The sequence below is a fragment of the Rhodoferax sp. GW821-FHT07F03 genome (assembly GCF_059418745.1).
In genome coordinates this window covers 113,345-169,711 of record NZ_JBWKQM010000012.1, presented here as the reverse complement: position 1 = coordinate 169,711, position 56,367 = coordinate 113,345, and the positions used below count along the sequence as shown (strand labels likewise).

Below are 56,367 nucleotides of genomic sequence, written 5' to 3'. Positions count from 1 at the left end.
GGCGTTCAGCTGCGGCAATGTCCGGCCGGCGCTCCAGCAACTTGGATGGCAGCAGCGTGGGCACGGCCGGGGTCTGCGGCAGGGTGGCGGTGCGCGCCAGCTGGAAGTAGGCGGGCGCCTGGCCCAGCGCCACCGCCAGCGCGTGCTCCAGCTGGGAGCGGTTACTGTCGGACTCCACCAGCTGGGCGGCCGTGGTCTTGAGCTGGTTTTCGGCCTGCGCCACATCGGATGCCGCAGCAACGCCGCTGCGGTAGCGGTTGCGCGTCAGGTCCAGTGAGCGCTGGTAGGCCTGCAGCGTGCTACCCAGCAAGGCCGATTGGGTTTCCGCTGCTCGCAGCGAAAAGTAGGTTTGGGTTACGGTGGCGTGCAGTGACAGGCGTGCCGCCGCGAGGTCGTCCTGGCTGGCCTGCAGCCGGGCCTGGTCGGCGCTGACCGCACCCGACAGGCGCCCCCACAGATCCAGCTCCCAGCTGGCGCTGCCTGACAAGGTGATGCTGTTGTTCGCGGATGTACCCGGACTGGCGCTGCGGCTGGCCGTCAGACCGGCGCCCAGCGTGGGACTTAGCGCCGCGCGGCTGCTGCCCACGGCGGCCAAGGCCACCCGCACCTGGGCGGCGCTGGCCAGAATGTTCTGGTTGGCTTCCACCCGGGTTTGCAGATCGTTGAGTACGGGGTCGTTGTACAGCTGCCACCAGGCGTCGGGCACCGCTGCCGCCTGCGGGTTGGCACTTTGCCAGTTGCCGTTTTCCTTGAATGCCGCGGGTACGGCGGTGGCAGGGGCCTGGTAGGGCGGTGTGCTGCTGCAGGCGGCCAGCAGGGCTACGGCCAGGGTCGTCAGCGGGTAAAAAACTCTAGGCAGCATCGCTGGCACTCCGAACAGAAACAAAAGAGGGCTTGCGCCGGCCTTGGAAGCGGGTACGCAGCCGGTCTATGGCCACGTACACCACGGGCGTGGTGTACAGCGTCAGCAGCTGGCTCAGTATCAGCCCGCCCACCACGGCAATGCCCAGGGGCTGGCGCAGCTCAGCACCGTCGCCCCGGCCCAGCGCCAGCGGTACGGCGCCCAGCAGGGCGGCGGCGCTGGTCATCAGGATGGGGCGCAGACGCAGCTGGGCCGCCTGGTAGATGGCCTGGGCGGCGCTGATGTTGGAGCGGCGCTGTGCTGCAATCGCAAAGTCGATCATCATGATGGCGTTCTTCTTGACGATGCCGATCAGCAGGATGACGCCGATCATGGCGATCAGCGAGAACTCGGTGTTGAACAGCTGCAGCGCGATCAGCGCGCCCACACCGGCCGAGGGCAGGGTGGACAGGATGGTGATGGGATGCACCAGGCTCTCGTACAGAATGCCCAGCACCAGGTAGATGGTGACCAGGGCCGCCAGTATCAGCATGGGCTGGGTACTCAGCCCGTCCTTGAAGCTCTTGGCCGTGCCCTCGAAAGAGCCGCGTATGGACACCGGCACGCCCAGCTCGGCAATCGCATTGGTGATGGCGTCCGTGGCGCTGGACAGGCTGCCGCCTAGCGGCAGGTCAAAGCTTATGGTGGTGGCCGGGGTGCCGCTCTGGTGGTTGATGGACAGCGGAGCCAAGCCTAGCTGGGTGCGCGACACGCTGGGCAGCGGCACCGCCTGGCCGGTGGCGGAGATCAGATTCACATTGGCCAGCGACTCGGGCCCTTGCAGGTATTTGTCCTGCAGCTCCATCACCACCCGGTACTGGTTCAGGGGGTTGTAGATCACGCCCACCTGGCGCTGGCCAAAGGCATCGTTCAGCGTGGTGTCGATGCCGCGCACGGTCAGGCCCAGGCGGGCGATGGCGTCGCGGTCATAGACCACCGAGGTTTGTATGCCGCTGTCCTGCTGGTCGGAGTTCACGTCCTCCAGCTCGGGCAGGCGCGTCAGGGCACCGCGTATGCGTGGCTCCCAGGCGCGCAGGTCTTCCAGGTCGTCGGACTGCAGGGTGTACTGGTAGCTGGAGTTGGACTGGCGTCCGCCCACGCGGATGTCCTGCTGCTGCGACATGAACAGGCGCGCGCCGGGCTCCTTGGCCAGCTTGTTGCGCAGCCGGTCAATCACCTCGTCGGCAGACTCCTTGCGCTCGGAGCGTGGCTTCAGCGCCATGAACATCTGCGCCGTATTGCGCTGGCTGCCGCCGGTGAAGCCGGTCACGTTCTGTACCGCCGGGTCGGCCTGCACGATGGCCAGAAAGCGCTCCAGCCGCTGGCGCATGGCCTGGAACGAGGTGGACTGGTCGGCGCGGATGAAGCCGTTCACACGGCCCGTGTCCTGGGTGGGGAAGAAGCCTTTTTCAATGCTGCCGTACAGGTGCACATTCAGTGCCACCACCGCTACCAGGGCCAGCTGGGTCAGCGGCTGGTGGCGCAGCGCCCAGGCCAGAGAGTGGCGGTAGCCGCGCAGCAAGCGAGCCTGGGCCGCGCCCAGCCAACGCGTGAGGCGGGACGGGTTGGCATTCTTCACCTGCGGCCGTAGCAGCGCCGCGCACATCATGGGCGTGGTGGTCAGCGACACCACCATGGACACGAGGATGGACGCCGACAAGACCACGGCAAATTCGCGGAATAGCCGCCCCACCACACCGCCCATCAGCAAGATGGGGATGAACACCGCAATCAGCGACAGGCTGATGGACACCACGGTAAAGCCGATCTCGCGAGCACCCTCCAGCGCCGCCTGGCGCGGCGACTTGCCGTGCTCCATGTGGCGGGTGATGTTCTCCAGCACCACGATGGCGTCGTCCACCACAAAGCCGGTGGCCACGGTCAGCGCCATCAGCGACAGGTTGTCCAGCGTGTAGCCGCACAAGTACATCACCGCGAACGTACCTGCCAGGGACACCGGCACCGCCACGCTGGGCACCAGGGCCGCACGCGCGTTGCGCAGGAACAAAAACACCACCATTACCACCAGCGCCACAGAGATCACCAGCGCGTGCTCCACCTCGCGCAGGGATGCGCGGATGGTGGGCGTGCGGTCAGACACCACGTCCAGGTCGATGGCGGCGGGGATGGTGCTTTGCAGATGCGGCAGCAGGGCGCGCACCTTGTCCACCGCGTCGATGATGTTGGCGCCGGGCTGCTTGTACAGCAGCAGCAGGATGGCGGGCTTGCCGTTGGCCACGCCGTAGTTGCGCACGTCTTGCACTGAATCTGTCACCTCCGCCACATCCGACAAGTGCACGGCGCTACCGTTTTTGTAGCTGACGATGAGTGGCGCGTAGTCTGCAGCGGTGCGCGCCTGGTCGTTGGCGGTGATCTGCCAGCTGCGCTGGCCATCGTCCAGCAGGCCCTTGGGGCGGTTGGCGTTGGTGGCGGTCACGGCCACGCGGATGTCGTCCAGCGCAATGCCATTGGCCGACAGGCGGTTCGGGTCCAGCCGGATGCGCACGGCCGGCAGGGCGCCGCCGCCCACGTCCACCTGGCCTATGCCCTCCACCTGGGCCAGGCGCTGGGCCAGCACGGTGGAGGCCGCGTCAAACATCTGGCCGCGCGTCAGCGTGGCCGAGGTCAGCGACAGAATCATCACCGGCGCATCCGCCGGGTTCACCTTGCGGTAGGACGGGTTGCTGGGCATGCCCGTGGGCAGCAGGCTGCGGGATGCATTGATGCCCGCCTGCACATCGCGCGCCGCGCCGTTGATGTCGCGGTCCAGGTCAAACTGCAAGGTGACGCGGGTGCTGCCCAGGGACGAGCTGGAGGTGATTTCCGTCACCCCGGCAATCGCCCCCAGCGCCCGTTCCAGCGGCGTGGCCACGGTGGCGGCCATAGTCTCCGGGCTGGCGCCGGGCAGGGAGGCCGATACCGAAATGGTCGGAAAGTCCACCTGCGGCAGTGGTGCCACCGGCAGTAGAAAGAAGCTGAGGATGCCGGCGATGGCGATGCCCAACGTCAGCAAAATGGTGGCGATGGGGCGCTGGATGAAGGGGGCGGAGAAGTTCATGCCTGCTCCCCCTGCGATTTATAAGAAATAGGCCTCTGGCGCGAGTAGTACCTGCGCAGGCAGCTATTTATTCCATAGCAAGTGGGTGCGTGTGGCATGGCCTGCATCACGCCACCCCGGTGCCTCGCCAGGCGCGCCAGCGCTGCGCCAGGCCGGTAAAGCCTAGGTAGATCACCGGCGTGGTGAACAGCGTCAGCAGCTGGCTGACGATCAAGCCGCCCACCATAGTCACGCCCAGCGGGTGGCGCAGCTCGCTGCCCACGCCGGTGCCCAGCATCAGCGGCAGTGCGCCCAGCAGGGCCGCCAGCGTGGTCATCAGAATCGGGCGGAAGCGCAGCAGGCAGGCCTGGTGGATGGCGGCGCGTGGGCTCAGGCCCTGTTCGCGCTCGGCGTCCAGCGCGAAGTCGATCATCATGATGGCGTTCTTCTTCACGATGCCGATCAGCAGCACGATGCCGATGATGGCGATGATGTCCAGGTCCAACCCAAACAGCAGCAGCGCCAGCAGCGCGCCCAGCGCGGCCGAGGGCAGGGTGGACAGAATCGTCACCGGGTGGATGAAGCTCTCATACAGCACACCCAGCACGATGTACATTGTGACGATGGCCGCCAGTATCAGCAGCAGCGTGTTGTTTAGCGAGGCCTGGAAGGCCAGCGCCGCACCCTGGAAGCTGGTTTCTATGCTGGCCGGCAGTTGCAGCGTGGCCAGCTCGGACTGGATGGCGCTGACCGCCTCACCCAGCGAATGGCCCGGCGCGGCATTGAAGGACAGCGTGGCCGAAGGGAACTGGCTGGCATGGTTCACCGCCAGCGCAGCCGGCCTTTCAATCACCCGCGCCACGGCAGACAAGGGTACCTGCACGCCGGCGGTTGCGCCCGGCACATACAGGCCGGCCAGGGCCTGCGGCCCCAGCTTGTCGTGCGGCGGCACCTCCAGCACCACGCGGTACTGGTTGGACTGGGTGTAGATGGTGGACACCAGGCGCTGGCCAAAGGCGTTGTACAGGGCCGTGTCGATGGTGGCCACGCTTACACCCAGTTGGCTGGCGGCGGCGCGGTCTATTTCCACATAGGCCTGCAGGCCCTGGTCCTGCACGTCGCTGCCCACATCGGCCAGCTGCGGCAGGCCGCGCAGGCGGCGCAGCAGCTCGGCGGCGTTGCTGTTGAGTTCGTCAAAGTTGGGGCCGGACATCAGGAACTGGTACTGCGTCTTGGCGATGCGGTCCTCGATGGTGAGGTCCTGCACCGGCTGCAGATACAACTCGATGCCGGCCACCTTGCGGCTGGCTTGCGACAGGCGCTGCAGCACTGCCGCCGCCGACTCGCCGCGCCGCGCCTTGGGCAGCAGATTGATCAGCATGCGGCCCTGGTTCAGCGTGGTGTTGGCACCGTCCACACCGATGAAGGAGGACACGCTTTGCACAGCATGGTCTTTCAATATTTCCTCCGCCAGCGCCTGCTGCCGATCCGCCATGCCAGCGAAGGAGGTGCTTTGCGCCGTCTCTGTCATGGCCTGGATCACGCCCGTGTCCTGCAGGGGGAAGAAGCCCTTGGGCACCACGAAGTAGAGCAGGCCGGTCAAGGCGGCCGTCAGCACAAACACTATCAGCGTCGCGGCCTGGCGTGCCAGCACCCAGTCCAGAGCGCGACCGTAGCCGTGGATCAGCCGGTCAAAAAAGCGGCCCGTGGCCTGGTAGATGCGGCCATGGCTTTCCTCGGGCGTATGCTTGAGCAGGCGTGCGCACAGCATGGGCGTGAAGCTCAGCGACACCACGGCCGAGATCAGGATGGACACGGCCAGGGTGATGGCGAATTCATGGAACAAACGCCCCACCACATCGCCCATGAACAGCAGCGGTATCAGCACGGCAATCAGCGAAATCGTCAGCGAGATGATGGTGAAGCCGATCTGCTTGGCGCCCTTGAGCGCGGCGGCCATGGGCTTTTCGCCTTGCTCCACATAGCGGGCGATGTTCTCGATCATCACGATGGCGTCGTCCACCACGAAGCCGGTAGAGATAGTCAGCGCCATCAGCGTCAGGTTGTTGATGGAAAACCCGGCCAGGTGCATTACGCCAAAGGTGCCTACCAGCGACAGCGGCACGGCCAGGCTGGGGATCAACGTGGCCGAGCCGCTGCGCAGGAATACAAAGATCACCGCCACCACCAGCGCAATCGCCAGCAGCAGCTCGACCTGCGTGTCTTCCACCGATGCGCGTATGGTCACCGTGCGGTCGGTCAGTATCTGCACATCCAACGAGGCGGGCAGGGTGGTTTGCAGCTGGGGCAGCAGGGCCTTGATGCGGTTGGCCGTGTCGATCACATTGGCGCCGGGCTGGCGCTGGATGTTCAGGATGATGCCGGGCAGGGATTGGCGCTGCGAGGCCTCGCAGCGGCCCGCGGCGGTGGCCGGGCAGACGCCGGCCCAGGCGGCCAGGCGGTTGTTCTCGGCGCCGTCCACCACGTTGGCGATGTCGCGCAGGCGGATCGGCGAGCCGTTCTTGTAGGCCAGTATCAGGTCCTGGTATTCGGCGGCGGAGCGCAGCTGGTCGTTGGCATCGATGGTGGACGCGCGCTGCGGGCCGTCAAAGCTGCCCTTGGCCTGGTTGTTGTTGGCATTGGTGATGGCGGTACGCACATCGTCCAGCGCCAGGCCGGCGGCGGCCAGCGCGCCCGGGTTGGCCTGGATGCGCACGGCGGGGCGGCCGCCACCGGCCAGCGCCACCAGGCCCACGCCGGGCACCTGCGACAGCTTGGGTGCCAGCCGGTTTTCCACCAGGTCGTGGACCCGCGTGATGGGCAGCGAGGGCGAGGTGATGGCCAGCGTCAGGATGGGCGCGTCCGCCGGGTTCACCTTGCTGTAGGTGGGCGGCATGGGCAGGTCGCTGGGCAGCAGATTGCTGCCGGCATTGATGGCGGCCTGTACCTGCTGCTCGCCTACGTCCAGCGACACATCCAGCGAAAACCGCAGCGTGATGACCGAGGCCCCCCCCGAGCTGGCCGAGGACATCTGCGCCAGCCCCGGCATCTGGCCAAACTGGCGCTCCAGCGGCGCGGTGACGGAGGATGTCATCACGTCCGGGCTGGCACCGGGGTAGAGCGTGGTGACCTGGATGGTGGGGTAGTCCACTTCGGGCAGGGCCGATACCGGTAGTAGGCGGTAAGACAGCAGACCGGCGATCAAGATCGCCACCATCAAGAGCGATGTAGCGACCGGACGCAGGATAAATATGCGGGACAGGTTCATGGTGCCCCGGCTTTATCCGCCGCTGGATTCGCGCTGGCGACGGCGTTCGCGGGCTTTGTCGATGAAATCCTTGCGTTCCTCGGGCGTCATTTTTAGGAACTTTTCCTGCTCCTCGGGCGGCAGCCGGTCCAGCCAGCGTGGGCGCTCGGCACTGCTGGCGGCGCCGGAAGCGGCACTGGCGGATGCTTCTGTTTTTGTAGCTGCCTGCGCAGAGTTTACCTGCGCTGGAGGCGCATTTTGTATAGAGGATGATGTAGCATCCGCAGGGGCTGACGCGTTCTTGCGGCGCGGCCTGCCGGTGTCGTTATTGGCGTTGGCGGAAGGTGCGGCAATCACCTCCACCTTGGCGCCGTCACGCAGGCGGTCGGCGCCGTCGACGATGACCTTGTCGCCCACCGACACGTCACCCTGCACGCTGACCACATCGCCGTCGGTGGTGCCCATGCGCACCTTGCGCACGTTGACCGTGCCGTCGTCCTTTACGGCGTAGACAAACGTGCCCTGGGCACCGCGCTGGATGGCGCTGCTGGGCACCACCATGGCGCCGCTCAGCACGTCCAGCTGCAGGCGCACATTGACGAACTGGTTGGGGAACAGCTTGCCGTCGGCATTCGCAAACGCGGCCTTGAGCTTGATGGTGCCGGTGGTGGTGTCGATGGCGTTGTCGGTGCTGGTGACCTGGCCCTGGCCGAGCAGGTTTTTCTGCTCGCGGTCCCAGGCCTCGACCTGCAGCGGCGTCTGGGTTTTCAGGCGGCGGTTGATGACGGGAAGATGGGTTTCGGGCACCGCAAACACCACGTTCAACGGCTGCGTCTGGGTGATGCTGACCAGGCCGTTGGTATCGCTGGTCTGCACCATATTGCCCACGTCCACCTGGCGGAAGCCCAGCCGCCCGCTGATCGGCGCGGTGACCTGGGTGTAGGAGAGCTGCAGCTTGGCGTTGTCCACCTGGGCCTGGTCGGTCTGCACCGTGCCCTGCAGCTGGCGCACCAGTGCGTCCTGCGTGTCCACCTGCTGCTTGGCAATGGAGTCCTTGGCCAGCAGGTCTTTGTAGCGCTCCATGTCGAGCTGGGCGTTGCGCAGCTGGGCCTGGTCGCGCACCAGCTGGCCTTGCATCTGCGCCAGCTGGATCTGGTAGCTGCGCGGGTCGATCTGCGCCAGCACCTGGCCGGCCTTGACCATCTGGCCTTCCTGGAAGCGCACCGACTGCAGCACGCCCGACACCTGTACCCGCACGACGGCCGTATTCAGCGCGCTGATACTGCCAATGGCCGGCACCAGTACCCGCACGTCCTGGGCTCGCACCGTGGCTACCGACACCGGCTGTACCCGGTTGTTGCCCGTGAAGCGCCGGGCGCCGCTGGCAGCACCTGCGGGCGCGCTGGCGGCACTGGCCGGCCCGGCGGCGTTGCTAAGCGCCGGGTTGCTGCGCTGCCCCCACCACCAGCCCCCACCCGCCGCGGCGGCCACCAGTACCAACACACCCGCAAAGCGGATGCTGGAGCGCCCCTGTTGCTGTGTTGCGCCGTTGTCAGTCAAGAGGGAGTGGGTCATGGGGCAGTGTGCAGAAGAAGAGGGTCAAACCGCAGAATGTGCGCATACTACGATGTAGAAGTATCGCCGCATGTGAAGCCCATATGAAGTCGCCAGCTTTTACGCCCGGTTTACCTTGGCAGCGCCGGCAAAGTTCTGAGCGCTATGTAATAGATAGCTGCTGGCACAGGTGTTATCTGCGCTGAAAGCCTTTTTAATTCAAACCAGTGAGAGGGAGCCCATGGCAGAAGTGGTAGGCATAGACCATATCTATATCAGTGTGTCGGACATACAGTGCTCCGAGCCGTTTTACGACCAGGTGCTGGTGCAGGCCCTGGGATTTCGCAAGAGCAGCTTCACACTGGCGGGCGACCCGCACATCCAGTATTTCAACCGCCACTTCGGCTTTGTGCTGCGTCCGGCACGCAGCCAAAGTCTGCACGATGCCTATGCCCCGGGCTTGCACCATTTTTGCCTGCGGGTGGACAGCATTGCCGAGGTGCACGCCGTGGCCGACCAGCTGCGCAGCGCCGGCATAGACGCCAGCGAGGCCAAGTTGTACCCCGAATACGCGCCCGACTACACGGCCACGTTTTTCAGCGACCCCGACGGTGTGCGCCTAGAGGTGACCAACTACCGTCAGGAGCGCCGTGATCGCTTCGCGCACTGGGATGCGTTGGAATAGAGGGGAATGTGCGGGGCAGCATGCAGATGCTGCCGCAAAAAAGAAGGTTGACGAGCCTTGACCCCGGCACTGGCTCCACAGTTAGAGCTGCTTGGTTCCCCACCTGACTCGGTTGGCCGCTTTACCATGCGGGAAGGCCCGTCAAGGCATATTGTAAGCCAAGGGCATGGCCTTTCTGGTTCGAGGTGTATGAAAAGCTGAGCCGCCTGTGGCGAGCGCTGCGGCTGAAAAACGGGGTGACGCTGCCCCTTAGAATCCAGCCATGTCTTATCTCGTGCTTGCCCGCAAATACCGTCCGCGCAGTTTCACTGAAATGGTGGGGCAGGAGCACGTGGTGCAGGCTCTCAGCAACGCGCTGACCACCCAGCGGCTGCACCATGCCTACCTGTTCACCGGCACCCGCGGTGTGGGCAAGACCACGGTCTCGCGCATCCTGGCCAAGTCGCTGAACTGCCAGGGCCCGGATGGTACCGGCGGTATCACGGCCAGCCCCTGCGGCGTGTGCCAAGCCTGCCGAGATATCGATGCTGGCCGGTTTGTAGATTACACCGAGCTGGATGCGGCATCGAACCGAGGCGTGGACGAGGTGCAGGCCCTGCTGGAGCAGGCCGTGTACAAGCCTGTGCAGGGCCGCTTCAAGGTCTTCATGATCGACGAAGTGCACATGCTGACCAACACCGCGTTCAACGCGATGCTGAAGACGCTGGAAGAGCCGCCCGAATACCTGAAGTTCGTGCTGGCGACCACCGACCCGCAAAAAGTACCCGTTACCGTGTTGTCGCGCTGTCTGCAGTTCAATTTGCGTCCGATGGCGCCCGAAACCGTGCTGTCGCACCTGACCCAGGTGCTGCAGTCTGAAGGCGTGCAGGCCGAAACTAGTGCTTTGCGCCTGTTGTCGCGCGCCGCGCGCGGCTCCATGCGCGATGCCTTGTCGCTGACCGACCAGGCGATTGCCTTTGGCAGTGGCCAGCTGGAAGAGGCCACGGTGCGCCAGATGCTGGGCAGCGTGGACCGCAGCTATGTGTTCCGACTGATCGAAGCGCTGGCACTGGCCGATGGCAAGACGGTGGTGGAAACGACCGAAGCTCTGCGCCTGAATGGCCTGAGCGCGGCATCCACGCTGGAGGAAATGACCAACGTGCTGCAACGCATGGCTGTGATCCAGGCCGTGCCTGAAAAAGCCCAGATCGCAGACGACACCGACCCCGAAGCCGCCGATACCGCCCGCCTGGCCGCAGCCATGCCGGCCGACGAAACCCAGCTGCTCTACAGCATGTGTCTGCATGGCCGCGCCGAGCTGGGCCTGGCTCCGGACGAATACGCCGCACTGACCATGGTGCTGCTGCGCCTGCTGGCCTTCAAACCTGGCCAGTCCAAAGCCGCAGCGGAAAAAAAAACTCTGATTGAAGCTGCGCCGCGTGTTGCGCAGGCAGCACCGACACCAGTAGCCGCAGCGCCTGCTGCTGTACCTGTGCCTGTGGCACCTGCTGCACCCGAGCCGTTGCCGCAAGCTGTGGCAGCCCCCGTGGTGCCTGCTCCGCCGCCTGTGTCGGTTGCCCCAGTCATCCAGATGGCGCCCGTACCTGCGCCTATTGCCGTTCCTGAAGCATCGCCCAAGCTATCCGTTCCTGTCACAGCCGTGGAGCCACCGCAGCAAGCTACGTCGGCAGGCCCGGCCCGGGCCACCACTGCCCATGTGCATACGGAGGAGGGTGACTTTTGGCACAGCACGGTGCAACAACTGGTGGCGACCGATGCTGTCACGGGCTTGGCGCGTGAGCTGGCCCTGCAGTCGCAACTGGTATCCCATGTGGACAGCCGTTGGGTCATACGCATAGAGCGTGAGTCGCTTAACCAGCCCATGAGCCGCGAACGTCTGCGCGTTGCTCTTGACGCCGTTGACCCCGGAGCCAGCCTGGACGTGGAGGTCGGCCAGGTGGTGGACAGCCCTGGCCGGCGCAACGCGGCGGCGACCGCAGAAAAGCAACGCATCGCGGAAGAGATCATCCTGGGTGATCCGCTGGTGCAATCCCTGATGCGAGACTACGGCGCGAAAATCGTGCCGGGTACGCTCAAACCTCTGTGATGGCTCACCCCCAGGCTACAGTGCTGCGCATCTTTCGCCAACCCCCTTGCAGGGGGCAACACCTGCAGCCTGGCAAAGCCAGTTCTGCGGTGTTACTGGAAGGTGTATGTTGCGTCTTTAGCGATGGTGATCTATGAAAAACTCTTTTCACCTCAACTTACTAAACTAGGAAAAAATATGTTCAACAAAGGACAACTCGCCGGCCTGATGAAGCAAGCCCAGGCCATGCAGGACAACATGAAAAAGGCCCAGGACGAGCTGGCTTTCATCGAAGTCACGGGTGAATCCGGTGCCGGCCTGGTTAAGGTGCTGATGACCTGCAAGCACGATGTCAAACGCATCACCATCGATCCTAGTCTGCTGGCCGATGACAAGGACATGCTGGAAGACCTGGTGGCTGCCGCCTTCAACGCGGCGGTGCGCAAGGCCGAAGAAACCACCCAGGAAAAAATGGGCAAGCTGACCGCTGGCATGCCTGGCCTGCCCGGCGGCATGAAGTTCCCGTTCTGATCGGGTTTATGCTTTTCAGGCCGCTGGCGCATATGAAATCTGCGTGGGCAGCTACTGAAAATGTAGCGTCCCGCGTGAAGGGCATGCATGTCTGACACCAGTGCGTTGACTGCCTTGATACAAGGCCTGCGCCGCTTACCCGGTGTCGGAGTGAAGTCGGCGTCGCGCATGGCGTTTCATTTGCTGCAGCATGACCGAGAGGGCGCGCAAATGTTGTCGCAGGCCTTGGCCCAGGCTGTGGGCAATGTGCGGCACTGTGAGTTGTGCCACACCTTTACCGAAAACGCTATCTGCGATACCTGCCAGGATGAGGCGCGCGATGCGTCCAAGCTGTGCGTGGTCGAGAACCCCGCTGACCAGTCTGCGGTGGAGCGTACGGCCGCGTACAAGGGCCTGTACTTTGTGTTGATGGGCAAGATCAGCCCTCTGGATGGCGTGGGGCCCAAAGACATTGGTCTGCAGAAGCTGCTGGACCGCGCCAGCAATGGCATCGTGCAAGAGGTGATTCTGGCCACCAACTTCACCGCCGAGGGCGAGGCTACCGCCCATGTGATCAGCGTGGCGCTGAAGGCTCGTGGCTTGCAGGTCACGCGCCTGGCCCGCGGTGTGCCGGTGGGCAGCGAGTTGGAGTATGTGGACCTGGGCACGATTGCCCACGCCTTTGTGGATAGACGTTAACCCTAGGAACGTGTTCACGGTCTCTTTGGGGTTGCGCAGGTGCCTTGTCGGGATGCACTGCTAGGCGCAAAACCCAAGGCAAGGCTGGTGCCTTGCCTGGTTTTGTAACGACGCAGAGCGCCCGACAAGGTGCCTGCCCTTCGGGTTGGGGTGAAATCGGGCGATTTGTCCGCCATAGCCCTTGCATGGGCAGAGAGCCCATGCTGCGGTCTACGACGACCAACTCATCCCGATTGCACCCCAACGCGACCCCAAAGAGACCGTGAACACGTTCCTAACTCGAAGCGTTACGGGCAAACCCGCACGGGGATGGCCCCAATAGGAAACGGGCTGGCGGTCTTTAAGCTGGGTGCATACCATCATGCACCTTACATCCATTCGCCGCCGCACTTTCACCGCTTCCATGGCTGCTTTCGCTACGAGCATGGCAGTTCCGGTGCTGCGCGCCCAGGGTCGTCTGGAGCGCAGCAAAGTTTCCTTGGTGGTGGACGGCGAGGCCGCGCTCTACCATCTGCCGCTGACCATTGCCGACCAGTTGGGCTACTTCAAGAGCGAGGGGCTGGACCTGGATATCAGCGATGTAGTGGGCGGCGCGCGCTCGCCACAGGCAGTGTCTGGCGGCCCGGTGGATGTGTATGCTGGCGCGTTCGAGCAGACCCTGACTTTGCAGGCGCGCAACCAGTATTTCCAGGCATTCGTGCTGCAATGCCGGGCCCCCCAGATTGCGCTGGGCATATCGATCCGCAGCCTGCCTGACTACCGTACGCTGGCCGATCTGAAGGGCAAGCGCATAGGCGTATCGGCGTTGGGTTCGCCAGGCCATACGGTGGCAAATGTTGTGCTTGCCAGGGCGGGTATCCATCCGGGCGACGTGCAGTTCGTGGCCGTAGGGGCGGCGTGGATTGCGGTGCAGGCGCTGCGCTCTGGGCAAATTGATGCAATCAGTAACAGCGACCCGGTCATGGCCATGCTGGAACAAAAGGGCGATATCCGGGTGGTGGCCGATGCGCGCACACTCCGCGGTACCCGCGACGCCATGGGTGGCGGCATGCCCGCAGCCTGCTTGTATGCACCGCTGGACTTCATCCAGAAGAACCCCAACACCGTGCAGGCGCTGGCCAATGGCATGGTGCATGGCCTGAAATGGCTGCAGACCGCCGGCCCGAGCGACATCATCAAGATCGTGCCCGAGAGCTATTTTCTGGGTGATCGCGCCTTGTACCTGGCATCTTTCAACAAGGGGCGCGAGGCCATCTCGCTGGATGGCATGCTGGCCGAAGACGGCGCCAGGCTGGCACTGAAGGCGCTGGGTAGTTTTGACATCAGCATGGGCAACGCCCGCATCGATCTGTCGAAAACCTATACCAACGAATTTGCCCGCAACGCCAAGGAGCGTTTCAAGGCTTGACGCCACAGGGGCATCACCAGCCCGTTAGCGTTTGCGTGGCTTCTTGACGATCACCGGTTGCTTGCTGGTGCCGCTGGTCTTGTTATTGGCCGTGCTGCGTGAGTGTTGCCCCGAGCGCTCGGTAGCCGCAGAGCGGTTGCCGGTCAATTTGACGGGCAGGAACAGCACCACCTGCTGGCCCGCCTTGAGGGCTGCGCTGGCTTTGATGTCATTCCAGTCCGCCACATTGCTGGCGCTGACGCCATACTTTTTGGCGATGCTGGCGACGGTATCACGCTTGCCTGCCTTGACCGATGTCTTGCGGTTGACGATTTCGGGCGCCAGGCTGAGGTGGGCGGTGTCGGCCACGTGTTCGCTCACGTCCTGCATCAGGGCCGAGCGCGGCACGATCAGCGAAGAACCGGCCTTGATCAGCATGCGCGGCGGGATGTTGTTGACGCTGCGCAGGTCGTATTCGCTCATGCCAACCTGCTGTGCGGCGGCGCTGACGCTCATGGTGCTGGGTGCCGTCCAGGCCGTCCAACTGGCGTATTGGCCCTGCGTATAGGCTTCCAGATTGCGGGTGAAGATGGTGGCGTTATCCCAGGGCAGCAGGATTTGCGGCGTGCCCGCCGCCAGGATCACCGGCCGGTGCGAGGAGGGGTTGAGCGCCTTGAAGTCGTCCAGCTTCACATCGGCCAGCTTGGCGGCCAGGGCCACGTCGATGTCGCGCGTGATGTCCACGCTCTGGAAGTAGGGGTGGTTTTCGATCAGCGGCAGGTCGGTGCGGTACAGGTCGGGGTTGGCAATGATGTTTTTCACCGCCTGCAGCTTGGGCACATACAGCCGGGTCTCGGCGGGCATGTTCAGCTCGCTGTAGCTGATGCCCAGGCCGGCTTTCTGGTTGCGCGCAATGGCGCGGCTGACGCTGCCTTCGCCCCAGTTGTAGGCGGCCAGTGCCAGCTGCCAATCGCCAAACATGTTGTACAGCTTTTGCAGATAGTCGAGCGCGGCCCGGGTCGAAGCCAGCACGTCGCGCCGGTCGTCACGAAACAGGTTTTGTTTCAGCTCAAAGTAGTTGCCGGTGGACGGCATGAACTGCCACATGCCGGCCGCCTTGGCGCTGGACACGGCTTGCGGGTTGAAGGCGCTTTCGATATACGGCAGCAGCGCCAGCTCGGTGGGCATGCCCCGGCGTTCCAGTTCTTCCACCACATAGAACAGGTATTTGCTGGAGCGCTCGGTCATGCGCTGGATGTAGTCGGGCCGGGTGGTGTACCACTGCTCGCGGTCTACCACCAGGTTGCTTTCCAGGTTGGGCATGGCAAAGCCACGGCGTATGCGTTCCCACAGGTCTGCGGGGGGCTTGAGCTGGGCCACGCCGCGCGAACTGGCTTCTGCGGCGGTAATCGGCTGCAGGCTGGCACGGGGATAGATGGCGGTGTGTGCGGGTGTACCCGCTGTCGATTTGGCCGTGGCCAAACCGGCATCCGGGGTTGTGCTTGCCGGGCTGCCATCGGCCTTGGGGGCGACGTTGGCGCAGCCTGTCAGCCACACCATGACGGACAGGCTGAGAAGAGAGAGAAGTTTCATTAAAACTGATTTTTCCAGGTGCGAAGTGCGCCTAATACGCTGGCTTCATCAAAGGTGGTGGCATCGAACGCCCGTGCGGCCTGTTGTACCGTGGGCTGGCGGGTGCGCAAAAAAGGGTTGATCTGCAGTTCTAACGCCATGTTGGAGGGTAGCGTGGGCTCATTCGCCTCACGCTTGGCCATGCATGCGAGCTGGTATTGGAGCAGGGCGGAGTTGTCGGGTTCCACCACACGCGCAAATTTCAGGTTACTTAAAGTGTATTCATGGGTGCAGCACACACGGGTATTGCCCGGCAATGCTGCCAACGCGGACAGGGACGCGAGCATCTGCGCCGGCGTGCCTTCAAACAGGCGGCCGCAGCCACCCGAAAACAGCGTATCGCCACAAAACACCAGGGGCGCGCCTTGCCACCGCGGGGTATAGAAAGCGATATGCCCGGCTGTGTGGCCGGGCACGTCGATGACCTCAAACGTGGTGTCCAATACCGTGATGCGGTCGCCCTGGGCCAGCCTGTGCAGTGGTTCGGGAATGCGCTCGCGGGCCGGGCCGTAGACGCTTGCGCCGGTTGCCATACGCAATGCATCGACGCCACCGACATGGTCCGCATGGTGGTGGGTGACTAGAATGGCCTCTAGCTGCAAGCCATGCTGTTGCAGCGCGTGAAATACCGGCTGTGCGTCGCCCGGGTCCACCACCACTGCGCGGCGGCCGTCGTGCAACATCCAGATGTAGTTATCGGCAAAAGCAGGTAGGGCAAGCAAGTTCATGGGCAGCGAAATTATAGGTTTGCACGATTGGTTGAAGACCCCGCCCGGCCGCTACCTGCTGGATTGGGAGCGCGGGCGCTTCGATGAGGCAGTCGCGGACATATTTGGTTACCACGCCCTCCAGCTCGGGCTTGCGGAACTGCCAGGGCTGCAGAATAACCGCATACCGCACCGTTGGCTTGCAGCCCATGCTTTTGCCGAGCCGCAGGCTACAGACGCCCATGCCGAGCGGGCTACCTTGGTCACCGATTTTGCAGCGCTGCCGTTTTCTGAAAGTAGCCTGGACCTGCTGCTGCTGCCGCATGCCCTGGACCACAGCCCCGACCCCCATGCCACCTTGCGCGAGGTAGAGCGGGTGCTGGTGCCCGAGGGCAAGGTGGTGATTGCCGGCTTCAACCCGATGAGCCTTTGGGGCCTGCGGCAAAGCCGTGGTCACCTGTACCGCCGCATGGGCATAGGCGGTAGCTACTTGCCCGAGATGGGCGGCATGATTGGTTACTGGCGCCTACGTGACTGGTTGCGCTTGCTGAGCTTCGAGGTGGAGTCGGTGCAGTTCGGCTGTTACCGCCCCTCGGTACGCAGCGAGGCTTGGCTGAACCGCTTCGCCTGGATGGACCGCTCGGGTGAGCGGTTTGCGCCCATCCTGGGCGCGGTGTACTTCGTGGTGGCCGTCAAGCGGGTGCGCGGCATGCGCTTGATGGGGCCGCGCTGGAAGGTTTCCAAGGCGCTGGCCAACGCCCCCGTGCCGATTGCCAACCGGGATGCCAACCGCCATGGGTAGAACCTGTTCAAGGTTCATCTGGTAAAAACGACGTTCCCGAATCCTTATTAGAAAGCTGTGTTTGAACCACGTTGACATGTATACCGATGGCGCCTGCAAGGGCAACCCTGGCCCAGGCGGTTGGGGCGTTTTGCTGACCTGGGGCGGCACTGAAAAAGAAATGTTTGGCGGCGAGCTGGTCACCACCAATAACCGCATGGAAATGATGGCCGTGATCGAAGGCCTGAGCGCGCTCAAACAGCCTTGCAGCATCACCCTGTATATCGACAGCCAGTACGTGCTCAAGGGCATGACCGAATGGCTGAAGGGCTGGAAGTCCCGTGGCTGGATGACCGCCTCCAAAGAGCCTGTAAAGAACGTGGACCTGTGGCAGCGCCTGGACGGCCTGGTCAACACCGCCGGCCACAAGATCGAATGGCGCTGGGTCAAGGGCCATGCCGGCCACCCCGGCAACGAGCGTGCTGACATGCTGGCCAACCGTGGCGTGGACCTGGCCCTGGGCAAACGCTGAAGCCACCATGACAGACGCGCCCGCGCAGCACACCTTCCTCTGGCACGACTACGAGACCTTTGGTGCCAACGCGCGGCGCGACCGGCCCGCCCAGTTCGCCGCCATCCGCACCGATGCGGACCTGAACGAAATCGGCGAGCCGATGATGCTGTATTGCCAGCCCGCGCCCGACTTTCTGCCTGATCCGCAGTCCTGCCTGATCACCGGCATCACCCCGCAGCTGTGTCTGCAGCGCGGCGTGCCCGAAGCCGCGTTTGCGAATGCGATCGAGCAGGCTTTCAGCCAGCCCGGCACCATAGGCGTGGGCTACAACACCATTCGCTTTGACGACGAGATCACGCGCTTCATGTTCTGGCGCAACTTGATCGACCCGTACGCGCGCGAATGGCAAAACGGCTGTGGCCGCTGGGACCTGCTGGACGTGGTGCGCACCACCTACGCGCTGCGCCCCGAGGGCATAGCGTGGCCCAGCAAACCCGAAGGCGGCCCCAGCTTCCGGCTGGAAGACCTGAGCCGTGAAAACGGCCTGCTGCACGAGGCCGCGCACGACGCCTTGTCCGACGTGCGCGCCACCATTGCCTTGGCGCGCCTGATACGCACCGCGCAGCCGCGCCTGTTCGACTTCTGCCTGGGCTTGCACAAGAAGGAACGTGTGGCCGCCGAGCTGGGCCTGCCCACCACGCTGCAAGCCGCGCGGCCGTTTTTGCATATCTCTGGCATGTTCCCGGCCGAACGCGGTTGCCTGGCCGTAATGTGGCCGCTGGCCATGCATCCGACCAACCGCAATGAGCTGATTGCCTGGGACTTGTCGCACAGTCCGGCGGAATTCAGCCAGATGAATGTGGAAGACATCCGCCTGCGCCTGTTCAGCAAGGCCAGTGATTTGCCCGAGGGCATCAGCCGCCTGCCCATCAAGACCATCCACCTGAACAAGTCGCCCATGGTGGTGGCCAATTTGAAAACCCTGTCGCCCGAGCTGGCCAAACGCTGGGGACTGGATGGCGACGTGCTGCGCGCCCACGCAGCCGAGGCACGGGCCTTGCCGGATATGAGTGGCATCTGGCCCGCAGTGTTTGAGCGCCCGGCGGAGCCCGCGCGCGATGTGGACGAAGACCTGTACGGCGGCTTTGTGGACGACCATGACCGCCGTCGTCTGAACGATCTGCGCACGCTGTCGCCCGAGAAGCTGGCCCAGGTGCGCAGCAGTTTTGACGACAGCCGGCTGGACGAGCTGCTGTTTCGCTACCGTGCGCGCAACTTCCCGGCCAGCCTGTCGCCTGAAGAGCAGCAGCGTTGGGAGGAACACCGCGCCGCACGCCTGTTTGACGGGGAGGGCGGTGCACGCACCATAGACAGCCTGTTCAGCGAGATCGACGCCCTGTCGGAAACCGCCGACGAGCGCGGCGAAGAAATATTGGGCGCGCTGTACGACTACGCCGAGGCCATAGCGCCCGAGCGAGACTAGGTATTAGCGATGCGCAAAAGCCTCGGCAGCATTCTGTTCAGCAGCCTCAAGCGCATCGGTAAAGCCCAGCAACGCCAGCAGAAGAAGCTGGTCAAAAGCCTGTCTGCGGTGGTCAAGCGGGCGAGCAAGCCCGCGATACCAGTACTACCCGCAAAAACGGCCAAACCCAAGGCCCTCAAACCCAGGGTGCAACCGTTGCCGCCCGCACTTGCGGCCCCGCTTGCGGGCTCTTGGACGCGCTCCTTTTTCGCCGTGCCCGGCGGGCCACGTATGGCCTACTGGCTGTACCTGCCGCCGCGCAACAAATTGGCCCTGCAACCGCCCTTGCCCCTGGTGGTCATGCTGCACGGCTGCGGCCAAACGGCCCCTGACTTTGCCCAGGGCACGCGCATGAATGCGCTGGCGCAGCGCAAAGGCTTTGCGGTGCTCTATCCCCAGCAACTGCTGACGACCGACGCCAACCGTTGCTGGCAGTGGTACCGCAGCGCCACCCAGCAGGGCGGGGGTGATGCCGCCAACGTGGTCGGCCTGCTGGCCCATGTGGTGGGTAAACAGGGCTTGGACGCGACCCGGGTCTACCTGGCGGGTCTGTCGGCCGGTGCGGCGCTGGCTGAGGTCATTGCGCTGCGCTATCCCCATTTCATTGCCGCCGTTGGCATGCACTCCGGCCCGGTGTTCGGCATGGCGGACAACCGGTTGGCGGCGTTTGCCGTGATGCAGCATGGCGCCTTGCAGGGCGGGGAGCCGGCCGTGCAGGCCCTGGCCAGCGACCCGGGCTTTCCGGGCATGCCGGCGATGCTGCTGCATGGTGATGCCGACAAGGTGGTGCGCCCGGTGAACTTGCATCAGGTGGCGCGCCAGTTCTGCCTGCTCAACCACCTGCCAGTCACGCATGTGCCAGTGACCACCCGCCAGCCGGCCCGCAGCGGTGGCCGTAGCCCGCGCCACGCGTTGGAGCGCCTGGACTACCGGCAGGGCCGCAAAACGCTGGTGTCTGTGTGCCGCATTGCCGGGCTGGACCACGCCTGGAGCGGTGGCGACGCCGCGTTGCGCTTCAATAGCAGGCTGGGGCCCGACGCCAGCGCGCTGCTGTGGGCGTTTTTCGAGAAGCACCGGCGTCCTGGCCGGGGTATTTGATTGCTATTGTTTGGATAGCTGCTGGCGCAGGTAAATTCTGCGCTAGAGGCACTTTTTTATTCATAAGCTACGGGTAGACCAGCCTAGCGAATCGAACAGTGCCGGCACGCCCTCCAGCGTGGGCAGGGTGGCATCAGGTGTGTAGTCGGGCAGCGGGGTGCGGCGGCCCCGGTCTATCCAGACGCAGCGAAAGCCCATGTCGCGCGCGGCCGCGTGGTCCAGGTGGGGGCTGGCGCAGATGTGCACGACCTCGTCCTTGCTGACACCCAGTTGCTGGTAGGCGTGGTCGAACAGCTGCCGCGCCGGTTTGTAGGCGCCGCCCTGCTGCGCGGTGATGACACGGTCTATGCAGCCTTCCAGCTGGGCTACGTTGCCGGCAATGATGTCGTCGTCCGTGTTGGAGATGATGCACAGCTTGTAGCCGCGCGCCTTGAGCTGCTGCAGCGCGGCCACGACCTCGGGGAAGGGCGGCATGGCGCCGATATGGTTGGTCAGGCGGCGTACGTCGTCCGCGTGGCTGGGCAGGCCCAGTTCGGCCAGAGCCAGGCGCAGCGCCTGGCCAGAGACTTCGCGGAAGCTGAGGTGCGGCGGCGTCTGTTCGAGCGTGTGCTCATAGCGGTCATGGATGGCGATGAGTTGGGCTGGGTCGATGTGGCCGGCATTTTTTTGCCGCAGGATGTCGGCGAAAACCGCTTGCAACCCTTCGTCCCACTGGATCAAGGTGCCGTAGCAGTCAAAAGTCAGCCACTGTGGGCGCGGGGTATGGAGCAGGGACATGGTGCGGAGCGTGTTGAAAGCGAAACCCGTACTGTGCGTGCTGGCTTGAATATTTGCAAATTGATTTATTATTGATTTTTAAGTCGAATATCCACTAACAAAGCCATGCTGGACCTTGATTTGCTGAAGACCCTGGTCTGCGTGGTGGATGAGCGCAGCTTTACCCGTGCGGCCGAGCGCGTGCACCGCACCCAGTCCACCGTCAGCCAGCAGATCTTGCGGCTGGAGCAGAGCGTGGGCCACGCCTTGCTGCTGCGCGACCGCACGGGCAAGAATGTCGTGGCCACGGAGCGTGGCGAGATGCTGGCCGCCTACGCACGCCGCCTGCTGGCGATCGCCCAGGAGGCAGAGACCGCGCTGGACAGCCCGGCCGCACCTGCCGCTGTACGCATCGGTCTGCCGGAGGACTTCGACGCCCGCCGTCTGGCGGCCATGTTGTCTGGCTATCTGGCGGTTGCCCCTGCGGTGCGGCTGGAAACCAGCAGCGGCATGAGCAGCGATTTGCAGCGCGACCTGGCCGCCGGAGCGTTGGACATGGCTTTGCTCAAGCGCGAACCGGGCAGCGGTCCCTGTATTGCCGCCTGGCCTGAGACCCTGGTGTGGGCCGCTGGTCAGCAGCCTGTGCCGGATGCGGCCGAGGTGCCGTTGGCCTTGTTCCCGCAGGGCTGCATCTACCGGCTGCGGGCCATCCGTGCGCTGGAGCAGGCCGGCAAACGCTGGCGCGTGGCCTTTGGCAGCCATAGCCTGGCGGGTATTCAGGCGGCGGTGGCAGCCGGCCTGGCGCTCAGCGTGCTGCCGACCAGCGCCTTGCTGCCAGAGCACCGTGTGCTGGGCCCGGCAGACGGCTACCCCGGGCTGCCACAGGCCGAGCTGGCCCTGGTCGCCGCGGCCCAGCCCCTGAGCGCGGCCCAGCGCAGCCTGGCCGACTACCTGGTCCGCGCGATGGCGGCCGATGGCGCCAGTGTGCAGACCTGAATTGCTATATTTTTCGTAGCTTCTTGCGCAGATAAATTCTGCGCCAACGGCTGATTTGCCCTATAAGTGCGCAATGGCGCCAAAAGCCCATTTTCGTCAGCAAACCGTCAATTTGCGTGGCCACAATGCGGCGAATAAAACAAACCCCGGCACGCCGTGCACGGGAACCGGAGACAAGCATGCGCAATAAGCAAGCCCACAACGCTTACCAGCAAGGCCTGGACAAGAACCCCGCGAACTTTGTGGCCTTGTCGCCGCTGAGCTTTATTGAGCGATCGGCCAAGGTCTACCCGGACCGGTTGGCGGTAATCTACGGTGAGCGCCGCCAAACCTGGGCCCAGACCTACACCCGCTGCCGCCAGCTGGCCAGCGCCTTGCAGGCGCGGGGCATAGGCGAGGGTGACACCGTGGCCGTGATGCTGCCCAATGTGCCGGCCATGCTGGAGGTCCATTTTGGCGTACCCATGTCGGGCGCCGTGCTCAATACCCTGAATACCCGGCTGGACGGCGAAGCCATCGCCTTCATGCTGCAACACGGCGAAGCCAAGGTGCTGCTGGTGGATAGGGAGTTCGCTTCTGTGGTCGAAAAGGCCCTGGCCCTGCTGGGCGACCAGCGGCCCTATGTGATCGAGGTGGAGGACGCCTTGGCGCCCGAGGGCAAATACCTGGGCGATACCGACTACGAGAGCTTCATCGCCTCGGGCAAGCCCGACTTCGTCTGGCAGCTGCCGGCCGACGAGTGGGACGCGATCGCGCTGAACTACACCTCCGGCACTACCGGCAACCCCAAGGGCGTGGTCACCCACCACCGCGGCGCCTACCTGAACGCAGCCAACAACGTGCTGTCCTGGCAGATACCGCACCACGCCGTGTATTTGTGGACCCTGCCCATGTTCCACTGTAATGGCTGGTGCTTCCCCTGGACCATGGCCTTGATCGCCGGCACCAGCGTCTGCCTGCGGCGTGTGGACCCGGCGCTGATCTACCCGCTGATACGCGAGCACCACATCACCCACCTGTGCGGCGCGCCGATTGTGTTCAGCATGTTGATCCATGCGCCCGCCGCCCTGCGTGAAGGCATCACCCACACCATCCAGGGCCTGGTAGCCGGTGCGGCGCCACCGGCGGCGGTGATCGAGGGCTGCGAGAACGCGGGCATCCACATAACGCACGTTTATGGCCTGACCGAGGTGTATGGTCCGGCGGCCGTGTGTGCGCCGCAAGAGTCCTGGGCCGGCCTACCGATAGCCGAGCGCGCCCGCCTGAACAGCCGCCAAGGCGTGCCCTACCCATTGCAGCAAGCGGTGGCCGTGCTGGACCCGGACACCCTGCAGCCGGTGCCTGCCGATGGCACGACGATGGGCGAAATCTTCTTCCGTGGCAATGTGGTGATGAAGGGCTATCTAAAGAACCCGGTCGCCACCGAAGCGGCGTTTGCCGGTGGCTGGTTCCACACCGGCGACCTGGCGGTGATGCACCCCGATGGCTATGCCCAGATCAAGGACCGCAGCAAGGACATCATCATTTCGGGTGGTGAAAACATCTCGTCTATCGAGGTGGAAGACGTGTTGCACCGCCATCCGGCGGTGATGCTGGCCGCCGTGGTGGCCCAGCCGGACGAAAAATGGGGTGAAGTGCCCTGCGCCTTCATCGAATTGAAGGGTGATGTGCAGGCCAGCGCCCAGGACATTATTGACTTCTGCCGAAGCCATATGGCACGCTTCAAGGTACCGAAGCAGGTGGTCTTCTGCAAATTGCCGAAGACGTCAACCGGGAAAATCCAAAAATTTGTGCTGCGCGAGCAAGTAAAGTCGAACGCAGACACGTGATGCCTCTCCGCCTGCCGCGCACAGTGTTGTGTGGCGGGCCTGTCCGATGAACCTGCAGTAAAGGACTCGATTTGCCCAGCGACATCATTCTCCAGACGGAAGGCCTGACCAAGGAATTTCTTGGCTTTGCCGCAGTGGCCTGCGTCAATCTGCAGGTGCAACGCGGCAGCATCCACGCGCTGATCGGCCCCAACGGCGCGGGCAAGACCACTGTCTTCAACCTGCTCACCAAATTCATCCAGCCCACCAAGGGGCAAATCCAGTTCAACGGCATCGACATCACGCGTGAAACACCCATCCAGGTGGCGCGACGTGGCATGGTGCGTTCGTTCCAGATATCCGCCACATTCGCCCACTTGACGGCGCTTGAAAACGTGCGTGTGGCCCTGCAGCGCAAGCGTACCGATTCCTTCAACTTTTGGTCCTCGGTGAAGCGGCTGGACGCGCTGAATGGCCGGGCCATGGAGCTGCTGGAGCAGGTGGACCTGCAAGGCTTTGCCGACACCGTGGCGGTAGAGATGCCCTATGGCCGCAAGCGCGCCCTGGAGATCGCCACCACGCTGGCCCTGGAGCCCGAGCTGATGCTGCTGGACGAACCCACCCAGGGCATGGGCCACGAGGACGTGGGCCGTGTCGTGGAGCTGATCCGCAAGGTGTCCAAAGGCCGCACCATCCTGATGGTGGAGCACAACCTGTCGGTGGTCGAGTCGCTGTGCGACACGCTCACCGTCTTGCAGCGCGGCAGCGTGCTGGCCGAGGGCAACTACGCCACCGTATCCAAAGACCCGCGCGTGCTCGAAGCCTATGTGGGGGTGGAGGCATGAGCGCGGTGGCCGGCGCGGCCATGCTGCGGGTGCAGGGCCTGCATGCCTACTACGGTGAATCCCACATCCTGCACGGCATGGACCTGCATGTGCACCAGGGTGAGCTGATCACTCTGCTGGGCCGCAATGGCGCGGGTCGCTCAACCACGCTGAAAGCCATACTGGGCCTGGTGGGCAAGCGCACCGGTTCCATCCAGTTCAATGGGCAGGAAATCATTGGCATGGCGCCGCACCACATCGCGCGCCTGGGCGTGGGGTTTTGCCCGGAAGAGCGCGGCATTTTTGCTGGCCTGTCCACCGAAGAAAACCTGATGCTGCCCCCGGTGGTGGCCAGTGGCGGCATGACGCTGGATGAAATCTATGCGCTGTTTCCCAACCTGCATGAGCGCCGCAACAGCCCCGGCACCCGCCTGTCGGGTGGCGAGCAGCAGATGCTGGCCATGGCTCGCATTTTGCGCACCGGCGCCAAGATGCTGCTGCTGGACGAGATCACCGAAGGCCTGGCCCCGGTGATCGTGAAGAAGCTGGGCGAGGTGATACGCCTGCTGAAAACGCGTGGCTACACCATCGTCTTGGTGGAGCAGAACTTCCGATTTGCCGCACCCCTGGCGGACAGGCATTACGTGCTGGAGCATGGCCTGGTGGCCATGGTGGTACAGAAAGACGAGCTGGCAGCCAAGACCAGCGACATGCAAGCCTTGCTCGGCGTGTAAGCCGGGATACCCCTTTTATTGTTGATCAGAGGAGACACCCCATGAAATTCAAGCCCACACCGCTTGCCACATCACTTGCTATGGCTGCAGGTTTTTCCCTTTTGTTGGCCACGGGGGCCCAGGCACAGGTGTCCGACGGTGTCGTCAAGATCGGTGTGCTGACCGATCTGTCGGGCACTTACTCCGATCTGGCCGGGCCCGGTGCGGTGCTCGCCACCAAGATGGCGATCGATGATTTTGTGGCCGCCGAAAAGCCCAGTTTCAAGGTAGAAATGGTGGCCGCCGACCACCAGAACAAGGGCGATATCGCCGCCAACAAGGCCCGTGAATGGGTGGAGCGCGACAAGGTGGACGTGCTGACCGAATTGGTCACCAGCTCCACCGCGCTGGCGGTGCAGAAGATCGGCAAGGAGAAGAACAAGATCGTGCTGATCAACGGTGCGGGCGCCACCTCCATCACCAACGAAGCCTGCAACGACGTGACCGTGCACTGGGCCTACGACACCTATGCCGTGGCCAATGGCACGGCCAAGGCGGTGACCAAGGCCGGTGGCAAGAAATGGTTCTTCCTGACGGCCGACTATGCATTCGGCCATGCGCTGGAAAAAGATGCGTCTGACGTGGTCAAGGCCAATGGCGGCGAAGTGGTGGGCGGCGTGCGCCACCCGTTTCCCACCTCGGACTTTTCGTCCTTTCTGCTGAAGGCGCAGTCCTCGGGCGCGCAGATCATCGGCCTGGCGAATGCGGGTGGCGATACCGTTAACTCCATCAAGCAGGCGGCCGAGTTCGGCATCACCGGCAAGCAGCAGCTGGCCGGGCTGCTGATGTTCATCACCGACATCCATTCCCTGGGCCTGAAGACCACCCAGAACATGTACCTCACCGAAGGTTTCTACTGGGACCTGAACGACCAGACCCGGGCCTGGTCCAAGCGCTTCTTCGATCAGCACAAGCGTATGCCGACCATGGTGCAGGCAGGGCAGTACTCGTCCACCATGCACTACCTGAAGGCTGTGAAGGCCGCCAACAGCGACGATACCGCCAAGGTCATGGCGCAGATGAAGAAGATGCCGGTGAACGACTTCTTCGCCAAGAACGGCACCATCCGTGAAGACGGCCGCATGGTGCACGACATGTACCTCATGCAGGTCAAGACCCCGGCCGAGTCGAAGACGCCGTGGGACTACTACAACGTGCGTGCCACCATCCCAGCGGCCGAAGCCTTCCAGCCGCTGTCGGCATCGCGCTGCCCCTTGGTCAAAAAGTAAACCCCCTGTCCCCGGGGCCGCGTACGGCCTTGGGGTTTGTCTGCGCTACGAGGGAATCCCGCTATGGATATTTTTGGCATACCGTCACCGGCCTTTTTCGGCCAGCTGCTGCTGGGGCTGATCAACGGCTCGTTTTATGCCATCTTGAGCCTGGGCCTGGCCATTATTTTTGGCCTGCTCAACATTATTAATTTTGCCCATGGCGCGCAGTACATGGTGGGGGCTTTTGTCGCCTGGCTGGGCTTCAGCTACCTGGGCATCAACTACTGGTGGGCCCTGATTTTGTCGCCCCTGGTAGTGGGTGTGGTCGCGGTCGCGATAGAGCGCCTTATGCTGCGCCACCTGTACAAGTTGGATCACTTGTATGGACTGCTGCTGACCTTTGGCCTAGCGCTGATCGCTGAGGGGGTGTTCAAGAATTTCTTTGGCGTGTCAGGCTCGTCTTACGAGGTACCGGAGCTGCTGCAAGGCGGCGTGAATCTGGGCTTTATGTACCTGCCGATATACCGCGCCTGGGTGGTGGTGGCGGCATTGAGCGTGTGCTTTGTCGCGTGGTACGCCATTGAGCGCACGCGCCTGGGCGCCACACTGCGTGCGGCCACCCAGCGGCCAGATCTGGTGCAGGCCCTGGGCATCAATGTGCCGGTGCTGCTGACGGCCACCTATGCGGTGGGGGCGGCGCTGGCGGCCTTTGCTGGCGTGCTGGCCGCGCCCATTGTGCAGGTCAACCCGGTGATGGGCTCCAACCTCATCATCGTGGTGTTTGCCGTGGTGGTGATTGGCGGCATGGGCTCCATCATGGGCTCCATCGTCACCGGCCTGGGCCTGGGTGTGGTGGAGGGGCTGACCAAGGTGTTTTATCCCGAAGCCTCGGCCGTGGTGATCTTTCTGGTCATGGTGTTGGTGCTGCTGGTTAAACCCGCAGGCCTGTTTGGCAAGCAAGCCTGAGGACGAACGATGCAATCTGTTCAATCTGTTCCATCCGGCGTCGCCAGCAAGAACGAGCGCCAGCGTACGCTATGGATGTTTGTAGCTCTGGTCGTGGTGGGCAGCATCGCGCCCTTTGTGCTGTACCCCACGTTCCTGATGAAGGTGCTGTGCTTTGCGTTGTTTGCCTGCGCGTTTAACCTGCTGCTGGGCTTTGCGGGGCTGTTGTCGTTCGGGCATGCGGCCTTCTTTGGCGGCTCGGCCTATATCACCGGTTACCTGTGCCGCGACCTGGGCTGGTCGCCCGAGCTGGGCCTGCTGGCCGGCGCTGCGTTTGGTGCGGTGTTGGGTGCCATCTTTGGCATGCTGGCGATACGCCGCAGCGGCATCTACCTGACCATGATCACATTGGGCTTAGCCCAGCTGGTGTACTTTGTGGCGCTGCAAATGGGCTTTACCGGAGGCGAGGATGGCATGCAGGGCATTCCGCGCGGCAAGTTGTTTGGGCTGGTGGACATGTCGGACAACATTGCTATGTACTTCTTCGTGTTTGCGGTGTTCATGGGCGGTTTTTGGCTGGTGCACCGCACCATCCATTCCCCGTTCGGCCAGATCCTGAAGGCCATACGCGACAACGAGGCGCGGGCTACGTCACTCGGCTATGACGTGGCGCGCTACAAGCTGTTGGCCTTCGTCATCTCGGCCACGCTGTCGGGTCTGGCGGGTTCCATGAAGGCGCTGGTGTTCCAACTGGCCTCGCTGGCCGACGTGCACTGGCATACCTCGGGCCAGGTGGTGCTGATGACGCTGCTGGGCGGCTTGGGCACCATCCTCGGCCCGGTGGCTGGCGCCATCACCATCGTCAGCCTGGAGGACCTGCTGGCCGACAAGGTGGGCTCCTGGGTCACGGTGATCATGGGTGTGATCTTCGTGGTCTGCGTGATGGTGTTTCGCCGTGGCGTGGTCGGCGAGATCAGCGCGCTGTTCGGCAAGAAGCCGGCCGCGGGGCCCGCCGGGCATTAAAGCCAGGCGCTCCTATTTTTAACATCAAAAATAGGAGCGCTTTGCGCAGTATTTATCAGCGCTAGAGGTGGATTTTCTGCCTGAAAAATGGCTTGTTTTTCAACTATTCAGGGCTGCGGCTGGGCAAGGTGATGCTGGAAGAAAGCAAGCACCTGAGCATTGAAATCTTGGTGAAAAGCGAGGCGGTCGAAACCGGGTGAATCGCTACAGATTTCTGGCTTCGATTGGCGCAAAGCGGGTGAGCAGGGCATAAGAAAACCGAAGTGCGTGGCATTGTCTACCACCCGCCATTCAGGTGCCACAGGCAGATTCCTGCGCACCGCGGCCACGCTTTCGGGCGTGACGCCGTCGCCACCGTAGGCCGAGGCCCAGAGCTGGATGGGAATTGTCACGTTCTTCAAGCCCTCGGCGCTGAAGACCATGCTCAGCGGGTCGGCGATGACCGCCGCTTGGATGCGGCTGTCATGGACCAGAGGTAAAGCGAGCAGCTCCTGGAATCTTTGCCGCATGCGTTTACACGCCGGGCTTTCAGGCTCCGATGCGCAGGGCGAGGAGGGTGGCGGAGGGAGAAGTTGGAAGTCCGGACTGGCTCCACCCAGCACAAGGCCGGTGTAGCCGCCCCTGGAAAAACCGTAGAAGCCGATTTTGTTGGCGGCCAGTGTTGCGTGGCCTTCCCAGGGGCCGAGCATGAAGTCGATCAACCGTTGGATATCGGTCGGTCGCGTTGCCAGCGCTGAAATGGAGTCGTTCGGGCCGCCGCGAATCAGGTGGTTGTCTTGCGAGTGGTTGATGGCGGCCACCACAAACCCTGCATTGGCCAGTGCATCCGCCGTGTCGCGTTGGTCAAAGAAAGAGCCGCCATAGCCATGCGAAACCACGACCAGGGGCAGCTGTGTACCCGATACCGGGCAGTTCTGGACGCCGTCGATGACCAGGCGATCGAGCGCAATCTTGCCTGCGGGCGCAGCACAGGGCGACCACACGGCACCGTGTAATGCCGGGCCGTTCGCGTCTGCCGGTACTTCGATGAAGCTGAAGCCTGCCGCCTGTGCCAGAGCGGAGGAAAGGCAGAGCGTGGCGACGGAAAGAAGCTGCTGAAAAGTCATGTGTGCTCTCATAACATGTTCACTTTCTCTTGTCGTCATAAGAACGTGTTCAAAGGCCCTGGCAAGGTGACGTGTGCTTACATTACATGCCCGCGTAGTTTGGCCCGCCACCGCCTTCGGGTGTGACCCAGACGATGTTCTGCGTCGGGTCCTTGATGTCGCAGGTCTTGCAGTGCACGCAGTTTTGCGCGTTGATCTGCAGCTTGTCCTGCCCGCTGTCGGTTTTGATGAACTCGTACACGCCGGCAGGGCAGTAGCGGGCTTCGGGGCCCGCGTACTTGTGCAGGTTTACGTCCACTGGCACCGAGGCGTTCTTCAGCGTCAGGTGTGCGGGCTGGTTTTCCGCATGGTTTGTGTTGCTGATGAAGACGCTGCTGAGCCGGTCAAAGGTCAGCTTGCCATCGGGCTTGGGGTAGGCGATGGGCTTGCACTCGGCTGCGGGCTTCAAGTAGGCGTGGTCGGGCTTGTCGCGGCGCAGTGTCCAGGGGATGTGGCCGCGCAGCGCGAACTGCTCGATGCCGTTCATCAGCGTGGCCGTGACCAGGCCCTTTTTGAACCAGGCCTTGAAGTTGCGCGCCTTGTGCAGCTCTGCATGCAGCCAGCTTTTCTCGAAGGCCTCGGGGTAGGCGCTGAGCTCGTCGTGCTGGCGGCCGTTGGTGACGGCGTCGTAAGCGGCCTCGGCGGCCAGCATGCCGGTCTTGATGGCGGCGTGGCTGCCCTTGATGCGGCTCACGTTCAGGTAGCCGGCGTCGCAGCCCACCAGCGCGCCGCCGGGGAACACGGTCTTGGGCAGGCTCATCAGGCCACCAGCCGTGATGGCACGCGCGCCATAGCCCAGGCGCTTGGCCGGATTGACGCCGTGCTCTGCGTCGCCTTCCAGATACCAACGCACATTGGGGTGGGTTTTCCAGCGCTGGAATTCTTCAAACGGGCTAAGGTAGGGGTTGGCGTAGTCCAGTCCGGTGATGAAGCCCAGGGTGACCTTGTTGCCTTCCATGTGGTACAGAAAGGCACCGCCGTAGGTACTGTTGTCCATGGGCCAGCCGGCGGTGTGCATGACGAAACCGGGCTGGTGGCGCTTGGGGTCGATCTCCCAGACTTCCTTGATGCCCAGGCCGTAGGTTTGCGGGTCTTTGCCATCGTCGAGCTTGAACTTGGCGATCAGCTGCTTGCCCAGGTGGCCGCGTGCGCCTTCGGCGAACACCGTGTACTTGGCGTGCAACTCCATGCCGATCTGGAAGTCGGCCGTGGGCTCGCCTTCCTTGCTCACACCCATGTTGCCGGTGGCCACGCCTTTGACCGAACCGTCATCGTTGTACAGCACTTCGGCCGCGGCGAAGCCGGGGAAGATTTCCACGCCCAGGGCTTCGGCCTGCTCGCCCAGCCACTTGGTGACGGCACCCAGGCTGACGATGTAGTTGCCGTGGTTCTGGAAGCAGCCTGGCAGCAGGAAGTTGGGTGTGCGAAAGGACGACTTTTCGCCAAGGAAGATCATCGCGTCATCGGTCACCGGCTGGTTCAGCGGCGCGCCCATGGCCTTCCAGTTGGGGAAGAGTTCGCTCAGCGCGATCGGGTCCATGATGGCGCCGCTGAGGATGTGGGCACCGGGCTCGGAGCCTTTCTCCAGCACCACGACCGAGATGTCCGTGCCTTTTTCCGCTGCCAGTTGTTTCAGGCGGATGGCTGTGGAAAGCCCGCCAGGGCCGCCGCCAACGACGACCACGTCATATTCCATGGCTTCGCGGGGGCCAAACTGGGCAAGAATCTCTTCGTTCGTCATGGGCGTTTTCCTGTGGGGGGCTATTACTGCGCGATGCTTATGCTGCAGTTACGTGGCTTACAAAATCGCAAGGCATTTTATGTGGATGGGACGGCTGCACTGTCACAATCCAGAGTCCACTTAACGAACAGCGAAGAGGCTTGTGATGGCATACAGCATGGATCTTTCAGGCCGGGTGGCTTTGGTTACCGGGGCCTCGGGCGGCTTGGGGGCGCAGTTTGCCCGAACTTTGTCGCGTGCAGGGGCTGCTGTAGTGCTGGCCAGTCGCCAAGTTGACAAGCTCAAGGACTTGCGCGCCCGCATCGAGGGCGAGGGTGGTGATGCCCATGTGGTCGAATTGGACGTGAGCGATATGGATTCCATCAAATCGGCCGTGGCCCACGCAGAGACCGAGGTGGGCTCCATCGACATCCTGGTCAATAACTCGGGTGTGAGCACCACCCAGCGCCTGCAGGACGTGACCGAGGACGACTTTGACTTCATCTTCAACACCAATGTGCGTGGTGCCTTTTTTGTGGCGCAAGAGGTGGGCAAGCGCATGCTGGCGCGCGCCAACGGCTCGGCGCCGGGCAGCTTTACTGGCGGGCGCATCATCAATATCGCCAGCATGGCCGGGCTCAAGGTGCTGCCGCAGATCGGCGTGTACTGCATGAGCAAGTCGGCGGTGATCCAGATGACCAAGGCCATGGCGGTGGAGTGGGGCAAACACGGCATCAACGTGAATGCCATCTGCCCCGGCTACATTGACACCGACATCAACCACCATCACTGGAAAACCGAGCAGGGCCAGAAGCTGGTGCAGATGCTGCCACGCAAGCGCGTGGGCAAGCCGGAAGACCTGGACGCGCTGCTGGTCATGCTGGCCTGCGGTCAAAGCCATTTTGTGAACGGCGCAGTGATTGCTGCAGACGATGGGTTTGGCGCGGGCTGAGTGTCTTCAAGGCTGCAGGCCGGTATTCTGGCCGCAGTAGGTACACTTTTAGGACCTAAAAATGGCTGCTAGCGCATATAAATAAAGCGCTGGCAGCTATTTTATTTGTAGCGGGCCAAGAGTGCCTTGACTGACTTGGCGCCGCCTATGAACGCGCGTCGAAGAAGCGTTGCACATCCAGCGCCGCCGCCAGCTTTTTCTCCAAGGGCAGTGGCTCGCCATGCAACCGGGCCGCAAGCAGCTCGGCGCACAGGTGGGCAAAGCTGAGTCCGCGCGAGCCCATGGCGGTGCTGACCCATAGGCCGGGTGCCAGTGTGCCGACCATGGGAAGGCGGTCTGGCGAGGTGCAGCGCACTCCGGCCCAGTCTTGCACGCGGCCTTCAACAAAGCAGGGAGTCAGCGCCTCGGCAGCTGTGGGTAGCAGGCTGCGCAGGCGTTCCAGGTTGCCAATGCGGTCCGCGTCGCAGCTATCGCCGTGTACGCTGTCGCGTTCGTAGCTGGCGCCGATCAGCCAGGCACGGCCGGCCGTGCTGGGGAAGTCGGGTATGCAATGGCCCTGGCCGTTGACCGGGAAAGGCGGCAGGGCCGCAGCACCGCGCAAGCCCCAGGAAATTTGGCCCCGTACGGCCTGCACCGGAATGTCTGCCGCTGCCACCTGTCGGCTGGCAAAGCCGGCTGCAACCACGATCAGCGGCGCCTGCGCCAAGACATGGCCTTGCGCGTCCAGTGCCTGCCAGCCCTGGTCGCAGGGCTGGAGGCGGTCTACTGGGCTGTGGCCGCGCACGCGGATGGCTGGGTGGTCCAGCAGTGCCTGCACCAGTTGCGCGGGTTTGATCCAGCCAGCGCGGGCGTGCCACAGCGCATGGGCGTCGGCAGGCAGGCCCGCCTGGTCCAACGCTTCCGTGCTGGCGGCCGTGTGAGCCGGGTATACGGCGGCAGGGCTACCGCCCAGCCATTCCAGCACGCCGGTGGCCTGCCAGTCTTGGCCCACTTGCAGCCGGGTTTGGGCCAGCTGCAGTGTGGCGCGTACACCGCTGGCCGATAGACGCGACTGCACATTGTGGTCGCGTGAAATCAGCGGCGAGAAGATGCCCGTGGGCAGGCCGGAAGCGCCTGCGGCCGGGGCTGCAGCAGCGTCCAGCACCAGTACCTGCCAGCCGCGCCGTGCCAGGCTGTCGGCCACGCCGGCCCCGGCCAGGCCAGAGCCTATGACCACGCAGTGGCTGGGTGTGGGCGCGGGCTGCACTGCGGGGCGAGGTTCCCAGCGCGGGTCGAAGCGGCCCTGCAGGTTGTCACGCTTGGGTGGCACGCCCGGGGTTTTTTGCACCGAGAAGCCGCACTGCTCCAGCGCGTCGCGCACCGCGCGGGCGATGGTCCAGGTGGCGATGCGCGTGCCGCGTTTGCAGCAGCGCGACACGGCCTTCAGCGTGTGCGGGCTCCAGATGTCGGGGTTGCGCTGGGGGCTGAATCCATCCAGATACACGCTGTCTGCTTGCAGCGCCATTTCGCGCAGCATGGCTTGTGCGTCGCCTATACACAGGGTGAGCTGTACTTGGCCGCCCTCAAACACCAGACGATGGAAACCCGGTGACAGGCCCCACCATTGGGCGTGCAGTTGCTGCGCCAGCGGCAGCAGGGCAGGGTGAGCGTCGAAGCTGCGCAGTAGATCGTCGGCACTGGAGGGCCAGGCTTCGATGGAAACAAAATGCAGCAACGACGGGCGCTGCGGGTCGGCCTTCCAGGCTGCCCAGGCCACCAGAAAGTTCAACCCCAGGCCAAAACCGGTTTCCAGAATGCACCACTGGGGCTGTTGTGCCCAGGCTGCAGGCAGGCCACAACCGTGGAAGAAGACCTCTTGTGCCTGGCTCAGCCCGCCGGACTCGCTGCGGTAGCGGTCGCCAAAGCGTGGGCTGAACGGGGTTCCATCAGGCAGCCATTGGATAAGCTCCGACAAGATCAGGCTGCTGGCGGTACGTAGCCTTGGGCGGCATCTGCGCCCGAACCGAAGAAATGGTTTTCCATCTGGCGGGCCAGGTACTGGCGGGCGCGCAGGTCGGCCAGGTTCAGGCGGTTTTCATTTACCAGCATGGTCTGGTGCTTGAGCCAGGCAGCCCAGGCTTCCTTGCTGACGTTCTCCCAGATGCGCTTGCCCAGGTCACCGGGGTAGGGCGGGAAATCCAGGCCTTCAGCTTCCTTGTCGAGTTTGATGCAGTGGACCATGCGTGCCATAAAAAGCCTTGTAATGTGTTGTGTGGGGTGCGCAAACCGATTGCGATTCGCATTGCAGGGGGCGACTGTAGCAATGTTTGCAACGCCCTGGCGTCGGCTGGACTTTACAGAACTTCGCGTACGGGCGTCGGCAAACGGGGCCGCTATCGCGTTGCAGTAGTACTGTATTTTAGGAGCCTTGCCATGCGTATCGTGATTTCTGTCGTGTTGCTAGCCTGTACCTTGAGTGGCTGCGTGGTTGCTCCTTATGGCCCACGGGCCTACGGTCCTGGATACTATGAGGCGCCAGCGGTGGTGGTGCAGCCTTCGGTTTATGTGGCGCCCCGGCCTTATTACTATGGCAACCCCTATTGGCGCGGCCATATGGGCTGGCGCTAAGTTTCGGCTGTAGTCTGTGTACAGGGTTCTATATTCTTAATAGCGCTATACAAACAAGAAAACAGTCGTTTGAGGCCTAAAGCTTTGGCCAGACAATATTGCTTACAACTTTATTGCCAGGGCCATGCATGCGCTTTTTTTATAGCATTTCTCCGTCTAGCCGTTCATCCAGCGTGGTGCGCACAGTGTTCGCCGGCCTGCTCTTGGCCGCGACAGGCCTGGCATCTGCGCAGCAAACCACGCTGCTGAACGGCTCATATGACGTGGCGCGTGAGTTCTACAAGGACTACAACGCCGCTTTCGTCGCGCATATCAAGAAGACCACCGGCAAGGATGTGAAGGTAGACCAGTCGCATGCCGGCTCCAGCGCCATTGCGCGCTCGGTGGCCGAAGGTCTGGATGCCGACGTGGTGACCATGAACACATCGACCGACATCGACTTTCTGGCCGACAAGGGCGTGGTTGCGAAGGACTGGAACAAGAGGTTCCCGGGCAATGCATCGCCCACCACGTCCACCATGTTGTTTCTGGTGCGCAATGGCAACCCCAAGGGCATCAAGGACTGGGATGACTTGGTCAAGCCCGGCATCCAGGTGGTGGTGGTGAACCCCAAGACCGGCGGCAACGGCCGCTACGCCTATCTGGCGGCCTGGGGCTATGTGAAGAAGAAGGGCGGCAGCGATGCCCAGGCGGCCGAGTTTGTGGGCAAGCTGTACAAGAACGTACCCGTGCTGGCCCAAGGCGGCCGGGCGGCCACCACGACCTTTCTGCAGCGCAATATCGGCGATGTGCTGATCACCTTCGAGTCCGAAGTGGTGTCGATCGACCGCGAGTTTGGTGAGGGCAAGGTGGATGCGATCCACCCCAGCATCAGCGTTGTCGCCGAGAACCCGGTGGCCGTGGTAGAGCGTACCGTAGCTAAAAAGGGCACGGCCGTGCTGGCCAAGGAATACCTGGACTATCTGTACTCCGATGAAGCGCAGGAGATTGCGGCAAAGCACGCACTGCGCCCCCGCAACGAAGCCATCCTGAAGAAATACGCTGCGGTGTTCAAGCCTATCCAGTTGTTTACCGTGAACGAGCTGTTTGGCAGCCTGGGTGAAGCGCAGAAGGTGCACTTCAACGACGGCGGCCAGTTCGACAAGATCTACACCCCAGGTGCCAAATGAGCGTTGCGCGCGCTCCGTCCGGCAAGGCTAAACGCGTCTTGCCCGGTTTTGGCCTGACCCTGGGCTATACCGTGCTCTACTTGAGCATCATCGTGCTGGTGCCCTTGTCGGCCCTGTTTCTGAAGACCTTTACCCTGAGCTGGGACCAGTTCGTGGACGCCGTGACGGGACCGCGCGTGCTGGCCTCGTACCGACTGACCTTTGGCGCGTCTTTGCTGGCGGCCTTGGTGAACCTGGTGTTTGGGTTGCTGGTAGCCTGGGTGCTGGTGCGCTACAGCTTTCCCGGCAAGAAGATTGTGGACGCCTTGGTGGACCTGCCATTTGCTTTGCCCACGGCCGTTGCCGGCATTTCGCTGACTGCGCTGCTGGCGGGTAACGGCTGGCTGGGCCAGTACCTGGAACCCTTGGGCATCAAGCTGGCGTTTACGCCGGCCGGGGTGGTGATTGCGCTGATCTTCATTGGCCTACCCTTCGTGGTGCGTACGGTGCAGCCGGTGCTGGAAGATGCCGAGAAAGAGCTGGAAGAGGCCGCCACCTCGCTGGGCGCAACCCGGCTGCAGATCTTCACTCGGGTGATCCTGCCGCATATCGCACCAGCACTGTTGACCGGTTTTGCCATGGCTTTCGCGCGCGCCATTGGTGAATACGGCTCGGTGATTTTCATTGCCGGCAATATGCCCATGGTGTCCGAGATCACTCCGCTGATCATCATTGGCAAGCTGGAACAGTACGACTACGCCGGTGCTACCGCCGTGGCCGTGGTGATGTTGACCATATCCTTCATTCTGTTGCTGCTGATCAACGCCTTGCAGGCCTGGCAGCGCCGCCAAACTGGAGCCACGGCATGAGTGCCAATACCGTACGCCGCGCCCAGGCCGGCACCACCGAGTCCGCCTGGGTCCGCTACACGCTGCTGACCGTGGCGCTGGTGTTTCTGCTGCTATTCCTGGTGCTGCCGCTGGCCGCGGTTTTTACCGAGGCCTTGCGCAAAGGCTTGGGTGCCTACCTGGAAGCCCTGCAGGAGCCCGATGCCTGGTCCGCTATCAAGCTGACTTTGCTGACGGCCGTGATCGCCGTGCCGCTGAACCTGGTGTTTGGCATCGCCGCGTCCTGGGCGATTGCCAAGTTCGACTTCTGGGGCAAGTCTTTTCTGACCACACTGGTGGACCTGCCATTCTCGGTGTCGCCAGTGGTGGCGGGCCTGGTCTACGTGCTGCTGTTTGGCGCCAGCGGCTGGTTCGGCCCCTGGCTGCAGGCGCACGATATGAAGATTGTGTTTGCGGTGCCGGGCATTGTGCTGGCTACCGTGTTCGTGACCTTCCCCTTTGTGGCCCGCGAGCTGATTCCGCTGATGCAGGCCCAGGGCAATGACGAGGAGCAGGCGGCCATCGTGTTGGGTGCAACGGGCTGGCAGACCTTCTGGCATGTGACTCTGCCGAACATTAAATGGGGCCTGCTGTACGGCGTGATCCTGACCAACGCGCGTGCCATGGGCGAGTTTGGCGCGGTGTCGGTGGTGTCTGGCCATATCCGCGGGCAGACCAATACGCTGCCGTTGCACGTCGAGATTTTGTACAACGAATACCAATCCGTGGCGGCGTTTGCCGTGGCGTCTTTGCTGGCCATCCTGGCGCTGGTGACGCTGGTGATCAAGTCGGTGGCCGAGTGGCGTATCGAGCGCGAGCTGCGCTCCATTGCCGAAATGCCACCCGAAGCGCCACGTACCGATACACCTGCGGCACAGCTTGCCGCCGCCCATTGAAAGAGGCCTCTTATGAGCATCGAAATCCGCAATATCCATAAGCAGTTTGGCAGCTTCACCGCCCTGGGCGACGTCAGCCTGGACATCCAGTCGGGCGAGCTGGTGGCTCTGCTCGGCCCCTCGGGCTGTGGAAAGACTACGCTGCTGCGCATCATCGCCGGGCTGGAAACGCCGGACGCTGGCAGCATCCACTTCTCCGGCGAAGACACCACCGACGTGCATGTGCGCGAGCGCCAGGTGGGCTTTGTGTTCCAGCACTATGCGCTGTTCCGACATATGACGGTGTTCGAGAACGTGGCCTTTGGCCTGCGTGTCAAGCCGCGTGGCCAGCGCCCCAGCGAGTCGGCGATCAAGGCCAAGGTGCATGAGCTGTTGGGCCTGGTGCAACTGGACTGGTTGGCCAATCGGTACCCCAGCCAGCTGTCTGGCGGTCAGCGCCAGCGTATCGCCCTGGCGCGCGCGCTGGCGGTGGAGCCCAAGGTGCTGCTGTTGGACGAGCCCTTTGGTGCGCTGGACGCCAAGGTGCGCAAGGAGCTGCGCCGCTGGTTGCGCCGCCTGCATGACGACCTGAACGTGACCAGCATCTTCGTGACCCACGACCAGGAAGAAGCGCTGGAGGTGGCCGACCGCGTGGTGGTAATGAACAAGGGCAAGGTCGAGCAGATCGGCTCGCCACAAGACGTGTGGGACCACCCGGCCAGCCCCTTTGTGTATGGTTTCCTGGGCGATGTGAACCTGTTCCATGGCCGCGCCCACGAGGGCGAGGTGCAGCTCGAAGGCATCAAGATTCAGGCGCCCGAGCACCCCCACGCGCAAGACGCTAAGGCCTTTGCCTATGTGCGCCCGCACGACATCGCTGTGCAGCGCTACGTGAAGGGCGAGGGCCTGGATGCCGCGGGCAAGCCGATCGGCATGGTGGTGACGCTGACCCGCGCATTGGTGATTGGTCCTATCGCCCGTTTGGAACTAACGCCGCTGGAGCAGCACCAAGCCGTGGACAATACGCTGGATAACCTGGTGGAAGCGCAGTTGCCTGCGGAGCAGTTCCGGGTTCTAGGTTTGCAAGAGGGCGACACGCTGGTGGTGACACCGCGTCGCGCCAAAGTGTTTGTGGAGTCCGCGCCAGCGTGATGTAGCCCCCGGGGGTGCGTCCGCAGGGCGCATTTTTTGAAAGCTATGCATGTTGTTGTCCTGGATTGATGCCGCCCCACGCCGTGTGCTGTTGGGGATCAGCGTGGTGTGTATCGGCCTGCTGGCCTTTGGCCTGTATTTGCAGCACGTGGTGGGCCTGGAGCCTTGCCCCATGTGCATCGTGCAGCGCTATGCTCTTGTTTTAGTAGCAATCATCGCAGGTATCACCAGCGCCAGTGGCAAAAAAAGCTTGCATGTCTCTGGCGTGCTGTTGGTACTGCTGGTGGCTGGTTTCGGGGCGTTTGTGGCTGCGCGTCAAAGCTGGCTGCAGTGGTATCCGCCCGAGGTGGCCACCTGCGGTCGCGACCTCTACGGAATGATTGAAACCTTCCCGCTGCAGCGCGCCATTCCCATGATCTTCAAGGGCGGCGGCGATTGCACGGTGGTGGACTGGACCTTTCTGGGCGGCTCGATCGCCAACTGGTCGTTTGTCTGCTTTGTCGCCATCATCCTGCTGGCGCTGGTGTTCCTGGGCCGCAAGCTCAAGGCCTGATCACCCCAGATAGAACTCGGACTGGCTGGGGCCGGGAGCGGGTGGTGGTTCCTGGGTTGCGCACACGTAGCGGTCGCGGCCTTGTCGCTTGGCCTCGTACAGGGCTGCGTCGGCCTGCTCCAGCAGATCTTGTTCGGAAATGTCCTTGTGCGGTATGACGCTGGCAATACCTACGCTCAGGGTCACGTGGCTGGCCGTAGGTGAGTCCTTGTGCGGATGGCCGGCATGCCGTATGCGCTCAAGGCAGCGTTGCGCAACCACCGTGGCGCCAGCGATATCGGTGTCCAGCAGCAGCACCGCAAACTCTTCGCCCCCATAGCGCATCAGCAATTCGCCAGGACGGCAAATGCAGGTGTTCAGAATGCGCGCCACTTCGCGCAGGCAGTCGTCGCCGTTCAGGTGGCCATAAGCGTCGTTGTAGCGCTTGAAATGGTCTATGTCTATCATCAGCAGGGCCAGCGACTGTTCCTGGCGCATGCTGCGCGCCCACTCGGAGGCCAGACACTGGTCGAAGAAACGCCGGTTCCCCACGCCCGTCAACCCGTCGGTCACGCTGAGCTCTGCCAGTTGTTCGTTGGCGCGCTGTAGCTCGGCCTGGAACTGCATACGCTCGGTGATGTCTTGCAAAGTGCCTTCCAGACGCACGGTATGCCCATCCTGCACGATGGCCTCGCCATGTGAATGCACCCAGACTTGGCGTGCGGCGGCGGTGGTCATTTGCAGCTCCAGAGCCCAGGGCGTGCCGTAGCGTATGGCTTCGGCCATCGCCTGCTCCAGCTTTTGGCGTGCCTCTGGCGGGTAGCAGGTCAGGGATTCGTCCAGGGACAGTGGCATGCCTACCGGCAGGTCGTGGATCAGAAAAACCTCGGGCGTCCAGGTTTGCAGCATGTTCGACAGGTCCAGTTCCCAGCCTCCGATCTTGGCGATCTCGCCGGTGCGCCGTTGCAAGGCCGTGGCGGCCGCCAGGTGCGCTTCTGCCTGCTTGCGTTCTGACACATCCATATGCGTACCCAGTACGCGGGTGACGCGGCCGTTCTCATCGCTCGCCGCGACCATGGCGTGGTCTAGCACCCAGATCCAGTGGCCGTCCTTGTGGCGCACGCGGTGCTCCAGCTTGTACGACGAGCTATGGCCCTTGATGTGGGCGATGAACGCAGCACGCAGCATGGGCAGCTCCTGCGGGTGCAGCAGTTGCCACCACAGGCCGCCGCGCAGCAAGATTTCATTGGGCTGGTAGCCCAGCATCTGCCAGAGACGGTCGCTGAAAACCATGGTGTTCTTGGCCATATTCCAGTCCCACAGACCCAGGTCCGCGCCCTTGAGGCCGAATTCAAAGCGCTGGGCGGTTTCTTTCAAGGCATCCTGTATCTCGGTATGGGCCAGGTGCATGGCCCTTCGGTGCTTATGGATGTAAGCCAGGCCTATGCAGGCAATCAGGCCGAATACCGCCAGCAGCCCCAGGTTCAGCAGGGCTTCGTTCCACCAGATGGCGTCTACCGCTGCCAGGTTTCGGCTCACAGAGATGGTCAGTGGCGTATGCATGTGCAGCTCGGCGGGCTGGATATTGCGAAAAACCAGCATGCGCTGGTCGCCCAATACCCTTGATTGGCCAATCAAACGGCTTACGGCCTGTCCCGACTGGACATGCTGGTGGAACATGGCTCCCGGCACGTTGATATTGGTGTTCAGGGATTTCGCATTGGGCGGAATCATGATGAACACCCGCCCATCGTGGTGCGTGATGCCGACCGTCATGTCGGGCGCGTACAGCACCGACTGCATCACGATGTCGAAATAGTTCGGCTCCAGTGTGGCGCTGATTAGGCCTATGAATTGCCCATCTACCTCAGATACGGCCTTGCTGGCCCCCACCGCATAGAAGCCAGAGCTGGGGATGTAGTTGGGCGACACATAGAGTGCCGCGTAGTCTGGGTTGGCTTGGGGAATTTCGAAATACGGGCTTTGGTGCAGGTCGGCGCCCAAGGCGTTCTTGTTGTTGCTGCCGATGACGATGCCGGATTTGTCCAGTATGGACAGGTCCCGCACGCCGGGCATGGCATCGGCCAGCAGCTGCAGGCGCCGTCCCATATTGGGCGCGTCGCCCGGGTGGTCGCTGTAGTACAGGTCGTACCGCAGACCGGCCAGGGCCCGGTTCACTCCCTGCAGCTGGCGGATCAGGTTTTCGCCCACCACGCGGGCCTGGGTTTGCAGGCGGTCGAACTCCTTTTCCCGGTTCAGTCCGTGTTCCCGCCAGAGTTTGCAGGCCACGGTGCCCAGCAAAACCAGCAGCACCAGTGCCATGGCCCACCATTCCTGGGTATGGCGGCGTTTCAGGCGGACGTCCGTCACCGGGGAATGCGGAGCCGCTTGCCTCATGGAGAAAGGCCCATTGCATGCATGTCGCGGTGTGCGTAGCGGCGCATAGATCGTGAACAGGCTTTAGGAGTGTATGCCGATACATTGTGTACCCGCGCCCGCCTCGGCGCACACCTAAATGCACCGAATTTCTATCTATTTCCGACGCTTCGGGGGGCATTGGGCGCCATAGGCGGCCACGTGCCGCCGACTCGTCCCCTCTGGCGCGCTAGTTCAGTTTTTTGACCAGCACCTGGCTTTTGCGGTCCCAGTTGTACTTGCGCTTACGGGCTTCGGGCAGCCATTCCGGGTCTACCTGCACAAAGCCGCGCTTGATGAACCAGTGCATGGTGCGAGTGGTCAGCACAAAAATGCTTTGCAGACCGGCTGCACGGGCACGCTGCTCGATGCGCTTTAGCACTTTTTCGCCGTCGCCCTGGCCTTGCACCTGGGGCGATACCGTCAGCGCGGCCATCTCGCCGGTGTGGGCTTCGGGATAGGGGTAGAGGGCGGCGCAGGCGAAGATCACGCCGTCATGTTCGACCACGGTGTACATATGGGCGTCGCGTTCGATCTCGGTGCGGCTGCGCTTGACCAGGGTGCCGTCTTTCTCAAACGGTTCAATCAGTTGCAAGATACCGCCCACATCGTCCACCAGGGCCTCGCGCAGGCTTTCGAGCTTTTCGTCCACCACCATGGTGCCTATGCCGTCATGCACATAGACCTCCAGCAGGATGGCGCCATCGACCGAAAACGGGATGATGTGGCTGCGCTCCACGCCGGATTTGCAGGCCGTCACGCAATGCTGCAGGTAGAAACCCGTGTCGGTGGGCACATTCGCCGGGGGGAGTTCGGCCAGCAGTTTTTCGGCCATGGCCAGGGGCAGCTCGGTGTCGATAGGGTTGTCTTCGCTCTCGGGCTCGCCCGGATGCATACGGATGCCGGGCACCTCGGTCAGGAAGATCAGCTTGTCGGCCTGCAGGGCGCTGGCGACCGAGGTGGCCACCTCTTCCATGGTCAGGTTGAAGGCTTCACCTGTGGGCGAGAAGCCGAATGGTGACAGCAGCAGCATGGCTCCCATGTCCAGCACACGGGTGATGCCGGCGATATCCACTTTGCGCACTAGGCCGGAATGCTGGAAGTCGATGCCATCCACAATGCCGACCGGGCGGGCGGTGATGAAATTGCCTGAAATCACGCGGATGGTGGCACCTGCCATGGGCGTATTGGGCAGGCCCTGGCTGAACGCCGCCTCGATCTCGTAGCGCAGCTGACCGGCGGCTTCTTGTGCGCAGTCCAGCGCTACTTCGTCGGTGATGCGGATACCGTTGGCGTATTTGGGGGGGTGGCCCTTGGCCTTGAGCTGTTCATTGACCTGCGGACGGAAGCCGTGCACCAGCACAATCTTCACGCCCATGCTCTGGATCATGGCCAGGTCTTGCGCCAGGTTGGGCAGCTTGCCTGCTGCAATCGCCTCACCCGCGATGCCCACCACAAAGGTCTGGTTCCGAAACTTGTGGATATACGGTGCCACGGAACGGAACCAGGGCACGAAGGTGAAGTTGAAAACAGAGGTCATGGTCATGGCGCGTGATTGTGCATGAAAGCCTCTGTGCCAGCGGGGCTTCTTGCCCCGCTGCTTTTTGCCGATCAGCGCGTGCGGGCACCTACCAGCGCGGCATGCAGCATGCGCAGGCTATGCGGTTCGCTCAGAAAGCGCATTTTTTCCGCGGCTTGCGGCACGGTGTGGCCCTGGCGGCCCAGTTGACGCACGCGTTGGCGACGGTGCTCGCCGCGCAGGCCCAGGCCGGTGTGGCGGGGGCCCAGGGCTTGCAGGGCCAGGCTGGCCAGGCGTGGCAGGTCGGCCAGCCAGCTGCCGGCGGAGATGCGTACATTGCTGTCCTTGGCATAGGCCCAGGCCTGCTTCAGGACCGACGGAGACTGGGTTTCCTCGGGCACCAGCAGCCAGCCGGCATTGCGCAGGCGCTGGCCGAGTGCACTTTGGCTGCTGAGCACGGTGAACGGCACGGCCAGCAGCAGGGGCAGACCCATGGGCAGCAGCCATAGTGCCGTAGCGGGCGAGATAAAGGCAATGCTGGCCAGCAGGCACAGCACGCCCAGGCCCAGGGGGCCAAAGCGCCGCGCCGCATCGGCCCAGGGTAGGTCATTGGCCTCGCGCGGAGGCGAGGTCCATTCCAGGCGCCAACCGGTCAGGGCACCCAGCACGAACAGGCTATGCGCCGCCATACGCAGCGGCGCCTGCAGCATGGACAGGCCTGCTTCCAGTATGGTGCTGCCCACCAGGGCCAGGCTACCGCCAAATCGGGCTTGTTCGCCACGCAGCAGCACGGCGGCCAGGCCCAGTACCCGGGGCAGGGCCAGCATCAGCGCGGTGGAGGCCCAGAGCGTCACTACGCTGTGGTGGGACCACGGCTGGAATTCGCTGTCGTGCAGCCACAGGCAGGCACCCAGCATTACATACAGCAGCCACAGCGGTGCCGATACATAGGCCATGGCGCCGGTGGCCAGCATGGCGCGGTGGACCGGGCGCAGGCCAGGCTCGGCCAGCAGGCGAGAATTTTGCAGATTGCCCTGGCACCAGCGGCGGTCGCGTTGCAGCTCGGCCAGCAAGTGTGGCGGTTGCTGCTCGTAGCTGCCTTCCAGGTCGTTCACCAGCCAGACCTCGTAGCCTGCGCGGCGCATCAGGGCTGCTTCTACAAAGTCGTGTGACAGGATTTCGCCTGCCAGGGCGCCGGTGCCGGGCAGGGTGGCCAATGCGCAGTGTTGCATGAAGGGCTCCACGCGGATGATGGCGTTGTGGCCCCAGTAGTGGGCTTCGCCCAGCTGCCAAAACTGCATGCCGGCGGTAAACAGGCGGCCGGTCACGCGGCTGCCAAATTGTTGTGCCCGTGCATGCAGGGTGGCGTGACCGCAGGCGCGCGGCGCGGTTTGCAAGATGCCGGCACGCGGGTTGGCCTCCATCAGGCGGGCCAGGGTGACCAGGGTGTCGCCGCTCATCACACTGTCGGCGTCCATTACCACCATATAGCGGTAGCTGCGGCCCCAGCGGCGGCAAAAGTCGGCCACATTGCCGGCTTTGCGACGGGTACGGTGCTGGCGCCAGCGGTAGTGCACCTGCAGCTTGCTGCCATGGGCTTGCATCTGGCTACGCAAGTCCTGCCAGGCGGTCATCTCGGCCACACGCAGGTCGGGGTCGCTGGTGTCGGACAGCACAAACACGTCAAACAAGCGCTCGGCCCCGGCGTTCACCAGCGACTCGCAAGTGGCGCGCAGCCCGGCAAACACCGTGGCCACGTCTTCGTTGCAGATCGGCATGATGACGGCGGTGCGCGCGTCGGCCGGCAAGGTGATGCCGTCCGCGCTGCGGGCCGAGAGTGCATGGCGGTCGCCGCGCAGCGTGACCCAGAAGCCCATCACGGCGGTCACCGTGCCGGCCGATACCCAGGCAAACAGCAGCGCGAACAGGCCTAGCTGCGTCGCCAGCAGCCAGTCACTGCCCGCACCGGGCTGGGCACGCCATAGCAGGGCGGTGGCAAAGGCCGTGGCACCGGCAATCCAGAACAGCAGCCAGTTGCGGCGCTGCTGGGCTGCCGTTTCCCAGGCTGGAGTTTGTTGCTGCAATTGAGCGGCACTGGCGCGCCAGGGGGCGTTGCCAGGGGCTCGTTCGCCACGCAGGAGGGCTGCGAAGCCCAACCAGGGCTGGGCGGGCATGGAGCCGCGCTGGGTGGGAGGCATGCCGGAGGTGTGTGCAGGTGTGGTCATAGGGCAGGCAGGATGTAAGTCCAGGTTTCGCTGACCGTGTCAGGGCCGGCGGTGAGGTAGGCGCGCAGTTCCACGGGGCGCGCGGGGTCCAGGGTCTTGACGCGCAGGGCCAGGCGCCAGGCGCCGGTGGCTTCCACGCGGTAGACGGCTTGCTCGGTAATGCGGCCGTTGCCGTTGGCGCTCACCACGGACTTCAGTTCGTCGTTGCTGGGCAAGGTGGGGCCTTCGAAGTCCACAATGAACTGCTGCTCGTTGGGCGCCAGGGTGGCATAGCTGCGGCCCACCCGGGTCTGCGCGACCCAGGCCTTGGGCGGACGCTGCTGGGCCTCGCCCTGCCAGTCCACGCGCCAGGACACGTCCAGCGGTTGGCCGGGTGCCGGCAGGGTGGCCGGCACCCAGTAGGCGACGATGTTGTCGTGGGTTTCGTCCGGTGTGGACAGCTGCATCAGCTCCACCCGGCCCTTGCCCCAGTCACCCAGCGGGGTGATCCAGGCGGACGGCCGGCGCTCATAGCTGGCTTCGCTGTCTTCGTAGCTGCTGAAGTTACGGTCGCGCTGCATCAGGCCAAAACCCTTGGGCGATTGGGTAGTGAGGGACGTGACCAGCGGCTTGCGCGGGTTCTGCAGCGGGCGCCACAGCCATTCACCTTCACCGCTGGCGACCATCAAGCCGTCCGAGTCATGCACCTCTGGGCGGAAGTCGTCGCGGCTGGGCTGGTTTTCGCCAAAGGAGAACATGCTGGTCAGCGGCGCAATGCCCAGGGTACGTATTGGGTTTTGCGGCGACGCGCGCAGGAACAGCCGGGCCTTGACCGTTACGCTGGTAGTGCTGCCGGGCTGGATCTCGAAGCGGTAGGCACCGGACACGCGGGGCGAGTCCAGTAGGGCCAGGATGGTTAGGGTCTGGGCTTTGGCGTCGGGTCGTTCGATCCAGAAGTCGGTGAAGCGGGGGAACTCCTCCGGCCCGCCGCCCGCGCTGTCCACAGCCAGGCCACGGGCCGACAGGCCGTAGTGCAGGCCTTTGCTCAGTACCCGGAAGTAACTCGCACCCTGGAACACCACCAGCTCGTCCTTGTAGGCTGGGGTGTTTAGCGGGTAGTGCACGCGAAAGCCTGCGTAGCCTATGTCTTCCCAGCTCTGCGGGTTCAGCTTGTTGGCACCGTAGCTGAAGTCTTGTGGGTTGAAGCTGAATGGGCGTTCACCCTCGGGCGTGAGTTCATGCAGGCGTACCGGTTCGGTTTGGTACTTACCCAGGTGGAAGAACATCAGTTCGAACGACAACTGCTCGGCACGCCAGGCAGCGCGCTCGGGCTTGAAGCGGATGTCGCGCATCTGGTCGTAGCTCAGTTGGCGCAGTGCTGCAGGGGTGCGGCTGGGTACTGGGCTATAGGGCTGGGCAGCCAGGGCCTGGGCGCGTTCGGCCAGGGTGTCGAAGTCGGTGCGCAGCGGCAATACTGCAAAGGCGGTGGGAGAGGCCAGCGTCACCAGCGACGACAAAGCCAGCATGGCGGATGGAGGTATGCGTGGTGTACAGGTCATTGCCAGTACTGGTGCAAACCCTATGCCACGTAAATAAACCTTTAAAAATCAAATGCTTACGTGATTTTTAAAGAATTTCCCCCTATTTTTTGCAGGAAAAGCGTCGCTGATCAGCGACAGCCCTGCACGCATGCGTTCATCTTGTCTTTGCAAGCTATTGATTTATAACGATAAATCAGCTGTCGCCAGCTGGCGACAGGCCACTTTCCGGTTCGCCGTCGGACGGTTCGGCGCGGAACAGGCCGGGCGTCAGCCCGTGTTTTTGCAGCAGGCGGTAGAACTCGGTGCGGTTCTTGTCGGCCAGCCGTGCGGCGTCAGCCACCTGACCGTCGGTCAGCTTCAGCAGGTCCACCAGGTAGCTGCGTTCAAAGCGGTTGCGGGCTTCGGTAAAGCCCAGCACCTCCACGGTGGGCACGCGCAGGGCGCGCTGTACCAGCGCCAACGGCACCAGCGGCGTGGTGGCCAGGGCGCAGACCTGCTCCACCACGTTGTGCAGCTGCCGCACATTGCCCGGCCAGGCGGCTGTGGCCAGCAGGCTCAGTGCATCGGGGGCAAAGCCTTTTACCGGCTTGTGGTACTTGCTGGCCAGGCGCTGCAGAAAATGCTGTGCCAGCAGCGCAATGTCTTCGCGCCGATCGGCCAGCGGGGGCAGGGTCAGGGTGACTACGTTCAGCCGGTAATACAGGTCTTCGCGAAAGTCACCCTGGGTCAGCGCGGCTTCCAGATCGCGGTGGGTGGCCGAGAGTATGCGCACGTCTACGTCCACCGACTGCTGGGCGCCCACAGGCCGTATCTGGCGCTCCTGCAGCACGCGCAGCAGCTTGACCTGCAGGGTAGGTGGCATGTCGCCAATTTCGTCCAGAAACAGGGTACCGCCGTTGGCGCTTTGGAACAGGCCCCGGTGGTGGGCCACCGCACCGGTGAATGCGCCTTTGACGTGGCCAAACAGCTCGGACTCCAGCAGCGCCTCGGGGATGGCGCTGCAGTTCACCGCCACAAAGGCACCGTGGGCGCGTGGGCTGGCGCGGTGGATGGCGCGCGCCAGCAACTCCTTGCCGCTGCCGCTTTCGCCGCGTATCAGCACCGATGCATCGCTGGGTGCAACCAGCCGTGCCTCGGCCAGTACCTCGTCCATCACCGCCGAGCGGCTCACAATTTCGGCGCGCCAGGCCTCGCCGGCCGAGCCCGCCACCGGGCGGCTGGCGGCGGACAAAACCAGTGCCCGGCTTACGGCGCCCAGCAGTTCCTTGCCATCAAAGGGTTTGGTCAGGTAGCTGAACACGCCGCGCAGCGTGGCGTCTACCGCGTCGGGGATGCTGCCGTGGGCGGTGAGCAGGATCACCGGCAGGCCGGGGAAGCGTGTCTGCACGGCGTCGAACAGTCCCATGCCGTCCATGCCCGGCAGGCGTACATCGCTCAGCACCAGCTGCGGACGCAGCACCTCCAGCCGAGCCAGGGCGGCCTCGGCATCGACTTCGGCGGTGACGGCATAGCCGGCGGCGCCCAGGCGCAGCGACAGCAGGCGCAGCATGTCGGGGTCGTCGTCCACCACCAGGATCTGCAGCTTGGCGCTCATGGCGTCTTGCCCATGCTGCGTGGCGCCAGTGACCGCTCGATGGCCTTCAGCGCTTCCAATTGCTCAGTCAACTGGTCTATGCGGCGCTGGTTGTCGCGCAGCTGCTGGTTTTGCCGAACGATCTGTTCCTCGAGCCGCTTTTGCTCGGAGGCCCTTGCCATCAGCAGCGGTAACCAACCGGTCCATGCGGCTACTGCCGGGTCGTTGCCATTGTTGAGCCCTTCCAGCTGCGCCAGCGCGCGCGCTGAGTCGCCTGGGTTATGCGTGTGCAGCCATACCAGGGCCAGATGCACCATGCCGGCAGGTGTGGCGGGCTCTGCCGCCAGCCCGGCGGCCAGGGCGTTGAGTGATTCGGGCGTTGCCTGGCGCAGGCTGTCTTGCCATTGCTGCAGCAGGCGGCCTGCTTCGTCCACGGGGCTCAGTGGCGAGGGCACCGGCACCAGCTTGATGACAGGTGACGACGTGGCTTCATTGCTGATGGCGCTGGCCGGTGGGGGCTCCGCCACAGGGCCTGTGCTGCAGGCGACCAGTGCGCATAGGCTCCAGAGTCCCAAATTTCGGATCAGTAACTTAAACATGTGAGGTGTCCAAAGGCAAAAGGATTTGAAAGCAGGCGCCGTCGGCGCGTGCCACCAGGCGTACCTGCCCGCCGTGGGCGGCCACTTGTTCGCGCACGATGGCCAGACCAATGCCGCTGCCACGCGGCAGATTCAGCGGCTGCACATGGCCACGGTAGAAGGGGTCGAAGATGTGTTCGCGCTCACCCTCGGGTATGCCCGGCCCGTTGTCGCTGATCTCCAGCACCACCTGGCCGTTCAATGTGCCCACCCACCAGCGGATACGTCCGCCAGGCGGACTGAAGCGCACAGCGTTGGACAGCAGATTGCCCAGCGCCATGCCCAGGCGCTCCGGGTCCACCGGGTGGCTGAGTGTGGCGTCGCCTTCCACCACCACGTTCAGTCCACGTGCCTGCCAGCTCAGGCGCTGGGCCTGGGCCACGCCCTCCAGCAATGTGCGCAGCACCGTGGGGCGGCGCTGCAGCTGCCGCGCGTCGAAGGCGGCGGCGTTGTAGCGCAGCAGGTCTTCGATTTGTTGTTGCAGCACGCCAGTGTTGTGCTGCAGTATGGCCACGATCTCGGCCTGCTCGGCGCCCAGCGCACCACCCACGCCTTCTTGCAGCAGGGCCACTCCTTCGCGCAGCGCGGCCAGTGGGGTCTTCAGTTCGTGCGAGGTGTGGCGCAGAAAGCGTGCCTTGTCCTCGTCCAGCTCGGTCAGGCGCAGGCGCAGCCAGTCCAGCTGGCGGCCCAGGCTGGCCAGGTCGGCCGGGCCGTGTATCTGTATGGCCTGCTGCAGCCGGCCTTCGCCCAGCGCCACGATGGCCTTGCCCAGCTGGCGCAACGGGCGTGTCAGCCACAGGCCAAACGCCAGGGCTGCCACCGCTGCCGCCACGATGGCCACCAGCACCTGCTGCACCTGGCGGTTGCGCTGTTCTTCCAATGCGTTTTGCACCTGTTGGTTGTGCTCGGCAATGCTTTGCTGCACCTGCTGCGACAGGCCACGCGAGATGCCGTCCAGGGTCTGGAACTCGGCCGCCACCGCATTGCCCCGGCTGGGGCGCGGCACGCGGTTATCGGCCAGTTGGCTGCGGATGCGCACGGCCGACGCCAGCCACTGCTGGGCCAGCGCGGCGGTGGGCGGGTACTGGCCTAGCGGCAGCAGCAGGGCCTGGGCCTGGTTGGCGGCATCGTCGAAGCGCTGGCGCAGGGCGTCATCGCCTAGTACCAAATACTGGCGAGCGGCGCGTTCCATATCGGTGCTGCGCTCGGCCAGGCCCCGGGTGGACAGGTTCAGCTGGATGCTTTGCTGCCCGGCCGCGCGGCTTTGCGCCAACACGCCTTGCAGCGCCTGCAGGCCGCTGAGCGACACCGCGCCCAGCAGGGCGGCAATCAGCACAAAGGCCAGCAACAACAGTTGGCGAAAAGAGGCGCGTAGGGTCACGGCAGGGGCAACAAGCCAGGCAACAAGGGGTGGCTTCAGTATAAAAGCCGGTGCTGCACTGCAGCATCTGAAGATGTAATGGGCTGTAGCCGCCGTTGTAGTGCTTTTGGAGTTTCAAGCCCTTTAGGCCTCTGGCGCAGGTATTGCCTGCGCAAGCAGCTATGGAATTAATAGCTGTCTAGACTGTTTGCCATGCCGCACGACTCACCATCTTCCAAACCCCTGGCGCTGGCCCAGGCGCGCAATCTGCAACTGGCCGCCCAGGGCCTGCTGGCTGCACCGCGCCGCAAGGCCACACCCCTGGCGCTGCGCCAGTGCATTGCCCAGATGCAGCTGCTGCAGATCGACACCATCAGCGTGGTGGCGCGCAGCCCCTATCTGGTGTTGTTCTCGCGGCTCGGTGCCTATCCGCAGGCCTGGCTGGACTCTGCGCTGGCCGACGGCCATCTGTTTGAAACCTGGGCCCACGAAGCCTGCTTTGCGCCGGTCGACGACCTGCTGCTGCACCGCAGCTACAACCAGCAGGCGCGCCGCCACTGGGGACTGCTGAACGGGCAGGCTGTGCAGGCCAGCCAACGTGCGCATCTGGACGCCTTGCTTGCGCATATTGACAGCAAAGGCCCGGTCCGTTCTGCCGACTTCATCCGGCAGGACGGCAAAACCGGCAATGGATGGTGGGACCGCAAGGACGAAAAGCGCTGGCTGGAGGCCTTGTTCGCCAGCGGCGAGCTGATGGTCAAGCGGCGCGACAGCTTCCAGCGCGTCTACGACCTGGCGCACCGCGTGCACCCACACCTGGCCAACGCCCAACTGCCGGAAGCCGCTGCCGTGCACTGCCATTTCACCGAGAAAGCCATCCTGGCGCTGGGCATCACACAGGCCCGCTGGGTGCACGACTACTTCCGCCAGAAGCCACGCCTGAAAGATGCCGACCTGGATGTGCTGGTGGAGCAGGGCGTGGTGCAGCGCGTGCAAGTGCAGGGCTGGACTCTGCCCGGCTATGTGCACCAGCAACACTCCGAGCTGCTGCAAATCGCCCAGGCTGGCAAGCTGCGCGCCACCCACACAGCCTTGCTGTCGCCCTTCGACCCGCTGGTCTGGGACCGCGAGCGCACCTTGGCGATGTTCGGTTTCGACTACCGCATCGAGTGCTACACGCCGGAAGACAAGCGCACCTACGGCTACTTCGTGTTGCCCATCCTGCACAAGGGCGCACTCATAGGCCGGCTGGACGCCAAGGCCCACCGCGCACAGGGCGTGTTCGAGGTGAAGGCGGTGTTTCTGGAAGACGGCGTGAAGCTCAGCGACGCGGCGGTGCGGGCGGTGGCAGAGGCCATCCAGCGTTGTGCGGATTGGCATGGGACACCGGAGGTAAAAGTAGTACAGACGGCGCCGCAGTGGTTATCGGTGCGGCTCACAACTTGTCTGCGGCAGACTGAGCTAGTGCAATCCGGCTGAATGTCTCAATAGATGTATGACTGCTTCAGTGTTGACCAATAAATTTACAAAAATTGTCTAAGACTGCAAAGGGGGAACAGAGCGTCTTTTTAAACTAGCTACTTGCAGGATAGGCATTTGAAATGCTCCATTACAGCCTTAGCGGCCTTTTTCTTATTTATATTGAGACAGAGTCCGTCAATCCTTTAGAAGTGCCAATTCGACGTTTGCATGAGTTACCTCCAAAAGTGTATTTTTTCTCTGGCCTTGGTGCTGTGCGCGGCATCCATGCCTTGCCGGGCATCCAGTACGTCAGTGTCCTCCATGCTGGACCGGGCCAGTGAGTCCATAAGTCGCATTTCCAGCTCGTTGGAGAGGAGTAATAAAAGCTCTGCCAAGGCGCTTGGTTGGGCGCAAGGGGATTTCACGATTACAGAGGTGGTGGCTGTTACCGAGCAACCGGACCTGGTTCGCGTGGTCTTGCGCGCAGCGGGGGATACCAGCCGAGATGACGACCTGTTTTTGTGTGTACCGAAGCGGACGTTTGATGAGGCAGGTTTGGCGCTGGGCCACATGGTGACTGCCCGCCAGCGCAGCTATGGCGTGGAATTTGTGAAGACTGAAAACCAGCAAGCGTTCTATCTTCTGTTGAAAGATGCATCTTGGGGTGAACTCCAGAGCCTTCCTGTCGTGCTGTAGTCCATGGGCTTTGTTCGGTGCTGCTGCAAAGGTTTACAGCTGGCCCTTTGCGCAGGCGTGCTCTGGTGCAGCTATGGTCATGCGGGAGTGCTCGGGTATTGTGATTCGCGCGGTAAATTAAATGCCAGCCAGCAGGATAAATTGCTGCGCTTTGGCGAGATCATCAAGGCTGAGTTGGATAAATCGGGCCACAGTCTTGCGTTGGTTTCGTACTCTGGCTTGGATTTGAAGCGTTTAGGCATACGCTATTCCCATGCCGGCATCAGCTTGAGAGTGAGCGAGAACGGTGCGTGGTCTGTTCGCCAGCTGTATTACGACTGCGAGCAGCGTAAACCACGGATCTTCGACCAGGGCATGGCCGGATTCGTGATGGGCGGCGCCAACCCGGATTTGAGCTTCGTATCGATTGTGCTGTTGCCACCGCAGCAGGCAGACGCACTGGAGCAGGTGACGGTGGATAAGCAGCAGGCATTGGCGTTGCTGGGGGCCACTTATAGCGCCAATGCCTATCCCTTCAGCACCCTCTACCAGAACTGCAACCAGTGGGTCATGGAGCTCATGGCCAGCGCCTGGGGCAAACTGGGGCGTGATGACGGTGCCCGCGCACGTGCCCAACAATGGCTGAAGGAGCGGGCCTATGAGCCCAGCGTGGTGAATGTGGGCTACCGGCCCTTGATGTGGGTTTCGTACTGGCTGCCCTGGCTGCACAGCGACGACCATCCCGATGAGGAGTTGCAGCACAATATCTACCGCATCAGCATGCCCGCCGCCATCGAAGGATTTGCCCAAGCCATGGCGCCCGGTGCGACCCGCATCGAGCTGTGCCACACGGACAAACATGTCGTCATCCGCCACGGCTGGGACGCGATTGCCGATGGCTGCCAAGCCCGTGATGGCGACGAAATCATCAGTCTGCTGGATTGAATCACATAGCGTTGAGAGAGCACGCTTTACGGTGGGCCTTGGAGCGATGTCTTGTTATTGCGGAACACCAAGGGTTTCACCACAGTGCGCTGCCCATCTGGAATCTGCGCATAGGCGACGGCTTCCAGCACGCGGTGGTGCTCGGCGGACTTGTCGCACACCGGGTCGGCGTTGGCGGCGTCGCCGGTCAGCATGAAGGCTTGACAGCGGCAGCCGCCCAGGTCTTTTTCCTGCTCGGGGCAGCTGCGGCAGGGGTCTTTCATCCAGCGCTTGCCGCGGTAGTGGTTGAAGCCCTCCGAGCCGTACCAGATGTCGCTGACTGCCATGTTGCGCACGTTGGGGAAGGTGATGCCCTTGAGCATTTTGGCAGTATGGCAGGGCAGGGCCGTGCCGTCGGGCGTGACGGTGAGGAAGACGTTGCCCCAGCCGTTCATGCATTTCTTGGGGCGGGTTTCGTAATAGTCTGGCACCACAAAGAAGATGCGCAGCTGGTCGCCGAGCTTTTCGCGGTAGGCGTTGGTCACCTGTTCCGCGCGCACCAGTTGCTCGCGGGACGGTAGCAGGCCGTCGCGGTTGAGCTGCGCCCAGGAATAGTATTGGCTGTTGGCCAGCTCCAGATACTCGGCGCCGAGCTCCACCGCCAGTTCGATGATGTTGGCGATGTAGTCGATGTTGAGCCGGTGGACCACGCAGTTGAGCACCATGGGCCAGCCATGCGACTTGATGATGCGGGCGGTGCGGCGCTTCAGGTCGAAGGTCTTGGTGTGCGACAAAAAGTCGTTGAGCCCTTTGGTGGAGTCTTGGAACGAGAGCTGGATGTGGTCCAGCCCGGCCTGCTTGAGTGCCGATGCGCGGGATTCCGTCAGGCCCACGCCGGAGGTCAGCAGATTGGTATAGAAGCCCAGGCGGTGCGCTTCGGCCACCAACACCTCCAGGTCGTCGCGCACCAGGGGTTCTCCGCCCGAGAAGCCGCATTGCACGCTGCCAGCGGCCCGGGCTTCGCGCAGCACGCGCAGCCAGTCCTCGGTGGAGAGCTCGGGCCCGGTGCGGGCGTAGTCCAGCGGGTTGTAGCAAAACACGCAATGCAAAGGGCATTGGTAGGTGACTTCGGCCAGCAGCCACAGCGGCGGGCCGGGGTGCGGGGGCTCCGCCGGCGGGGCGATCAGCTGCATATCTTCACCCACCCCTGGCGCTGCGCAATGGCCAGGAAGTCCAGCACATCGCCGGCCAGGCCGCTCGTGCCGAAGTCCTGCTCCAGGGCTTCGATCAGTTGCTGTACGGTGCGCGCGCCGTCCAGACGCTGCATGATTTCGCCGGCGCTGCCGTTGAGTTTGACCATGCCCTCCGGGTACAGCAGAACCCAGGACTGCTGCACCTCCTCCCATTGCAGGCGGAACATGCGGGCAACACAAGGGCGCGCGTCCATTGCGATGCCGGGGTCGATTTCGTTCATGTTTTCGGACCCGTGATCTGGATTTCGCATTGGCTGAGCATGATGGCGTCGGCCAGCGCCCACAGCACATCCAGCTTGAACTGCAGGATCTCCAGCGCCCGTTCCTGCAGCGCCCTGGTCTGGCTGAAGTGGTTCAGCGTGAAGTGCAGGCCGTGCGCCACGTCGCGCCGGGCCTGCGTCAGGCGCTGCTTGAAGTAGTGCAGGCCGGCGGCGTCCACCCAGGGGTACTGGGTCGGCCAGGTATCGATGCGCTGCTGGTGGATGTGCGGGGCGAACAGCTCCGTCAGGCTGGAGGCCACGGCTTCCTGCCAGGGCTGGCGGCGCGCGAAGTTGACGTAGGCGTCGACTGCGAAGCGCGCCGCCGGCGCCACATGGCGCAGCGAGGTGACATCGTCGCGCGCCAGCCCCACCGCTTCGCCCAGGCGGATCCAGGCCTCGATGCCGCCCGGGTCCTGGATGCCGCCGATGTCGTAGCCATCGTGGTCCAGGATGCGCTGTATCCATTCGCGCCGGATCTCGCGGTCGTCGCAGTTGGACAGGATGGCGGCGTCCTTCACCGGGATGGAGATCTGGTAGTAGAAGCGGTTGGCCACCCAGCCGCGCAGCTGCGCAGGCGTGAGCGTGCCGGCCGCCATCATGAGATGGAATGGATGGTGGATGTGGTAGCTGCTGCTTTTGCCGCGCAACCGGGCTTCAAACTCGGCCTGGCTCCAGGGGGCGGGCACGTGGTTCATAGGTCAATCTCCATGCCGTCGAAGGCCACTTCAATGCCGCGGCGTGTCAGTTCCTGCCGCTGGGAGCTATTAGCGTCGAGGATAGGGTTGGTGTTATTGATGTGGATCAGCACTTTGCGCGTTTGCACGGGCAACTGGTCCAGCCACTCCAGCATG

The 56,367-nt window shown here is 63.3% G+C and carries 48 protein-coding genes and 1 other RNA gene (2 of these 49 only partly in view); 26 read left to right on the top strand and 23 right to left on the bottom strand.

From position 1 onward, the window contains the following. From AC07R0_RS19460 to AC07R0_RS19445, 4 genes are all read right to left on the bottom strand, one after another. Positions 1 to 862, bottom strand: partial view of an efflux transporter outer membrane subunit gene (locus AC07R0_RS19460; protein ID WP_495106062.1) — the 5' portion only. Its footprint begins 512 nt before the window's first position; the window shows 862 of its 1,374 coding nt (coding positions 1–862); it begins with the start codon at positions 860 to 862; the stop codon falls past the left edge of the window. After that, positions 852 to 3,959, bottom strand: coding sequence for a multidrug efflux RND transporter permease subunit (locus AC07R0_RS19455; protein ID WP_495106061.1), 3,108 nt, complete (start codon positions 3,957 to 3,959; stop codon positions 852 to 854). The genes AC07R0_RS19460 and AC07R0_RS19455 overlap by 11 nt, the downstream gene beginning before the upstream one ends. A gap of 106 nt (positions 3,960 to 4,065) precedes the next feature. After that, positions 4,066 to 7,206: an MdtB/MuxB family multidrug efflux RND transporter permease subunit gene (locus AC07R0_RS19450; RefSeq protein WP_495106060.1), complete on the bottom strand. Its 3,141-nt coding sequence runs from the start codon at positions 7,204 to 7,206 to the stop codon at positions 4,066 to 4,068. Between the two features lie 12 nt (positions 7,207 to 7,218). Continuing rightward, a complete protein-coding gene (locus AC07R0_RS19445) occupies positions 7,219 to 8,760 on the bottom strand; it encodes an MdtA/MuxA family multidrug efflux RND transporter periplasmic adaptor subunit (protein ID WP_495106059.1) in 1,542 nt (513 codons plus the stop codon). Between the two features lie 220 nt (positions 8,761 to 8,980). Between AC07R0_RS19445 and AC07R0_RS19440 the strand changes: the two genes are divergently transcribed. Next, on the top strand, positions 8,981 to 9,424 hold the full coding sequence (locus AC07R0_RS19440) for a VOC family protein (RefSeq protein WP_495106058.1): 444 nt from the start codon (positions 8,981 to 8,983) through the stop codon (positions 9,422 to 9,424). Between the two features lie 46 nt (positions 9,425 to 9,470). On the opposite strand, the gene ffs is transcribed toward AC07R0_RS19440, so the two are convergent. Beyond that, positions 9,471 to 9,567: signal recognition particle sRNA small type (gene ffs, locus AC07R0_RS19435), an RNA gene on the bottom strand. Positions 9,568 to 9,686: 119 nt separating this feature from the next. Between ffs and dnaX the strand changes: the two genes are divergently transcribed. The 4 genes from dnaX (at position 9,687) to AC07R0_RS19415 (ending at position 14,106) form a co-directional block, all read left to right on the top strand. Further along, the gene (gene dnaX / locus AC07R0_RS19430) at positions 9,687 to 11,510 is read left to right on the top strand and encodes a DNA polymerase III subunit gamma/tau (RefSeq protein WP_495106057.1); all 1,824 of its coding nucleotides are present in this window, start codon (positions 9,687 to 9,689) and stop codon (positions 11,508 to 11,510) included. Positions 11,511 to 11,687: 177 nt separating this feature from the next. Beyond that, positions 11,688 to 12,020: a YbaB/EbfC family nucleoid-associated protein gene (locus tag AC07R0_RS19425; RefSeq protein ID WP_315204821.1), complete on the top strand. Its 333-nt coding sequence runs from the start codon at positions 11,688 to 11,690 to the stop codon at positions 12,018 to 12,020. A gap of 87 nt (positions 12,021 to 12,107) precedes the next feature. Continuing rightward, the gene (recR, locus tag AC07R0_RS19420; RefSeq protein ID WP_495096551.1) at positions 12,108 to 12,698 is read left to right on the top strand and encodes a recombination mediator RecR; all 591 of its coding nucleotides are present in this window, start codon (positions 12,108 to 12,110) and stop codon (positions 12,696 to 12,698) included. A 361-nt stretch (positions 12,699 to 13,059) separates the two neighbouring features. Continuing rightward, complete coding sequence (locus AC07R0_RS19415; protein ID WP_495074648.1) at positions 13,060 to 14,106, top strand: ABC transporter substrate-binding protein; 1,047 nt, start codon at positions 13,060 to 13,062, stop codon at positions 14,104 to 14,106. A gap of 24 nt (positions 14,107 to 14,130) precedes the next feature. Here the strand turns inward: AC07R0_RS19415 and AC07R0_RS19410 are convergent, their stop codons facing one another. After that, positions 14,131 to 15,678 (bottom strand): transglycosylase SLT domain-containing protein, encoded by a 1,548-nt coding sequence (locus tag AC07R0_RS19410; protein WP_495106056.1) that lies wholly within the window; start codon positions 15,676 to 15,678, stop codon positions 14,131 to 14,133. After that, complete coding sequence (gene gloB, locus AC07R0_RS19405) at positions 15,678 to 16,445, bottom strand: hydroxyacylglutathione hydrolase (protein ID WP_495106055.1); 768 nt, start codon at positions 16,443 to 16,445, stop codon at positions 15,678 to 15,680. Before gloB ends, AC07R0_RS19410 begins: the two co-directional genes overlap by 1 nt. On the opposite strand from gloB, the gene AC07R0_RS19400 reads away from it, so the two are divergent. From AC07R0_RS19400 to AC07R0_RS19385, 4 genes are all read left to right on the top strand, one after another. After that, complete coding sequence (locus AC07R0_RS19400) at positions 16,444 to 17,226, top strand: methyltransferase domain-containing protein (protein ID WP_495106054.1); 783 nt, start codon at positions 16,444 to 16,446, stop codon at positions 17,224 to 17,226. The two genes, gloB and AC07R0_RS19400, sit on opposite strands and share 2 nt — an antisense overlap. Positions 17,227 to 17,287: 61 nt before the next feature. Then, entirely contained in the window at positions 17,288 to 17,737 is a 450-nt protein-coding gene (rnhA, locus tag AC07R0_RS19395; protein WP_495096546.1) for a ribonuclease HI, read from the top strand. 7 nt (positions 17,738 to 17,744) lie between these two features. After that, positions 17,745 to 19,202 (top strand): exodeoxyribonuclease I, encoded by a 1,458-nt coding sequence (sbcB, locus tag AC07R0_RS19390; protein WP_495106053.1) that lies wholly within the window; start codon positions 17,745 to 17,747, stop codon positions 19,200 to 19,202. A 9-nt stretch (positions 19,203 to 19,211) separates the two neighbouring features. Continuing rightward, on the top strand, positions 19,212 to 20,339 hold the full coding sequence (locus tag AC07R0_RS19385) for an extracellular catalytic domain type 1 short-chain-length polyhydroxyalkanoate depolymerase (protein ID WP_495106052.1): 1,128 nt from the start codon (positions 19,212 to 19,214) through the stop codon (positions 20,337 to 20,339). A 60-nt stretch (positions 20,340 to 20,399) separates the two neighbouring features. On the opposite strand, the gene AC07R0_RS19380 is transcribed toward AC07R0_RS19385, so the two are convergent. Next, positions 20,400 to 21,116 carry a haloacid dehalogenase type II gene (locus tag AC07R0_RS19380; RefSeq protein ID WP_495106051.1) on the bottom strand — a complete coding sequence of 239 codons (717 nt, stop codon included), beginning with the start codon at positions 21,114 to 21,116 and terminating at the stop codon, positions 20,400 to 20,402. Between the two features lie 105 nt (positions 21,117 to 21,221). On the opposite strand from AC07R0_RS19380, the gene AC07R0_RS19375 reads away from it, so the two are divergent. From AC07R0_RS19375 to AC07R0_RS19345, 7 genes are all read left to right on the top strand, one after another. Further along, positions 21,222 to 22,091 (top strand): LysR substrate-binding domain-containing protein, encoded by an 870-nt coding sequence (locus AC07R0_RS19375; RefSeq protein WP_495106050.1) that lies wholly within the window; start codon positions 21,222 to 21,224, stop codon positions 22,089 to 22,091. A gap of 179 nt (positions 22,092 to 22,270) precedes the next feature. After that, positions 22,271 to 23,920 (top strand): acyl-CoA synthetase, encoded by a 1,650-nt coding sequence (locus AC07R0_RS19370; RefSeq protein WP_495106049.1) that lies wholly within the window; start codon positions 22,271 to 22,273, stop codon positions 23,918 to 23,920. A gap of 71 nt (positions 23,921 to 23,991) precedes the next feature. Then, the gene (locus AC07R0_RS19365) at positions 23,992 to 24,744 is read left to right on the top strand and encodes an ABC transporter ATP-binding protein (protein ID WP_495074638.1); all 753 of its coding nucleotides are present in this window, start codon (positions 23,992 to 23,994) and stop codon (positions 24,742 to 24,744) included. Continuing rightward, positions 24,741 to 25,457 carry an ABC transporter ATP-binding protein gene (locus AC07R0_RS19360; protein ID WP_495074637.1) on the top strand — a complete coding sequence of 239 codons (717 nt, stop codon included), beginning with the start codon at positions 24,741 to 24,743 and terminating at the stop codon, positions 25,455 to 25,457. The genes AC07R0_RS19365 and AC07R0_RS19360 overlap by 4 nt, the downstream gene beginning before the upstream one ends. Positions 25,458 to 25,498: 41 nt before the next feature. Beyond that, positions 25,499 to 26,725 carry an ABC transporter substrate-binding protein gene (locus AC07R0_RS19355; RefSeq protein WP_495106048.1) on the top strand — a complete coding sequence of 409 codons (1,227 nt, stop codon included), beginning with the start codon at positions 25,499 to 25,501 and terminating at the stop codon, positions 26,723 to 26,725. A gap of 63 nt (positions 26,726 to 26,788) precedes the next feature. Beyond that, entirely contained in the window at positions 26,789 to 27,673 is an 885-nt protein-coding gene (locus AC07R0_RS19350; RefSeq protein ID WP_495096535.1) for a branched-chain amino acid ABC transporter permease, read from the top strand. A 75-nt stretch (positions 27,674 to 27,748) separates the two neighbouring features. Continuing rightward, positions 27,749 to 28,675 carry a branched-chain amino acid ABC transporter permease gene (locus tag AC07R0_RS19345; RefSeq protein WP_495074731.1) on the top strand — a complete coding sequence of 309 codons (927 nt, stop codon included), beginning with the start codon at positions 27,749 to 27,751 and terminating at the stop codon, positions 28,673 to 28,675. A gap of 107 nt (positions 28,676 to 28,782) precedes the next feature. Here AC07R0_RS19345 and AC07R0_RS19340 read toward each other — a convergent pair whose 3' ends face one another. Next, complete coding sequence (locus AC07R0_RS19340; RefSeq protein ID WP_495106047.1) at positions 28,783 to 29,820, bottom strand: alpha/beta hydrolase family protein; 1,038 nt, start codon at positions 29,818 to 29,820, stop codon at positions 28,783 to 28,785. Between the two features lie 43 nt (positions 29,821 to 29,863). Beyond that, complete coding sequence (locus tag AC07R0_RS19335) at positions 29,864 to 31,561, bottom strand: electron transfer flavoprotein-ubiquinone oxidoreductase (RefSeq protein WP_495106046.1); 1,698 nt, start codon at positions 31,559 to 31,561, stop codon at positions 29,864 to 29,866. A gap of 145 nt (positions 31,562 to 31,706) precedes the next feature. Here AC07R0_RS19335 and AC07R0_RS19330 point away from each other — a divergent pair, with 145 nt between their 5' ends. Then, a complete protein-coding gene (locus tag AC07R0_RS19330; protein WP_495106045.1) occupies positions 31,707 to 32,492 on the top strand; it encodes an SDR family oxidoreductase in 786 nt (261 codons plus the stop codon). A gap of 145 nt (positions 32,493 to 32,637) precedes the next feature. On the opposite strand, the gene mnmC is transcribed toward AC07R0_RS19330, so the two are convergent. Continuing rightward, positions 32,638 to 34,446 (bottom strand): bifunctional tRNA (5-methylaminomethyl-2-thiouridine)(34)-methyltransferase MnmC2/FAD-dependent 5-carboxymethylaminomethyl-2-thiouridine(34) oxidoreductase MnmC1, encoded by a 1,809-nt coding sequence (gene mnmC / locus AC07R0_RS19325; RefSeq protein ID WP_495106044.1) that lies wholly within the window; start codon positions 34,444 to 34,446, stop codon positions 32,638 to 32,640. A 2-nt stretch (positions 34,447 to 34,448) separates the two neighbouring features. After that, positions 34,449 to 34,721, bottom strand: coding sequence for an oxidative damage protection protein (locus AC07R0_RS19320; RefSeq protein WP_495074630.1), 273 nt, complete (start codon positions 34,719 to 34,721; stop codon positions 34,449 to 34,451). A gap of 183 nt (positions 34,722 to 34,904) precedes the next feature. Between AC07R0_RS19320 and AC07R0_RS19315 the strand changes: the two genes are divergently transcribed. The 6 genes from AC07R0_RS19315 to AC07R0_RS19290 all read left to right on the top strand — a co-directional run bounded on the left by AC07R0_RS19315 (position 34,905) and on the right by AC07R0_RS19290 (position 39,714). Next, entirely contained in the window at positions 34,905 to 35,099 is a 195-nt protein-coding gene (locus AC07R0_RS19315) for a hypothetical protein (protein WP_495106043.1), read from the top strand. A 128-nt stretch (positions 35,100 to 35,227) separates the two neighbouring features. Continuing rightward, on the top strand, positions 35,228 to 36,268 hold the full coding sequence (locus AC07R0_RS19310) for a sulfate ABC transporter substrate-binding protein (RefSeq protein ID WP_495106042.1): 1,041 nt from the start codon (positions 35,228 to 35,230) through the stop codon (positions 36,266 to 36,268). Then, on the top strand, positions 36,265 to 37,116 hold the full coding sequence (gene cysT / locus AC07R0_RS19305; protein ID WP_495074627.1) for a sulfate ABC transporter permease subunit CysT: 852 nt from the start codon (positions 36,265 to 36,267) through the stop codon (positions 37,114 to 37,116). The genes AC07R0_RS19310 and cysT overlap by 4 nt, the downstream gene beginning before the upstream one ends. Then, a complete protein-coding gene (cysW, locus tag AC07R0_RS19300) occupies positions 37,113 to 38,030 on the top strand; it encodes a sulfate ABC transporter permease subunit CysW (protein ID WP_495074626.1) in 918 nt (305 codons plus the stop codon). The genes cysT and cysW overlap by 4 nt, the downstream gene beginning before the upstream one ends. Before the next feature lie 12 nt (positions 38,031 to 38,042). Next, positions 38,043 to 39,161, top strand: coding sequence for a sulfate/molybdate ABC transporter ATP-binding protein (locus AC07R0_RS19295; RefSeq protein ID WP_495106041.1), 1,119 nt, complete (start codon positions 38,043 to 38,045; stop codon positions 39,159 to 39,161). A 49-nt stretch (positions 39,162 to 39,210) separates the two neighbouring features. Further along, the gene (locus tag AC07R0_RS19290; RefSeq protein WP_495106040.1) at positions 39,211 to 39,714 is read left to right on the top strand and encodes a disulfide bond formation protein B; all 504 of its coding nucleotides are present in this window, start codon (positions 39,211 to 39,213) and stop codon (positions 39,712 to 39,714) included. On the opposite strand, the gene AC07R0_RS19285 is transcribed toward AC07R0_RS19290, so the two are convergent. From AC07R0_RS19285 to AC07R0_RS19255, 7 genes are all read right to left on the bottom strand, one after another. Then, positions 39,715 to 42,063, bottom strand: a complete 2,349-nt coding sequence (locus AC07R0_RS19285) for a diguanylate cyclase domain-containing protein (RefSeq protein ID WP_495106039.1) — start codon at positions 42,061 to 42,063, stop codon at positions 39,715 to 39,717. Between the two features lie 235 nt (positions 42,064 to 42,298). After that, positions 42,299 to 43,648: an amino-acid N-acetyltransferase gene (argA, locus tag AC07R0_RS19280; RefSeq protein ID WP_495074622.1), complete on the bottom strand. Its 1,350-nt coding sequence runs from the start codon at positions 43,646 to 43,648 to the stop codon at positions 42,299 to 42,301. Positions 43,649 to 43,719: 71 nt separating this feature from the next. After that, a complete protein-coding gene (gene mdoH, locus AC07R0_RS19275; protein ID WP_495106038.1) occupies positions 43,720 to 45,852 on the bottom strand; it encodes a glucans biosynthesis glucosyltransferase MdoH in 2,133 nt (710 codons plus the stop codon). Next, positions 45,849 to 47,357 carry a glucan biosynthesis protein G gene (locus AC07R0_RS19270; RefSeq protein WP_495106037.1) on the bottom strand — a complete coding sequence of 503 codons (1,509 nt, stop codon included), beginning with the start codon at positions 47,355 to 47,357 and terminating at the stop codon, positions 45,849 to 45,851. Before AC07R0_RS19270 ends, mdoH begins: the two co-directional genes overlap by 4 nt. A gap of 208 nt (positions 47,358 to 47,565) precedes the next feature. Continuing rightward, a complete protein-coding gene (locus AC07R0_RS19265) occupies positions 47,566 to 48,966 on the bottom strand; it encodes a sigma 54-interacting transcriptional regulator (RefSeq protein WP_495106036.1) in 1,401 nt (466 codons plus the stop codon). Continuing rightward, on the bottom strand, positions 48,963 to 49,544 hold the full coding sequence (locus tag AC07R0_RS19260; RefSeq protein ID WP_495106035.1) for a hypothetical protein: 582 nt from the start codon (positions 49,542 to 49,544) through the stop codon (positions 48,963 to 48,965). The genes AC07R0_RS19265 and AC07R0_RS19260 overlap by 4 nt, the downstream gene beginning before the upstream one ends. Further along, positions 49,537 to 50,964 carry a sensor histidine kinase gene (locus AC07R0_RS19255; RefSeq protein ID WP_495106034.1) on the bottom strand — a complete coding sequence of 476 codons (1,428 nt, stop codon included), beginning with the start codon at positions 50,962 to 50,964 and terminating at the stop codon, positions 49,537 to 49,539. Before AC07R0_RS19255 ends, AC07R0_RS19260 begins: the two co-directional genes overlap by 8 nt. Positions 50,965 to 51,156: 192 nt before the next feature. Between AC07R0_RS19255 and AC07R0_RS19250 the strand changes: the two genes are divergently transcribed. The 3 genes from AC07R0_RS19250 to AC07R0_RS19240 all read left to right on the top strand — a co-directional run bounded on the left by AC07R0_RS19250 (position 51,157) and on the right by AC07R0_RS19240 (position 54,024). Next, on the top strand, positions 51,157 to 52,422 hold the full coding sequence (locus AC07R0_RS19250; RefSeq protein WP_495106033.1) for a winged helix-turn-helix domain-containing protein: 1,266 nt from the start codon (positions 51,157 to 51,159) through the stop codon (positions 52,420 to 52,422). A 210-nt stretch (positions 52,423 to 52,632) separates the two neighbouring features. After that, complete coding sequence (locus tag AC07R0_RS19245) at positions 52,633 to 53,100, top strand: hypothetical protein (protein ID WP_495106032.1); 468 nt, start codon at positions 52,633 to 52,635, stop codon at positions 53,098 to 53,100. Positions 53,101 to 53,241: 141 nt separating this feature from the next. Next, a complete protein-coding gene (locus tag AC07R0_RS19240) occupies positions 53,242 to 54,024 on the top strand; it encodes a DUF2145 domain-containing protein (RefSeq protein ID WP_495106031.1) in 783 nt (260 codons plus the stop codon). Between the two features lie 26 nt (positions 54,025 to 54,050). On the opposite strand, the gene pqqE is transcribed toward AC07R0_RS19240, so the two are convergent. The 4 genes in view from pqqE to pqqB are tightly spaced (each overlapping or abutting the next) and all read right to left on the bottom strand, a layout consistent with a single transcriptional unit that may run on beyond the window. Further along, entirely contained in the window at positions 54,051 to 55,196 is a 1,146-nt protein-coding gene (gene pqqE, locus AC07R0_RS19235; protein ID WP_495106030.1) for a pyrroloquinoline quinone biosynthesis protein PqqE, read from the bottom strand. Continuing rightward, positions 55,187 to 55,477, bottom strand: a complete 291-nt coding sequence (gene pqqD, locus AC07R0_RS19230; protein ID WP_495106029.1) for a pyrroloquinoline quinone biosynthesis peptide chaperone PqqD — start codon at positions 55,475 to 55,477, stop codon at positions 55,187 to 55,189. The genes pqqE and pqqD overlap by 10 nt, the downstream gene beginning before the upstream one ends. Continuing rightward, positions 55,474 to 56,211, bottom strand: coding sequence for a pyrroloquinoline-quinone synthase PqqC (gene pqqC / locus AC07R0_RS19225; protein WP_495106028.1), 738 nt, complete (start codon positions 56,209 to 56,211; stop codon positions 55,474 to 55,476). The genes pqqD and pqqC overlap by 4 nt, the downstream gene beginning before the upstream one ends. Beyond that, a protein-coding gene (gene pqqB, locus AC07R0_RS19220; RefSeq protein WP_495106027.1) for a pyrroloquinoline quinone biosynthesis protein PqqB crosses the window boundary here: on the bottom strand, positions 56,208 to 56,367 show its 3' end. It continues 758 nt past the right edge of the window; 160 of the gene's 918 nt are visible here — the last part of the coding sequence; its start codon lies beyond the right edge, outside the window — the gene reads right to left on this strand; the stop codon is at positions 56,208 to 56,210. Before pqqB ends, pqqC begins: the two co-directional genes overlap by 4 nt.

What these genes read in the sequence shown, in the direction of transcription:
- AC07R0_RS19455 (WP_495106061.1), bottom strand. Translation starts at nt 3,959, where the DNA reads ATGAACTTCTCCGCCCCCTTCATCCAGCGCCCCATCGCCACCATTTTG.
- AC07R0_RS19450 (WP_495106060.1), bottom strand. Translation starts at nt 7,206, where the DNA reads ATGAACCTGTCCCGCATATTTATCCTGCGTCCGGTCGCTACATCGCTC.
- AC07R0_RS19445 (WP_495106059.1), bottom strand. Translation starts at nt 8,760, where the DNA reads ATGACCCACTCCCTCTTGACTGACAACGGCGCAACACAGCAACAGGGG.
- AC07R0_RS19440 (WP_495106058.1), top strand. Translation starts at nt 8,981, where the DNA reads ATGGCAGAAGTGGTAGGCATAGACCATATCTATATCAGTGTGTCGGAC.
- dnaX (WP_495106057.1), top strand. Translation starts at nt 9,687, where the DNA reads ATGTCTTATCTCGTGCTTGCCCGCAAATACCGTCCGCGCAGTTTCACT.
- AC07R0_RS19425 (WP_315204821.1), top strand. Translation starts at nt 11,688, where the DNA reads ATGTTCAACAAAGGACAACTCGCCGGCCTGATGAAGCAAGCCCAGGCC.
- recR (WP_495096551.1), top strand. Translation starts at nt 12,108, where the DNA reads ATGTCTGACACCAGTGCGTTGACTGCCTTGATACAAGGCCTGCGCCGC.
- AC07R0_RS19415 (WP_495074648.1), top strand. Translation starts at nt 13,060, where the DNA reads ATGCACCTTACATCCATTCGCCGCCGCACTTTCACCGCTTCCATGGCT.
- AC07R0_RS19410 (WP_495106056.1), bottom strand. Translation starts at nt 15,678, where the DNA reads ATGAAACTTCTCTCTCTTCTCAGCCTGTCCGTCATGGTGTGGCTGACA.
- AC07R0_RS19400 (WP_495106054.1), top strand. Translation starts at nt 16,444, where the DNA reads ATGGGCAGCGAAATTATAGGTTTGCACGATTGGTTGAAGACCCCGCCC.
- gloB (WP_495106055.1), bottom strand. Translation starts at nt 16,445, where the DNA reads ATGAACTTGCTTGCCCTACCTGCTTTTGCCGATAACTACATCTGGATG.
- sbcB (WP_495106053.1), top strand. Translation starts at nt 17,745, where the DNA reads ATGACAGACGCGCCCGCGCAGCACACCTTCCTCTGGCACGACTACGAG.
- AC07R0_RS19385 (WP_495106052.1), top strand. Translation starts at nt 19,212, where the DNA reads ATGCGCAAAAGCCTCGGCAGCATTCTGTTCAGCAGCCTCAAGCGCATC.
- AC07R0_RS19380 (WP_495106051.1), bottom strand. Translation starts at nt 21,116, where the DNA reads ATGTCCCTGCTCCATACCCCGCGCCCACAGTGGCTGACTTTTGACTGC.
- AC07R0_RS19375 (WP_495106050.1), top strand. Translation starts at nt 21,222, where the DNA reads ATGCTGGACCTTGATTTGCTGAAGACCCTGGTCTGCGTGGTGGATGAG.
- AC07R0_RS19370 (WP_495106049.1), top strand. Translation starts at nt 22,271, where the DNA reads ATGCGCAATAAGCAAGCCCACAACGCTTACCAGCAAGGCCTGGACAAG.
- AC07R0_RS19360 (WP_495074637.1), top strand. Translation starts at nt 24,741, where the DNA reads ATGAGCGCGGTGGCCGGCGCGGCCATGCTGCGGGTGCAGGGCCTGCAT.
- AC07R0_RS19355 (WP_495106048.1), top strand. Translation starts at nt 25,499, where the DNA reads ATGAAATTCAAGCCCACACCGCTTGCCACATCACTTGCTATGGCTGCA.
- AC07R0_RS19350 (WP_495096535.1), top strand. Translation starts at nt 26,789, where the DNA reads ATGGATATTTTTGGCATACCGTCACCGGCCTTTTTCGGCCAGCTGCTG.
- AC07R0_RS19345 (WP_495074731.1), top strand. Translation starts at nt 27,749, where the DNA reads ATGTTTGTAGCTCTGGTCGTGGTGGGCAGCATCGCGCCCTTTGTGCTG.
- AC07R0_RS19340 (WP_495106047.1), bottom strand. Translation starts at nt 29,820, where the DNA reads ATGACGACAAGAGAAAGTGAACATGTTATGAGAGCACACATGACTTTT.
- AC07R0_RS19335 (WP_495106046.1), bottom strand. Translation starts at nt 31,561, where the DNA reads ATGACGAACGAAGAGATTCTTGCCCAGTTTGGCCCCCGCGAAGCCATG.
- AC07R0_RS19330 (WP_495106045.1), top strand. Translation starts at nt 31,707, where the DNA reads ATGGCATACAGCATGGATCTTTCAGGCCGGGTGGCTTTGGTTACCGGG.
- AC07R0_RS19320 (WP_495074630.1), bottom strand. Translation starts at nt 34,721, where the DNA reads ATGGCACGCATGGTCCACTGCATCAAACTCGACAAGGAAGCTGAAGGC.
- AC07R0_RS19315 (WP_495106043.1), top strand. Translation starts at nt 34,905, where the DNA reads ATGCGTATCGTGATTTCTGTCGTGTTGCTAGCCTGTACCTTGAGTGGC.
- AC07R0_RS19310 (WP_495106042.1), top strand. Translation starts at nt 35,228, where the DNA reads ATGCGCTTTTTTTATAGCATTTCTCCGTCTAGCCGTTCATCCAGCGTG.
- cysT (WP_495074627.1), top strand. Translation starts at nt 36,265, where the DNA reads ATGAGCGTTGCGCGCGCTCCGTCCGGCAAGGCTAAACGCGTCTTGCCC.
- cysW (WP_495074626.1), top strand. Translation starts at nt 37,113, where the DNA reads ATGAGTGCCAATACCGTACGCCGCGCCCAGGCCGGCACCACCGAGTCC.
- AC07R0_RS19295 (WP_495106041.1), top strand. Translation starts at nt 38,043, where the DNA reads ATGAGCATCGAAATCCGCAATATCCATAAGCAGTTTGGCAGCTTCACC.
- AC07R0_RS19290 (WP_495106040.1), top strand. Translation starts at nt 39,211, where the DNA reads ATGTTGTTGTCCTGGATTGATGCCGCCCCACGCCGTGTGCTGTTGGGG.
- argA (WP_495074622.1), bottom strand. Translation starts at nt 43,648, where the DNA reads ATGACCTCTGTTTTCAACTTCACCTTCGTGCCCTGGTTCCGTTCCGTG.
- mdoH (WP_495106038.1), bottom strand. Translation starts at nt 45,852, where the DNA reads ATGACCACACCTGCACACACCTCCGGCATGCCTCCCACCCAGCGCGGC.
- AC07R0_RS19270 (WP_495106037.1), bottom strand. Translation starts at nt 47,357, where the DNA reads ATGCTGGCTTTGTCGTCGCTGGTGACGCTGGCCTCTCCCACCGCCTTT.
- AC07R0_RS19265 (WP_495106036.1), bottom strand. Translation starts at nt 48,966, where the DNA reads ATGAGCGCCAAGCTGCAGATCCTGGTGGTGGACGACGACCCCGACATG.
- AC07R0_RS19260 (WP_495106035.1), bottom strand. Translation starts at nt 49,544, where the DNA reads ATGTTTAAGTTACTGATCCGAAATTTGGGACTCTGGAGCCTATGCGCA.
- AC07R0_RS19250 (WP_495106033.1), top strand. Translation starts at nt 51,157, where the DNA reads ATGCCGCACGACTCACCATCTTCCAAACCCCTGGCGCTGGCCCAGGCG.
- AC07R0_RS19245 (WP_495106032.1), top strand. Translation starts at nt 52,633, where the DNA reads ATGAGTTACCTCCAAAAGTGTATTTTTTCTCTGGCCTTGGTGCTGTGC.
- pqqE (WP_495106030.1), bottom strand. Translation starts at nt 55,196, where the DNA reads ATGCAGCTGATCGCCCCGCCGGCGGAGCCCCCGCACCCCGGCCCGCCG.
- pqqD (WP_495106029.1), bottom strand. Translation starts at nt 55,477, where the DNA reads ATGAACGAAATCGACCCCGGCATCGCAATGGACGCGCGCCCTTGTGTT.
- pqqC (WP_495106028.1), bottom strand. Translation starts at nt 56,211, where the DNA reads ATGAACCACGTGCCCGCCCCCTGGAGCCAGGCCGAGTTTGAAGCCCGG.